General features: G+C 64.5%; 52 protein-coding genes and 3 pseudogenes (1 of these 55 only partly in view). 28 read left to right on the top strand and 27 right to left on the bottom strand.

Going from position 1 to position 55626, the window contains the following annotated elements; genetic code table 11:
- The 4 genes in view from dapF to ACFZCE_RS08475 are tightly spaced (at most 13 nt apart) and all read left to right on the top strand, a layout consistent with a single transcriptional unit that may run on beyond the window.
- On the top strand, window positions 1–727 hold the 3' portion of the coding sequence (gene dapF / locus ACFZCE_RS08490; protein WP_390937938.1) for a diaminopimelate epimerase. It extends 104 nt beyond the left edge of the window; 727 of the gene's 831 nt are visible here — the last part of the coding sequence; its start codon lies off the left edge, out of view; its stop codon occupies window positions 725–727.
- Window positions 728–740: 13 nt separating this feature from the next.
- Window positions 741–1469: a DUF484 family protein gene (locus ACFZCE_RS08485; protein WP_390937936.1), complete on the top strand. Its 729-nt coding sequence runs from the start codon at window positions 741–743 to the stop codon at window positions 1467–1469.
- A 2-nt stretch (window positions 1470–1471) separates the two neighbouring features.
- Window positions 1472–2371: a tyrosine recombinase XerC gene (gene xerC / locus ACFZCE_RS08480; RefSeq protein ID WP_390937934.1), complete on the top strand. Its 900-nt coding sequence runs from the start codon at window positions 1472–1474 to the stop codon at window positions 2369–2371.
- The gene (locus ACFZCE_RS08475) at window positions 2368–3069 is read left to right on the top strand and encodes an HAD-IA family hydrolase (RefSeq protein WP_390937932.1); all 702 of its coding nucleotides are present in this window, start codon (window positions 2368–2370) and stop codon (window positions 3067–3069) included. Before xerC ends, ACFZCE_RS08475 begins: the two co-directional genes overlap by 4 nt.
- A gap of 51 nt (window positions 3070–3120) precedes the next feature.
- Here ACFZCE_RS08475 and sutA read toward each other — a convergent pair whose 3' ends face one another.
- The 4 genes from sutA to glnK form a co-directional block, all read right to left on the bottom strand.
- Window positions 3121–3450 (bottom strand): transcriptional regulator SutA, encoded by a 330-nt coding sequence (gene sutA / locus ACFZCE_RS08470; RefSeq protein WP_390937930.1) that lies wholly within the window; start codon window positions 3448–3450, stop codon window positions 3121–3123.
- Window positions 3451–3548: 98 nt separating this feature from the next.
- Window positions 3549–3974: a secondary thiamine-phosphate synthase enzyme YjbQ gene (locus tag ACFZCE_RS08465; RefSeq protein WP_390937928.1), complete on the bottom strand. Its 426-nt coding sequence runs from the start codon at window positions 3972–3974 to the stop codon at window positions 3549–3551.
- A 207-nt stretch (window positions 3975–4181) separates the two neighbouring features.
- Entirely contained in the window at window positions 4182–5516 is a 1335-nt protein-coding gene (locus tag ACFZCE_RS08460) for an ammonium transporter (protein ID WP_390937926.1), read from the bottom strand.
- A 46-nt stretch (window positions 5517–5562) separates the two neighbouring features.
- Window positions 5563–5901: a P-II family nitrogen regulator gene (gene glnK, locus ACFZCE_RS08455; RefSeq protein ID WP_190421752.1), complete on the bottom strand. Its 339-nt coding sequence runs from the start codon at window positions 5899–5901 to the stop codon at window positions 5563–5565.
- A 414-nt stretch (window positions 5902–6315) separates the two neighbouring features.
- Here glnK and ACFZCE_RS08450 point away from each other — a divergent pair, with 414 nt between their 5' ends.
- Window positions 6316–6576 carry an accessory factor UbiK family protein gene (locus ACFZCE_RS08450; RefSeq protein WP_390937923.1) on the top strand — a complete coding sequence of 87 codons (261 nt, stop codon included), beginning with the start codon at window positions 6316–6318 and terminating at the stop codon, window positions 6574–6576.
- A gap of 58 nt (window positions 6577–6634) precedes the next feature.
- Window positions 6635–7558 carry a LysR substrate-binding domain-containing protein gene (locus tag ACFZCE_RS08445; protein ID WP_390937921.1) on the top strand — a complete coding sequence of 308 codons (924 nt, stop codon included), beginning with the start codon at window positions 6635–6637 and terminating at the stop codon, window positions 7556–7558.
- Here the strand turns inward: ACFZCE_RS08445 and ACFZCE_RS08440 are convergent, their stop codons facing one another.
- Together ACFZCE_RS08440 and ACFZCE_RS08435 are read right to left on the bottom strand one after the other, a co-directional pair.
- Window positions 7559–8560 (bottom strand): substrate-binding domain-containing protein, encoded by a 1002-nt coding sequence (locus ACFZCE_RS08440; protein ID WP_390937919.1) that lies wholly within the window; start codon window positions 8558–8560, stop codon window positions 7559–7561.
- A 66-nt stretch (window positions 8561–8626) separates the two neighbouring features.
- Window positions 8627–9421, bottom strand: coding sequence for a MetQ/NlpA family ABC transporter substrate-binding protein (locus ACFZCE_RS08435; protein WP_390937917.1), 795 nt, complete (start codon window positions 9419–9421; stop codon window positions 8627–8629).
- 156 nt (window positions 9422–9577) lie between these two features.
- Here ACFZCE_RS08435 and ACFZCE_RS08430 point away from each other — a divergent pair, with 156 nt between their 5' ends.
- Window positions 9578–10243 (top strand): GntR family transcriptional regulator, encoded by a 666-nt coding sequence (locus ACFZCE_RS08430; RefSeq protein WP_390937915.1) that lies wholly within the window; start codon window positions 9578–9580, stop codon window positions 10241–10243.
- A 15-nt stretch (window positions 10244–10258) separates the two neighbouring features.
- Window positions 10259–11110 (top strand): DUF1989 domain-containing protein, encoded by an 852-nt coding sequence (locus ACFZCE_RS08425; protein ID WP_390937913.1) that lies wholly within the window; start codon window positions 10259–10261, stop codon window positions 11108–11110.
- 44 nt (window positions 11111–11154) lie between these two features.
- Here the strand turns inward: ACFZCE_RS08425 and ACFZCE_RS08420 are convergent, their stop codons facing one another.
- Complete coding sequence (locus tag ACFZCE_RS08420) at window positions 11155–12075, bottom strand: Abi family protein (RefSeq protein ID WP_390937911.1); 921 nt, start codon at window positions 12073–12075, stop codon at window positions 11155–11157.
- Window positions 12076–12375: 300 nt separating this feature from the next.
- Between ACFZCE_RS08420 and ACFZCE_RS08415 the strand changes: the two are divergent.
- Both ACFZCE_RS08415 and ACFZCE_RS08410 read left to right on the top strand, forming a co-directional pair.
- Window positions 12376–13344, top strand: a pseudogene (locus ACFZCE_RS08415) (YifB family Mg chelatase-like AAA ATPase); the annotation flags it as partial.
- 508 nt (window positions 13345–13852) lie between these two features.
- Window positions 13853–14488, top strand: coding sequence for a hypothetical protein (locus tag ACFZCE_RS08410; RefSeq protein WP_390937909.1), 636 nt, complete (start codon window positions 13853–13855; stop codon window positions 14486–14488).
- Between the two features lie 205 nt (window positions 14489–14693).
- Here the strand turns inward: ACFZCE_RS08410 and ACFZCE_RS08405 are convergent, their stop codons facing one another.
- Window positions 14694–15110, bottom strand: coding sequence for a hypothetical protein (locus ACFZCE_RS08405; RefSeq protein ID WP_390937906.1), 417 nt, complete (start codon window positions 15108–15110; stop codon window positions 14694–14696).
- A 102-nt stretch (window positions 15111–15212) separates the two neighbouring features.
- Here ACFZCE_RS08405 and ACFZCE_RS08400 point away from each other — a divergent pair, with 102 nt between their 5' ends.
- Window positions 15213–15560, top strand: a complete 348-nt coding sequence (locus ACFZCE_RS08400) for a helix-turn-helix domain-containing protein (RefSeq protein WP_390937904.1) — start codon at window positions 15213–15215, stop codon at window positions 15558–15560.
- Between the two features lie 565 nt (window positions 15561–16125).
- Complete coding sequence (locus ACFZCE_RS08395) at window positions 16126–16704, top strand: recombinase family protein (RefSeq protein ID WP_390937902.1); 579 nt, start codon at window positions 16126–16128, stop codon at window positions 16702–16704.
- Between the two features lie 64 nt (window positions 16705–16768).
- Here ACFZCE_RS08395 and ACFZCE_RS08390 read toward each other — a convergent pair whose 3' ends face one another.
- Window positions 16769–18544: a recombinase family protein gene (locus ACFZCE_RS08390; protein ID WP_390937900.1), complete on the bottom strand. Its 1776-nt coding sequence runs from the start codon at window positions 18542–18544 to the stop codon at window positions 16769–16771.
- A 41-nt stretch (window positions 18545–18585) separates the two neighbouring features.
- On the opposite strand from ACFZCE_RS08390, the pseudogene ACFZCE_RS08385 reads away from it, so the two are divergent.
- Window positions 18586–19131 (top strand): annotated as a pseudogene (locus ACFZCE_RS08385) (ATP-binding protein); the annotation flags it as partial.
- Window positions 19132–19145: 14 nt separating this feature from the next.
- Here ACFZCE_RS08385 and ACFZCE_RS08380 read toward each other — a convergent pair.
- The 5 genes from ACFZCE_RS08380 to hflK all read right to left on the bottom strand — a co-directional run bounded on the left by ACFZCE_RS08380 (window position 19146) and on the right by hflK (window position 26507).
- Window positions 19146–20516 carry a gluconate:H+ symporter gene (locus ACFZCE_RS08380; protein WP_390937898.1) on the bottom strand — a complete coding sequence of 457 codons (1371 nt, stop codon included), beginning with the start codon at window positions 20514–20516 and terminating at the stop codon, window positions 19146–19148.
- 125 nt (window positions 20517–20641) lie between these two features.
- Window positions 20642–22537: a heavy metal translocating P-type ATPase gene (locus tag ACFZCE_RS08375; protein ID WP_390937895.1), complete on the bottom strand. Its 1896-nt coding sequence runs from the start codon at window positions 22535–22537 to the stop codon at window positions 20642–20644.
- Window positions 22534–23565 (bottom strand): SPFH domain-containing protein, encoded by a 1032-nt coding sequence (locus ACFZCE_RS08370; RefSeq protein WP_390937893.1) that lies wholly within the window; start codon window positions 23563–23565, stop codon window positions 22534–22536. Before ACFZCE_RS08370 ends, ACFZCE_RS08375 begins: the two co-directional genes overlap by 4 nt.
- The gene (gene hflC, locus ACFZCE_RS08365; RefSeq protein WP_390937891.1) at window positions 23562–24587 is read right to left on the bottom strand and encodes an SPFH domain-containing protein; all 1026 of its coding nucleotides are present in this window, start codon (window positions 24585–24587) and stop codon (window positions 23562–23564) included. Before hflC ends, ACFZCE_RS08370 begins: the two co-directional genes overlap by 4 nt.
- A 3-nt stretch (window positions 24588–24590) precedes the next feature.
- Complete coding sequence (gene hflK, locus ACFZCE_RS08360) at window positions 24591–26507, bottom strand: SPFH domain-containing protein (RefSeq protein ID WP_390937889.1); 1917 nt, start codon at window positions 26505–26507, stop codon at window positions 24591–24593.
- Between the two features lie 249 nt (window positions 26508–26756).
- Here hflK and ACFZCE_RS08355 point away from each other — a divergent pair, with 249 nt between their 5' ends.
- The 7 genes and pseudogenes from ACFZCE_RS08355 to ACFZCE_RS08325 all read left to right on the top strand — a co-directional run.
- Window positions 26757–28601, top strand: coding sequence for a PAAR domain-containing protein (locus ACFZCE_RS08355; RefSeq protein ID WP_390937887.1), 1845 nt, complete (start codon window positions 26757–26759; stop codon window positions 28599–28601).
- Window positions 28594–29250 (top strand): DUF2931 family protein, encoded by a 657-nt coding sequence (locus ACFZCE_RS08350; RefSeq protein ID WP_390937885.1) that lies wholly within the window; start codon window positions 28594–28596, stop codon window positions 29248–29250. Before ACFZCE_RS08355 ends, ACFZCE_RS08350 begins: the two co-directional genes overlap by 8 nt.
- Entirely contained in the window at window positions 29237–29908 is a 672-nt protein-coding gene (locus ACFZCE_RS08345) for a DUF2931 family protein (protein ID WP_390937883.1), read from the top strand. Before ACFZCE_RS08350 ends, ACFZCE_RS08345 begins: the two co-directional genes overlap by 14 nt.
- On the top strand, window positions 29895–30566 hold the full coding sequence (locus ACFZCE_RS08340; protein WP_390937882.1) for a DUF2931 family protein: 672 nt from the start codon (window positions 29895–29897) through the stop codon (window positions 30564–30566). Before ACFZCE_RS08345 ends, ACFZCE_RS08340 begins: the two co-directional genes overlap by 14 nt.
- A complete protein-coding gene (locus tag ACFZCE_RS08335; RefSeq protein ID WP_390937880.1) occupies window positions 30553–31218 on the top strand; it encodes a DUF2931 family protein in 666 nt (221 codons plus the stop codon). The genes ACFZCE_RS08340 and ACFZCE_RS08335 overlap by 14 nt, the downstream gene beginning before the upstream one ends.
- Before the next feature lie 70 nt (window positions 31219–31288).
- The gene (locus ACFZCE_RS08330; protein ID WP_390937878.1) at window positions 31289–31594 is read left to right on the top strand and encodes a hypothetical protein; all 306 of its coding nucleotides are present in this window, start codon (window positions 31289–31291) and stop codon (window positions 31592–31594) included.
- Window positions 31528–31970, top strand: a pseudogene (locus ACFZCE_RS08325) (phosphatidate cytidylyltransferase); the annotation flags it as partial. The gene ACFZCE_RS08330 and the pseudogene ACFZCE_RS08325, both read left to right, overlap by 67 nt.
- Before the next feature lie 332 nt (window positions 31971–32302).
- On the opposite strand, the gene ACFZCE_RS08320 reads toward ACFZCE_RS08325, so the two are convergent.
- Entirely contained in the window at window positions 32303–33592 is a 1290-nt protein-coding gene (locus ACFZCE_RS08320) for an FAD-dependent oxidoreductase (RefSeq protein WP_390937876.1), read from the bottom strand.
- An 84-nt stretch (window positions 33593–33676) separates the two neighbouring features.
- On the bottom strand, window positions 33677–35167 hold the full coding sequence (locus tag ACFZCE_RS08315) for an aldehyde dehydrogenase family protein (protein WP_390937874.1): 1491 nt from the start codon (window positions 35165–35167) through the stop codon (window positions 33677–33679).
- 242 nt (window positions 35168–35409) lie between these two features.
- Here ACFZCE_RS08315 and ACFZCE_RS08310 point away from each other — a divergent pair, with 242 nt between their 5' ends.
- Window positions 35410–36792 (top strand): 2-oxoadipate dioxygenase/decarboxylase family protein, encoded by a 1383-nt coding sequence (locus tag ACFZCE_RS08310; RefSeq protein ID WP_390937872.1) that lies wholly within the window; start codon window positions 35410–35412, stop codon window positions 36790–36792.
- Here ACFZCE_RS08310 and ACFZCE_RS08305 read toward each other — a convergent pair.
- A complete protein-coding gene (locus ACFZCE_RS08305; protein WP_390937870.1) occupies window positions 36776–37330 on the bottom strand; it encodes a putative glycolipid-binding domain-containing protein in 555 nt (184 codons plus the stop codon). The two genes, ACFZCE_RS08310 and ACFZCE_RS08305, sit on opposite strands and share 17 nt — an antisense overlap.
- A gap of 83 nt (window positions 37331–37413) precedes the next feature.
- Entirely contained in the window at window positions 37414–37689 is a 276-nt protein-coding gene (locus ACFZCE_RS08300; RefSeq protein WP_390937868.1) for an HU family DNA-binding protein, read from the bottom strand.
- 375 nt (window positions 37690–38064) lie between these two features.
- Here ACFZCE_RS08300 and ACFZCE_RS08295 point away from each other — a divergent pair, with 375 nt between their 5' ends.
- From ACFZCE_RS08295 to ACFZCE_RS08275, 5 genes are all read left to right on the top strand, one after another.
- Entirely contained in the window at window positions 38065–38613 is a 549-nt protein-coding gene (locus ACFZCE_RS08295) for a chorismate lyase (RefSeq protein ID WP_390938630.1), read from the top strand.
- The gene (gene ubiA / locus ACFZCE_RS08290; protein ID WP_390937866.1) at window positions 38604–39494 is read left to right on the top strand and encodes a 4-hydroxybenzoate octaprenyltransferase; all 891 of its coding nucleotides are present in this window, start codon (window positions 38604–38606) and stop codon (window positions 39492–39494) included. Before ACFZCE_RS08295 ends, ubiA begins: the two co-directional genes overlap by 10 nt.
- A 95-nt stretch (window positions 39495–39589) precedes the next feature.
- Window positions 39590–40279 (top strand): phosphate regulon transcriptional regulator PhoB, encoded by a 690-nt coding sequence (phoB, locus tag ACFZCE_RS08285; protein ID WP_390937865.1) that lies wholly within the window; start codon window positions 39590–39592, stop codon window positions 40277–40279.
- Window positions 40280–40318: 39 nt separating this feature from the next.
- Entirely contained in the window at window positions 40319–41632 is a 1314-nt protein-coding gene (gene phoR / locus ACFZCE_RS08280) for a phosphate regulon sensor histidine kinase PhoR (RefSeq protein WP_390937863.1), read from the top strand.
- Window positions 41633–41754: 122 nt separating this feature from the next.
- Window positions 41755–43095, top strand: a complete 1341-nt coding sequence (locus ACFZCE_RS08275; RefSeq protein ID WP_390937861.1) for a CNNM domain-containing protein — start codon at window positions 41755–41757, stop codon at window positions 43093–43095.
- Here the strand turns inward: ACFZCE_RS08275 and ACFZCE_RS08270 are convergent, their stop codons facing one another.
- The 8 genes from ACFZCE_RS08270 to ACFZCE_RS08235 all read right to left on the bottom strand — a co-directional run bounded on the left by ACFZCE_RS08270 (window position 43096) and on the right by ACFZCE_RS08235 (window position 53277).
- Window positions 43096–43989, bottom strand: coding sequence for a peptidoglycan DD-metalloendopeptidase family protein (locus ACFZCE_RS08270; protein WP_390937859.1), 894 nt, complete (start codon window positions 43987–43989; stop codon window positions 43096–43098).
- Between the two features lie 109 nt (window positions 43990–44098).
- Complete coding sequence (locus ACFZCE_RS08265) at window positions 44099–45004, bottom strand: response regulator (protein ID WP_390937857.1); 906 nt, start codon at window positions 45002–45004, stop codon at window positions 44099–44101.
- Between the two features lie 156 nt (window positions 45005–45160).
- Window positions 45161–45919, bottom strand: a complete 759-nt coding sequence (gene phoU / locus ACFZCE_RS08260; protein WP_390937855.1) for a phosphate signaling complex protein PhoU — start codon at window positions 45917–45919, stop codon at window positions 45161–45163.
- Between the two features lie 65 nt (window positions 45920–45984).
- Window positions 45985–46719: a phosphate ABC transporter ATP-binding protein PstB gene (pstB, locus tag ACFZCE_RS08255; protein WP_390938629.1), complete on the bottom strand. Its 735-nt coding sequence runs from the start codon at window positions 46717–46719 to the stop codon at window positions 45985–45987.
- A 116-nt stretch (window positions 46720–46835) separates the two neighbouring features.
- Window positions 46836–48509, bottom strand: coding sequence for a phosphate ABC transporter permease PstA (gene pstA / locus ACFZCE_RS08250; protein WP_390937853.1), 1674 nt, complete (start codon window positions 48507–48509; stop codon window positions 46836–46838).
- Window positions 48510–48520: 11 nt separating this feature from the next.
- Window positions 48521–50806 carry an ABC transporter permease subunit gene (locus tag ACFZCE_RS08245; protein WP_390937851.1) on the bottom strand — a complete coding sequence of 762 codons (2286 nt, stop codon included), beginning with the start codon at window positions 50804–50806 and terminating at the stop codon, window positions 48521–48523.
- An 87-nt stretch (window positions 50807–50893) separates the two neighbouring features.
- Window positions 50894–51886 carry a phosphate ABC transporter substrate-binding protein PstS family protein gene (locus ACFZCE_RS08240; RefSeq protein WP_390937849.1) on the bottom strand — a complete coding sequence of 331 codons (993 nt, stop codon included), beginning with the start codon at window positions 51884–51886 and terminating at the stop codon, window positions 50894–50896.
- Window positions 51887–51987: 101 nt separating this feature from the next.
- Window positions 51988–53277, bottom strand: coding sequence for an MFS transporter (locus ACFZCE_RS08235; RefSeq protein ID WP_390937848.1), 1290 nt, complete (start codon window positions 53275–53277; stop codon window positions 51988–51990).
- A 176-nt stretch (window positions 53278–53453) separates the two neighbouring features.
- Between ACFZCE_RS08235 and ACFZCE_RS08230 the strand changes: the two genes are divergently transcribed.
- On the top strand, window positions 53454–53855 hold the full coding sequence (locus ACFZCE_RS08230; RefSeq protein ID WP_390937846.1) for a hotdog domain-containing protein: 402 nt from the start codon (window positions 53454–53456) through the stop codon (window positions 53853–53855).
- 82 nt (window positions 53856–53937) lie between these two features.
- Window positions 53938–54840 carry a D-hexose-6-phosphate mutarotase gene (locus ACFZCE_RS08225; protein ID WP_390937844.1) on the top strand — a complete coding sequence of 301 codons (903 nt, stop codon included), beginning with the start codon at window positions 53938–53940 and terminating at the stop codon, window positions 54838–54840.
- Here the strand turns inward: ACFZCE_RS08225 and ACFZCE_RS08220 are convergent.
- On the bottom strand, window positions 54837–55373 hold the full coding sequence (locus ACFZCE_RS08220) for a DUF3299 domain-containing protein (RefSeq protein ID WP_390937842.1): 537 nt from the start codon (window positions 55371–55373) through the stop codon (window positions 54837–54839). The two genes, ACFZCE_RS08225 and ACFZCE_RS08220, sit on opposite strands and share 4 nt — an antisense overlap.
- Between the last annotated feature and the right edge of the window lie 253 nt (window positions 55374–55626).

Below are 55626 nucleotides of genomic sequence, written 5' to 3'. Positions count from 1 at the left end.
GGGCGACCGCAACACCGGTGTGGGCTTTGACCAGTTGCTGCTGGTCGAGGCGCCGACCAACCCGGAAGTCGACTTCCGCTACCGCATCTTCAACTCCGACGGTTCGGAAGTTGAACAATGCGGCAACGGCGCGCGCTGCTTCGCCCGTTTCGTGCTCGACAAACGCCTGACCGCGAAAAAACAGATCCGCGTCGAAACCAAAGGCGGGATCATCGAACTGCACATTCGCAACGACGGCCAGGTGCGGGTGAACATGGGCCCGCCACGCTTCGTGCCGGAACAGATCCCGTTCCAGGCGCCGGAGCAGGCGCTGGTGTACACGCTGGACGTCAACGGCCAAGCCGTCGAGATCGCCGCGCTGTCGATGGGCAACCCCCACGCCGTGACCCGGGTCGATGACGTCGGCAGCGCGCCCGTGCGCGAGTTGGGCCCTCTCATCGAACACCACCCACGCTTCCCGCAGCGGGTGAACGCCGGCTTCCTGCAGGTGCTCGACCGCCAGCGCGGCAAGCTGCGGGTGTGGGAACGTGGCGCCGGCGAAACCCAGGCCTGCGGTACCGGCGCGTGCGCCGCGGCGGTCGCGGCCATCGCCCAGGGCTGGATGGATTCGCCGGTGGAGCTCGAGCTGCCCGGCGGCACCCTCACCCTGGAGTGGGCCGGCCCCGACCAGCCGGTGATGATGACAGGCCCCGCGACGCGGGTTTTCGAAGGCCAGGTACGTCTGTGAGCGAGAACACCCCATGACCAACAAGCCCCGAGTATCCGCACGCCAGAACACTGAAGATGGCCCGCCGCCGACACTGGGGGCCGAAGCGGTCGAGCAGTACCTCGCCGAACACCCGGAGTTCTTCGCCGGGCGCGAGGAGCTGCTGGGGCAGATGCGCATCCCGCACCAGCGTGGCGACACCGTCTCGCTGGTCGAACACCAGCTCAAGCTGCTGCGTGAGCGCAACGGCGACCTGCGCACCCGCCTCACCCACCTGATGGATGTGGCCCGCGACAACGACCGGTTGTTTGGCAAAACCCGCCGGCTGATCCTCGCCCTGCTCGACGCCACCAGCCTCGAGGAAGTGGTCATCGGCGTTGACGACAGCCTGCGCCAGGACTTCAAAGTCCCGTTCGTGAGCCTGATCCTGTTCAGCGACAGCCCCACCGCGGTCGGCCGCTCGATGCCGCTGGCCGAAGCGCAGCAATCGATCGGCAGCCTGCTGGGCGAAGGCAAGGCCGTGAGCGGCACCCTGCGGGATCACGAACTGGCATTCATCTTCGGCGAAGCCGCGCACAAAGAGGTGGCGTCCACCGCCCTGGTGCCGTTGATGCACCACGGCCTGCACGGCGTGCTGGCCATCGGCAGCCACGACCCACACCACTACAAAAGCGCGGTCGGCACGCTGTTTCTGAGCTACATCGGCGAAGTGCTCGGCCGGGTGATCCCCCGCTTCACGCCCAGCCTGCGCTCGGTTCGCTGAGCATGCAGGCCTGGCTCGACGGCTACTGCGCGCACCTGCGCAGCGAGCGCCAGGCCTCGGCCCACACCGAAGCCGCCTACCGCCGCGACCTGGCCAAGCTGATCGAGCACTGCGCCGCGGTGCAGGTCAGCCAATGGGAGCAGCTGACCACCGCCCACCTGCGGCGCATCGTTGCCCGCCTGCACCAACATGGGCAAGCGCCCCGCAGCCTGGCGCGGCTACTCTCCGCTGCCCGCGGGCTGTACCGCTGGGCCCACCGTGAAGGGCTGTGCACGCACAACCCGGCAGTGGGCCTGAGCGCGCCCAAGGGCGAGCGCAAGTTGCCGCGGGTGCTCGACACCGACCGTGCCCAGCAACTGCTCGACGGCGCCGTGGAGAACAGCTTCCACGCCCGCCGCAACCAGGCCATCCTCGAGTTGTTCTACTCCTGCGGCATGCGCCTGGCCGAGCTGTGCAGCCTTGACCTGGACCACCTCGACCTGCCCGCCGGGCTGGTGCAGGTCACCGGCAAGGGTAACAAGCAGCGCGTGCTGCCGGTGGGCCGCAAGGCCCGCGAGGCCCTGCAACAGTGGCTGCGCGAGCGCGGCGCCGGCAACCCCAAGGGCCGCGCGCTGTTCATCAGCCTGCGCGGCGAGCGGCTGGGCCCGCGGGCGGTGCAGGTGGTGATGGCCAAGGCCGGCGCCCAGGAGCTGGGCCAGCACCTGCACCCGCATATGCTCCGCCATTCGTTCGCCAGCCACCTGCTGGAGTCGTCACAAGACCTGCGCGCCGTGCAAGAACTGCTCGGCCACGCCGACATCTCCACCACGCAAATCTATACCCACCTGGATTTCCAGCACCTGGCCAACGTGTACGACCAGGCGCACCCCCGCGCACGCCGCAACAAGGAGCCGGAACAGTGAGCATTGAGCTGGTCACCTTCGACCTCGACGACACCCTGTGGGACACCGCCCCGGTGATCGCCAACGCCGAGATCGTGTTGCGCGAATGGCTGGCGGCCCATGCGCCGAAGATCGGCCCGTTCCCGCCCGAGGCGCTGTTCGCCATCCGCCAGCGCCTGGTGGAGGCGGAGCCCGCGCTCAAGCATCGCATCAGCGAGCTGCGCCGGCGGGTGCTGTTCCATGGCTTGCATGAGGCGGGGTACGCCGAAGCCGAGGCCCAGGACCTGGCCGAGCGCAGCTTTGAGGTCTTCCTGCACGCGCGGCACCAGGTGGACTTCTTTCCGGAAGTGCACCCTACGCTGGAGCTGCTGGCCCAGCGTTACCGGCTGGGCGCGGTCACCAACGGCAACGCCGACGTGCGCCGGCTGGGCGTGGCGGATTACTTCAGCTTTGCCCTGAGCGCCGAAGACGTGGGTATCGGCAAGCCAGACCCTCGCCCCTTCGAGGAGGCGCTACGGCGGGCCGGCACGGTCGCGGCCAAGGCCGTGCACGTGGGCGACCACCCCAACGACGACATCGCCGGCGCCCTGCGGGCCGGCCTGCGCGCGGTGTGGTACAACCCCCGGCACACCCCTTGGGAAGGCGGCGCGGCGCCCCACGCGCAAATCAGCAGCCTGGCGCAATTGCCCGCGCTGCTGCGGCAGTGGGAAGGCGCCTGACAAGAAAAAGCCCGCAGCGACGACGGGCTGTTTCCTGCGCCGGCCAGCCCTTCAGATAGGGCGGCTGCCGTACTTGTTGTCAGGCTTCTTGGGCGGGTCGGCCACCACGTTCGCCTCCACTTCCTGGATCTTGCCGCCACGCGAGAGGAACTCTTCCATGGCCCGGGCCAGGGCATCGCGTTCCTTCTGCTTGGCTTCCAGGCTGGGCATCTCGTCGACCGTGACCGCCGCCTTCTTGCCTTTGCCCGAGGACGCCGGAGCATCGCCGTCGTCGCTGCTGTCGTCAGCCGCTACGTCTTCGGCGCCTGCTTCCAGGCTTTCTTCGGTGTCTTCTTCATCGCCTACTTCGAGGTCGTCTTGTTCCAGATCATCGTCGCTCATTGTCTTACCTCATGACTCGCCAAAGCAGAGTATTTATAGACCAGGCACGCTTGAGATAAAGCCTGCCAGAAAAAATTCATCGCCCGCCATGCCAGCGGTCACCCAGCCTCGCCCCAGAGCGTGGCCACTACCCGGCGGGCGCCGCCGTGGTCGCGGTGCTCGCCCAGGTAAATGCCCTGCCAGGTGCCCAGGGCCAGCCGCCCGGCGTTCACCGGCACGGTGAGCTCACAGCCCAGCAGGCTGGCCTTGAAGTGCGCCGGGAGGTCGTCGTCGCCTTCGTCGTTGTGCTCGAAGCCCGCCTGCCCCTGTGGCACCAGGCGGTTGAAGAACCGCTCGAAGTCACGGCGCACGGCCGGGTCGGCGTTTTCATTGACCGACAGCGACGCCGAGGTGTGTTGCAGGCACAGGTGCAACAGGCCCACCCGGCAGCCACGCAACGGCGCCAAGGCCGCCAGGAGCTCGTCGGTCACCAGGTGAAACCCGCGCGGGCGGGGCTTCAAGGTAATCGTCGTTTGCTGCCACATGGCGTTCTCCCGTTCTTGGGGCGCATTCTAGCGCGCTCCAGAAAAAAGCAAAGTGGTTGATCTCACGGCGAAAAATCTTACGTTTTGCAGGGGTTTGATAATCCCGGCCCCGCTGGCACGGCACTTTGCGGCATGGCCGCTTCATGCACTGACAAAACGCGGATAAAAAAATGCCCGGCAAGCCGGGCATTTTTCGCGAGTGGACGATTACAGGTTGTAACCGCGCTCGTTGTGTTGTGCCAGGTCGAGGCCGACTGCTTCTTCTTCCTCGGTTACACGCAGGCCCATGACCATGTCGAGGACCTTGAGGATGATGAACGTCGCGACCGCGGTGTAGATCACGGTGAAGCCCACGCCTTTGGCCTGGACCCACAGTTGCGCGCCGATGTCGGTCACGGTGCCGAAGCCACCCAGCGAAGGCGCGGCGAACACGCCAGTCAGCAGGGCGCCGATGATGCCGCCGATGCCGTGCACGCCGAAGGCGTCGAGGGAGTCGTCGTAGCCCAGCTTGCGCTTGAGGCTGGTGGCGCAGAAGAAGCACACCACGCCAGCGGCGAGGCCGATGATCAGCGAGCCCATCGGGCCAACGGTACCGGCGGCCGGGGTGATGGCCACCAGGCCAGCGACCACGCCCGAGGCGATGCCCAGCGCGCTTGGCTTACCGTGAGTGATCCACTCAGCGAACATCCAGCCCAGGGCGGCGGCGGCGGTGGCGATCTGGGTGACCAGCATGGCCATGCCGGCGGTGCCGTTGGCGGCGGCCGCGGAGCCGGCGTTGAAGCCGAACCAGCCTACCCACAGCATGGCGGCGCCGACCAGGGTGTAACCCAGGTTGTGCGGGGCCATCGGGGTGGTGGGGTAGCCTTTGCGCTTGCCCAGTACCAGGCAGGCGATCAGGCCAGCGATACCGGCGTTGATGTGCACCACGGTGCCACCGGCGAAGTCGAGCACGCCCCAGTCCCACAGCAGGCCGCCGTTACCGCTCCAGACCATGTGGGCGATCGGTGCGTACACCAGGGTGAACCACACGCCCATGAACACCAGCATGGCGGAGAACTTCATGCGCTCGGCGAAAGCGCCGACGATCAGCGCCGGGGTGATGATGGCGAAGGTCATCTGGAAGGTGACGAACACCGCTTCCGGGAACAGCGCGGCCGGGCCGGTGATGCTCGCGGGGGTAACGCCCGCCAGGAAGGCCTTGGCCATGCCACCGACGAAGGAGTTGAAGTTGATCACCCCTTGTTCCATGCCGGTGGTGTCGAAGGCCATCGAGTAGCCGTACACGAACCACAGGATCGAGATCAGGCCGGTGATCGCAAAGCATTGCATCATCACCGACAGGATGTTCTTGGAGCGCACCATACCGCCGTAAAACAATGCGAGGCCCGGGATGGTCATGAACAGCACGAGGGCGGTGGAAGTCAACATCCAGGCGGTGTCGCCGGAGTTGAGGACCGGGGCCGCGGCCTCGTCGGCCATGGCCAGGCCTGGCATTACGAGGGACAACAGGGCTCCTAGCCCTGCGAATTGACGCAGAGTCATATTGTTTACTCCTGGGGCTTTTTAGTTGTGTGTCGGCTAGTTCGGCTTAGATCGCGTCGGTACCGATTTCACCGGTACGGATACGGATCGCCTGCTCCAGCGGCACCACGAAGATCTTGCCGTCACCGATCTTGCCGGTGTTGGCGGCCTTGCTGATGGCCTCGATCACCCGGTCGAGCTGATCGTCGCCAATGGCAACGTCGATCTTGACCTTGGGCAGGAAATCAACGACGTACTCAGCACCGCGGTACAGCTCGGTGTGGCCCTTCTGCCGACCGAAGCCCTTGACCTCGGTAACGGTAATGCCCTGCACGCCGATTTCGGACAGCGACTCGCGAACGTCATCCAGTTTGAATGGCTTGATGATGGCAGTGACTAGCTTCATGAAACTCTCTCCCGATTTGGTGGACTTGCCCCAGGAAAACAAACCCAGAACAAGTCTAAGCGCAGTGCCTGGCTTTGTAACGCGTCGCCGGTTTCTCTTCCTGAAACCGGCACCAGAGACCGCTCCTGACGAAACACTTCCCCGCTCCGCCTGCGCACTGCATTCGTCTCATGAGACTGCCTCAGTGCATGGGTCAATTGGCACTAAGCAGGTTTCTTGCCACATCGGTACATACCGCGATTTACATGCGCTTGCCGGCCCCTTTCGGCCCCCGTTTGAGCGCCGCGCCGCCGCGCTGCACAGCGCTGGTGCGCGGCGCCCCACAGCCATGCGCGAAAACGGTGCGCCGGCGGTCACCCGATGAATATAGCCCGCCCGTGATAAAGTGCAGGCTTTGCCCAGAGGAGCTTTGCCATGCTCGCCCCGAAAGATTTCATCGATGCCCTCGCCGGCCAGGCCGCGCGGTTGCTCGACGGTGCCGCCAGCGCCCCGCGCGGCGAAGCCGAAAGCCAGCTGCGCAGTGTGCTGCAGGCCGCCTTCGCCAAGCTGGAGTTGGTCAGCCGGGAAGAATTCGACAGCCAGATGGTGGTGCTGGCGCGCACCCGCGCCCGGGTCGAGGCACTGGAAACCCGCCTGGCCGAACTGGAAGCACGCCTCGACGGCGAACGCGGCTAGACGGCGCGTATCGGGCTTCATACACTCCCCCGGTAGCGAAGCGATCATGGGGTGATGGATGAACCGCAACGAATTGCGCAAGGCCGACATCAACCTGATGGTCGTGTTCGAAACCTTGATGCAGGAACGTAACGTCACCCGCGTGGCGGAGAAGCTGTTTCTCGGCCAGCCCACTGTCAGCGCCGCGCTCAACCGGCTGCGCACGCTGTTCAACGACCCATTGTTCGTGCGCGTGGGCCACCGCATGGAGCCCACCGCGCGGGCCGGCGAGATCATCAAGCACCTGTCGCCGGCGCTCGACGCAATGTCCATGGCGCTGAGCCTCTCGCAGGATTTCGACCCGCTGCAGAGCAGCATGACCTTCCGTATCGGTTTGTCGGACGACGTCGAATCCGGCCTGTTGCCACCGCTGCTGCGCGCGCTGCGCACCGAAGCGCCAAACGTGGTGGTGGTGGTGCAGCACGTGGATTACTGGCGCATCCCCGACCTGCTCGCCTCGGGCGAGATCACCGTGGGCATCAGCCAAACCCGCGGCCTGCCGGCCAATGCCAAGCGCAAGCTGCTGCGGCGCATGCACGCGCGGGTGCTGCGGGCAGACAAATCCGACACACCGCTGACCCTCGATGAATACTGCGCGCGGCCCCATGTGCTGGTGTCGCACACGGCCAACACCCGCGGCATCGCCGATGAATGGCTCGACGAGATCGGCCGCTCGCGCCATGTGGTGTTGTCGGTGCCGCAGTTCAGCTCGCTGCCGGCCATTCTCGCCGGCACCGACCTGCTCGCCGGCTGCCCAGACTACGCCGCCACGGCCATGCTCGGCTGGGGCAACCTGTATGCCGAAACGCTGCCGTTCGACACCCCGGCGCTGGAGTTGTCGATGGTCTGGCTGAGCATCACCGACAGCGACCCGGCCGAGCGCTGGTTGCGCGCGCGGCTCGAGCAGCACATGGGCGACCGCCAGCCGGTCAGCCCGCTCTGATCAACCGGCGCTGGCGCGCAGCAATACCTCTGGCGCCAACACCAGAGGGTTGGCGGCCTTGCCGTCGACCCGGCGCAACAACATTTGCAGGGCCAGGCGGCCCATGCGCTCGGCTGGCACACTGACGCTGGCCAGCGGCACCGGCAGCTCGGCGGCCCAGGGCAAATCGTTGTAGCCCACCAGCGCCAACTCACGCCCCAACAGCTGCCCCCGGGCCTGGGCCGCGCTGGCCACGCCGAGGGCGAGCAGGTCATCCAGGGCAAACACCGCGTCTACGCCCAAGCCCAGCAAACGCTCGCCCTGCTCGCGCCCGGCCTGGGCGCTGACCGCGCCGTGCACCACCTGCTCAGGCGCCAAGGGCACACCGGCCTGCTGGCACGCGGCGGCAAAGCCGCGCAGGGCATCCTGGCCCGGCGAGCTGTGCGCCGGCCCCGCCAGCACGCCCAGCCGCCGCCGGCCCTTGCGCAAAAAATGCTCCGCCACGGCGCGCCCGGCCGCTTCGTCGTCACAGCCGATGCCAGGCTGGCCAGGCTGCTGGCGGCCCACCAGCACGTAGGGCACGCGCTGCGCGGCCAACGTATCGAGCAGGCGGGTGTCACCGAGGTGGCAATCGCCCAGCACCAGCCCGGCCACTTGCCGCTGCAGGGCTTTTTCGGCGCGGTCGAGGCTGCGCCGCGGGTCGTCTTGGGTCGGGCAGGCGAACACGCTGTAGCCGGCGGCCTGGGCGGCATCCTCGATGCCCTCGAACAGCCGCGCGGCCAAAGGGTCTGCCAGGCGCGGCAGCAGCACGCCAACGTCGCGGCTGCGCTGGGTTTTCAGGCTCAGCGCCTGGGGGTTGGGCCGGTAGTTGAGCTCGCGGGCCAAGGCCCGCACCCTGCCGACCACCTCGGGCGAGGCCGCGCGGCCAGCCGCCTCGGGCGCGCCGTTGAGGATGCGCGACACCGTCGACACGTGCAGGCCGAGGGTCGCGGCCAGGGATTTCAGCGTTGGGCGTGGTTGCATGCCGGGGGCGTCCAAAAAAAACGCCGCATTTTCGCACGTTCGCCCCAGCCTGGCGCATACCTCGGATCAGAAAGCCGGCAAGATCGCCCCCTTGAAGGTGGTCTCGATGAACGCCTTCACCTCAGGGCTCTGATAGGCCTGCAACAATTGTTGCACCCAAGGCTGGCCCGCGTCGGCCCGGCGCACCGCGATGAGGCAGGCGTAGGGGCCATCGCCTTTTTCACTGAGGATGGCATCCCGGCTGGGGTTCAGGCCTGCCTTGAGGGCGTAGTCGGCATTCACCGCGCTCACCGCCAGGTCTGGCAGCGAGCGTGGCAACTGTGCGGCGTCCAGCTCAACGAATTCGAAGTGATGGGGGTTGGCGGTGATATCGATCGGCGTGGCATTCACACCCGCCTGCGGGTCGATGCCCTGGCGCAGAGTGAGCAGCCCGTTGGCCTGCAGCAGTAGCAACACCCGGCTTTCGTTGGCCGGGTCATTGGGGATGCCGACCTGGGCGCCATCAGGCACTTGGTCAAAGCGCTGGTAGCGTTGCGAGTAGAACGCGATCGGCCCGGTAAAGGTTTTGCCGATGCCCACCAGGTCATAGCCGCGGGCCTTGACCTGAGCATTGAAGAACGGCCGGTGCTGATAGCTGTTGGCGTCGAGGTCACCAGCGGCCAACGCGGCGTTGGGCTGGATGTAATCGGTGAATTCCACCACCTCCACGTCTAGCCCAAAACGGGCCTTGGCCACCTCGGCGACCTTTTCCATCACCTGAGCATGGGGCCCGCTGGTCACACCTACTTTCAGCGGCGCCGCGCCAGCCCAACCCGCCAGGCACACCAGCACTGCACAGATCCCGCCACGCCAGCCGTTCATCGCACTCAACCCGCTTCGCTGTAGAAAGCCGCCACCCTAGGGCGGCCCACGCGGCCTCGCAAATACGATCTCGGCATAGGGCTATAGCCGCCGGTGGCATGCATCTTGTTCCGTATCCACAGAAGATTGTTCAACAATCACGCCACGGAGCCACCCATGCCACCCGCCCCCCACAGCGGCCTCAGCCTGCCCGCCCAGGTCGCCAACGAACTGCGCGAGGCGATCATCGCCGGGCGCCTGCTGCCCGGCACCGCGCTGGCGGAAGTCGAACTCGCCGCGGCCTACAGCACCTCGCGCAACACCCTGCGCGAGGCCCTGCACCAGTTGAGCCGCGAAGGCCTGGCCAGCTATGTGCGCAATAAAGGCGTGGAAGTTCGGCGCTTGGGGGTGGCCGAGGTGCGCGACCTGTTCAAGGTGCGCCGCACCCTTGAGCTGCAAGCGCTGCGCAGTGGTGCGCCGCTGCGCGAAGAGCAAGCCGCGCGCATGGCCGATGCCATGGACGCCGCCGAGCTGGCCCAGGGCCGGGAAGACTGGCGCGCCTTCGGCACCCACAGCCTGCGCTTTCATCAGTGCATCGTCAGCTTGCTGGCCAGCCCGTTGTTCGACCAGTTTTTCGCCAACATCGCCGCCCAACTGCGCCTGGCTTTTGCCATGGCGCCGGATGAAGAACGCTTTCAGCGCCCCTGGGTGCAACGTGACCGCCACCTGCATGCCCTGCTCGGCGCCGAGCAACCCCATGAGGCCGCTTACGCGATGGCCAACTACCTTGATGATTCCGAACGCCTGCTGCTCGAGCTGCTCAGCACGCGCCCCTCACCCTGACCCCGGAGCCACACCATGTACAAGGACTACCCCGCCGCCTACCAGGCCAGCAAAGGCTCGGCGCTGCAGGTCGACACGGCCTTCTACGGCCGCATTCGCGACAACAAGGCCAGCCGTACGCTGGTTGAGCAATTCGAGGTGCCGATCCGCACCGGCCGTGCCTGGAAGGTCCCCGCCGGCCACGTGTTCCGCGTGACCACCCCGGTCGGCCCGCAGGTAGGCGACTTCAACATCTGGAACGCCAACGACCCGCGCGAGCGCCTGTGGGCCGCGCGCACCCGGCAACTGCAGGGCGCCCACGTGACGACCCACGACCGCCTGTGGTCGAACCTGCCGTTCCTGCGCCCCTTGGTGACCATCACCGACGACAGCCTCGCCGCCTACGGCATCGACGAACACGGCGGCCGCCTGCACGACCTGCTCGGCACCCGCTGCGACCCGTACGTGAACAAGATGCTCACCGGCGAAGACTTCCACCACCACTGCCACTCCAACCTCACCCGCGCGGTGCTGCCGTTCGGCCTGACCGAGTTCGACGTGCACGATGTGCTGAACATCTTCCAGTGCACCGGGCTGAACCACGACGACATGTACTTCATGAAGGCCTGCCCGGCCCGGCAGGGCGACTACCTGGAGTTCTTCGCCGAAATCGACGTGCTCTGCGCGCTGTCGACCTGCCCCGGGGGGGATTTGTCCTTGCCGATGTGGGGGCCCGAGGCGCAAGACCCACTCACCGTGTGCCGGCCGCTGGGGGTCGAGGTATACCGCCTGGATGAGGGCTTACTGCAGGGCTGGGAACAACCGAAGCGGGCCAGCTACGCGGGGCAGCATGGGCTGATGGTGGCGAAGGCGGCGTGGGAGGTGTAGGGGGCGCGATAGGCCCAGGCAGGTGACCTTAGCTCGGCACGGGTTCAGTTCCAAAAAGGGCGCTGTTCCCAATCGGCTATCAGGCCAAGTTCCGCGGTAGTTTTGCCTGCCTTGGCCAAGGCTTCATGGGGTGCTGTAGCCATGAGGCATTTGAACCGGTGTTTCCAATCCGATGCTGGGTCTATTTTTTCGAGTAACGCCTGCACTACCACCGCCCTGGCGAACATGCGCCCCCGGTCGACGTGGGAGGGGAACTCCACGGCAATAGCCTTGGCATATTTAGGCGCACTGGCCGTTATGGAGGCATTCCATAACCGCCCATGATGAGCACACACGTTGCGCAAGAGGGTGAGGCTCTTCAACCAACTGACCAATACGGTCTCGTCGTACGCGAACTTCACCGCAACTGCTTTGCGGTGGTCGAGGTGAAGATCGCAGAACAACCGCGACATCTGGCCAATCGTCATCGCTTCGAGCACTGCCCACACGGGAGGCAGCGCCGGGGTGTTGTAGTGCCGATAGTAATGATTGAGCGCAGCGTTGTCCTTTTCTCGCAGGTTGACTACCTGGCGCAACAGGTCACGGTGCTTCGAGCAATCTTCGAAGTGGATGGCGCTGAGATAAAAATGCGGCCCGCAGGCTTTGTCCACTGCAAGGGTATTGATGATCGCTGCGCGGAAGCCCACCTCGATCCTGTCGATGGCATCCAGAAAAACCAGGCGAAGACGACGGTCAAAATCATAAAGTTTGAGCACATCGTCAAAGCACGCGGCAGGCACGAACCGCTTTTGCGGATCCTGCAGAGGGCGCATGTAAATCAGCAACCGGTGATATCCGACGAATTCAAGAGCGCGTAACGCGGGTTCGGTTTGGCCCTTGGTGCCCAGGCCTTTGGCCCGCAGGTGACGCAGCAGCGCATGGGGAGTTTTGGCGGGTTTGACGTAGGCGGTGGGGAGTTGGGGCATGCCAAGGCGCCCTGTGATCAGCCAGAAAAAACTAACCCCCTGGTGCGCAGTACGGGATGAATCCCGCCCGAGGCGTGGAGGTTATTCTTGCCCGCAATGCTATGGCGCGAGGCTCGCTGGGTCAACCCGCGCCGCGCGACCGCGCTGTTCCCCCAGAAATCGCAAACACCCCGTAAACACTGCCTTGAGAGCGATTTCGAGGTACTGGGTGCCACATAATCTTACATGTCCGTGTGCCGGCCCTACGCTCGCCCAACTACCCTTCCCCCCTCTTCCCCCCCACCCCACAAGGAGGCAAGGATGCCCCTCGCCATTGCCCACAGCCGCGCCCAAGTCGGCGTTGGCGCGCCCGCCGTGCTCGTCGAGGCGCACCTGGCCAACGGTTTGCCGTCGCTCACCCTGGTTGGCCTGCCCGAAGCCTCGGTGAAAGAGAGCAAGGACCGCGTGCGCAGCGCCATCGTCAACTCCCGGCTGGCATTCCCGTCGCAGCGCATCACCCTTAACCTGGCCCCGGCCGACTTACCCAAGGATGGCGGGCGCTTCGACCTGCCGATCGCCCTGGGCATCCTCGCCAGCAGCGGGCAAGTGCCGATCGCCGCGCTCAGCGGCATCGAGTGCCTGGGCGAGCTGGCGTTGTCCGGGGCGATCCGCCCGGTGCAGGGAGTGTTGCCGGCGGCGCTGGCGGCGCGCGATGCCGGGCGCATGTTGGTGGTACCGCGGGAGAATGCCGAGGAAGCCTCGCTGGCCAGTGGCTTGAAGGTGCTGGCGGTGGAGCACCTGGTTGAGCTGGTGGCGCACTTCAATGGCCACTCACTGCTGCCGTTGTTTCGCGCCAACGGCCTGTTGCTGGTGCCCAAGCCCTACCCTGACTTGGCTGAGGTGCAAGGCCAGGTGGCGGCCAAACGGGCGTTGGTGGTGGCCGCGGCGGGGGCGCATAACCTGCTGTTCAGTGGCCCGCCCGGCACCGGCAAAACCTTGCTCGCCAGCCGCTTGCCCGGCCTGCTGCCGCCGCTGGCCGAGGCCGAGGCGCTGGAGGTGGCGGCCATCCAGTCGGTCACCAGCCATGTGCCGCTGAGCAGTTGGCCGCAGCGGCCGTTCCGCCACCCGCACCATTCGGCGTCGGGCGCGGCGCTGGTGGGCGGTGGAAGCCGGCCACAGCCGGGGGAAATCACCCTGGCCCACCATGGTGTGCTGTTTCTGGATGAGCTCCCGGAGTTCGACCGCAAGGTGCTCGAGGTGCTGCGCGAGCCGCTGGAGTACGGAAGGGTGAATTCTCACACATTAGATCGAAGTGTGCCTACTACATAACCTTCAGACCTCTTACCCCACCGTAACTCACATCGCCTACAACGCGTACTGAAGAAGAAAGCAACTATCTACATCCTACCCTATGGCAAAAGCCATAACGCAGTTGTATCAAATTTACAGCAGCCAATTTGGCTTTGTATTTTCAATGTTTAGAAACACACTAAAATATGGCACAATTGTTCAGCAGGTGGCCCATTTGCGCATTGAAAGCCTTTGCAAATCCATAAATTCGGCCGACTCCCCCTTACGACTTGCTAACTCTCGAAACACTATCGAACGCCCTATCCTTGCGGGTTGCACAGCATTCTGGATGGTGGACTGTTATGCCTCGTGCTGTAACTACCAGTGCCGCCAGTGTTGCATGCATCAACGCAAACGACACTAAGCAGATGATTTAACATATGGGAAATGGCGAACAGAGATTTTGAGTTTCTAAAACAAACCTAAGTTAGAACAACAGGACTATTGCGTGACAACTATATACAACCAAAACCGTTACATGGAAAAGACAATTAACTGCAACCATAAGCGTGAAAGCCTAGAACGAATTCTTGAACCGCTTTACGTAATGACCTATACAACATCAAAAGACTTTAATCGTCCCATTGGACTTCATCTTAGAGTGAGATTCACCGAAAAGATGAATCTAAGCAAATTTTCGGCCTGCATCAATCGCAGATATGATAAACACGGCTATACACCAGCGAGAGTTTCAGTAAAGGAAATTGACGACGACGAGGGTACACACTACCACATTGCAATGATCATTGACGGAAAATACAACACACCCTTGAACCTACAACAACTCTGTTCCAAAATGAAATCAAATGGATTTCTCGCCAATTACAAGGTGATAAATCATAAAGACCACCCGTATGGACTAGTGATTTCATCGGAAGCTACGCGAGACATTTTCTTTGACTGGGTTTCATATCTTGCAAAGAAAATATCAAAGACTGAAGGCAAACAGTGCTTTTCGAAATGCAAGGCAGTCCAGCGCGATACAAGTTCATGGATTTCAAATGGCAAACCAAATCTCAGCATGCCGAAAGACAAGCCAGCCGAAGTCACGCCCTCAAACACTCTATGGGCGTTTATTTCGTAGACCCGCAACCACACCATTTCCAAACACTGCATCGCTGCCTAAGACGCAGCACAGGCGGTTGCAGAGGCATTGGAAACTGGCCCGGCAGCTTAGGGAGTCCAAAGCTGATCCGGGCCTTCCTAAATCATAGTAATCGCATTATCAACTAGACTATTTCACGCAATGTCTCAACGGCACATTGCAATATGTCTAAAACATTCGTGTTTTAATCCTGAAACAAAGACCTGCCTTGGTCATATAATTGATATGTTGGCGTATAGCCAATATGTCCATTTGCGGAAACCTTAAACGTATATACCACCTGCGGCTCTTTACCGGGGACTGAAATCTTTGCCATTCGAAGATACATTGCCACTGCCGTCGAAAGTGGAATATTGAAACAATTACCACGCTTCGCCTCCGCCTCCAGTTCTTTATCGAACGCCGCAGAAGTTTTGTCATCGAGCTTATCATTCAAAGCCGCATCAAAAATCCTGAAAAACACATCAGGACTCTTACAAGCCCACCCGCGCATCCCCGTTTCCTTCGGCCCAATTCTCATGTCACCGGACACATCGATTATTTGAGCGTCTACTAGACTGGACATCAACAACACACTACAACCCAAAATCCGTTTAAACATCCTATCATTCCTACTAGGTTACGGTTTCGATGACCAGTTTTGGCTGGCATCCATGCTTTGCAATTATTCAACCGGCCACCTAAACACTCTGATGCATGAGCGATGGGACCCAAGAATACACAATACTCGTATTTCGAGTATTTTGCTAGATGGCAATACCTTGTTGGCAATCTGTCAGAGCGCCACAATTGTATGTCAAAATCCATTCACACCGACGATTACCAGGTCCTAGTGAGCCTGCTTCGGGATTACCGCTTACAAGCCGGATTAACCCAAAATGATTTAGCAATGCGGATAGGAAGGAAACAGGCGTATGTTAGCGCCGTCGAAGTGGAAGGTCGTCGATTGGATTTGTTACAGCTACGCGATTGGGTGAATGCATGTGGCGGGAATCTTGTGGAGATGATTGAAAAGTTCGAGTCACGTTGCGATTCTACTAACGCACCCTAATCCGTACCACGTCTACTTCCCCTGACAGATCGGTATTCTCGAACATTAATCTTTGATAGGTAATCCATGTAACGGATGCCAGTGTCGGTAACTGCCAGCCTAGGAAGGCCCGAAATTCCTACCGTCCCGGAATAATCTATCAACTTGGCGTAAATCATCGCCCTCAACATTCCCTCATCATCGGACTTTAACGCAGCCCAATCCTGATCGCGCACAGCAGTCAATATGAATAGGTGGTAGTTTTGGGTATCCAAGGTGCGACTCCTTCGCCCGGCATTAGATGACTTACATATAGCTGAAACGCATAACAATGTTCAGCAGTATGATCAAAGCTTGCCTAATCTAGAACTGCACCTATCCGATCAAGCCCGTTACTGGTCCATAGTACATCTTTACTAATCCCGCTAGGGAAATGCTCCCTACACTGTCAACCAAACAACCAAAAAACGACCGTTTTTCGATACCGGCGTTTCCATAGCTAAGCCGGTACCATAAAAATAGCCTTGCGCAATTTTTGATACCATCCTATAGTGATGCCACGTTTAACGATACGTGGAGATTCATCATGTCCCGCACATTTCTCTATTGCCGAGTGTCCACCGCAAGCCAATTTACAGCCAATCAGGTGCAGGAAGTGAAATCGGCCGGGTTCGACGTTCAACCTTCACGTGTAGTTGAAGAAATCGTCTCTGGTAGCGTTGCAGTTGCCGAACGACCCGGGTTTCAAAAACTACTAGACCGTATGGAACGGGGTGATGTGCTAATCGTTACCAAGCTGGACCGCCTTGGCCGCAACGCAATGGATGTTCGATTTACTGTGGAGAATCTGGCTAAAGATTGCATACGGGTTCACTGCCTTGCGTTAGGCGGCGTAGACCTAACAAGCCCCGCAGGCAAAATGACAATGCAGGTACTGAACGCCGTAGCAGAATTCGAACGTGATCTGCTGATTGAACGAACCCAGCAAGGCTTGATGCGTGCGAAAGCTGAAGGTAAAAAGCTCGGCAGGCCGCCAGCGGTAAACACTACAAAGAAGGTGCAAACCCTGAAAGCCCAAGGGTTGAGCCAAGCACAGGTTGCGGGAGAATTAGAAATCGGTATAGCTACAGTGAAACGCCATTGGGCTACCCCTACCAGCTTATAGGGGGTGCGGGCATGTCTTGGACCCCCCTAAATTCAGGCTAAAGTCCAAAGGGACCCAGAATGACCTATTCGCAATAAGCTGAAATACGGTCAATGCCAAAATCTGCCAAGGGTTTGTGAAGCGTGAAGGACCGTTCTGCTTGGAATACATCCTCGCTGCTCTTGTAAACATTCATGTTGAGTGCGCGAATCTTGGCATCATACTCAAATACAAACTCCAAGTCTTGCTTGATGAAGAAAGCGTTCAATTCGAGCCGACCTTCTTCAGTCTGGTACTTGCCTATCAAATCTTTGACGGAAACGATGGGCATCGTAACTAGCATATCAGCCTCTTGCAACTTCAAGCCTTCCACCTTCTTCACTTGCACGTCCATTTCAGAGTGCAATTCAGCAGCCCTAGCCACTAATACCGCTGGAACATATCCACTATGGGCTGCTGCCGATGCCAGCATTGTCTCGTCCAAGTTTGAACGCATGGACCTAATCCCCGCCAACTTTTCCTCTTCAATCTCAATTTCTGTACTGATTCTGACTTTCTGTGCCCCCCTTGCCGCAAGCATATCAAATAAGCTTTGGCCAAATTCCAACCTTCGGACCTTGTGCGCTTTCTGACTTTCACCATCAACCAACTTCCTGATTCCAAAACGCCCGCCTGACGGTCTATCTTTCCATAACGCGTCATGCTTCTTCTTCATCAGAACCATTACTTCATCTGAAACACTTTCTTTTGTTACGCTAGCCATGGGCAGGCTGTTTCGGTTAAACATTGCCACTGCACTAGCCAGCATTCCGAAGGCCAAGTCGAAACGGAAACGTTGGTCACAGTCCCCTTTGTATTCTTTTTTAGTTTTGCAATGAAAGTAATAGTACATTTCACCTTTTGGATTCTTCTGCTTCTCGAAAACCAAACTTTCACCACACTTCCCACACTTGACAACATGTCGAAATATGTTGGCATTACCAATCGTGAAGTTGCCATAGTTCTTTCGAGATTTCCGCTTCTGCATCGCAGCAACCGCTTCATCATATTCCGTATGCGTGATGATTGCCGGATAGTACCCCTCAACAAATTCAACGAACACCTTCTTTTGGTTTTCGTCTCGCCGCTGCGACATCAAAACACCAAGGGGTGATTTAGTTCGAAGTAACAGACTGACAGCTTTATTAGTCCATTTCCGCAAAGAATTTTTGTTGATCTCGGTTATCACCGCCGACACCCCCATATATTTCAGCAAATGGAATATTCTTCTTACTTCTGCGGCCTGCTCATGTTGAACTTCGAACTTCTGAGTTACCTCGTTATATGTTACCCCATATGGCGGGGTACGCTTATTGAAAATCTTACCACCAGACCCTGCTTCTTTTTTGGCAGTGTCCCACTTGTATTTTCTTCGATCAGACTTGTGTTGCGATTCGTCATGCGCGCGCTCGGCAATAACGGCGATTTCAAGGATTGTCGACAACCCGTTCCTCTTTATTTCATCCGAATACTCTTTCTTACCGATAGTGGTGTAAATCTTAACACCGGTTCTTAGAATATCCTGCAATAGTGAAACGCCATTGAATACCGGTTGCCGTGTAATCCTGTCGATTGATTCTACAACAAGGTAATCACCTCGGCGCAATTCACCCGACTTGATACTTTCTAGAATATCCTTCAACTTTCCAGTTCGCGCGTTCGCGCCCCGAAAAGATGAAACTGCTTCATCAATAAACAGCTTGGTGATTTGAATTCCTGTGTGCAGAGTAAAGTCTTCCAAGGGTGACGTTTGTCGTTCAACCGTATCGCCCATTCCCTGAGCGGTCGATGAATAACGTACATAAGCATAGGCTTTAGGCATCAATTCTCACCCTTAAAAATTTTGTGTGAGTATACCACCTGCCGTTCGAAAGCGGCGAGATCATCATCGCCCGCGCCCGCGACAAAACCCGCTTCCCGGCGCGCTTCCAGTTGGTGGCGGCGATGAACCCCTGCCCCTGCGGGTACCTCGGCGACCCTACCGGCCGCTGCCGCTGTGGCCCGGAGCAGATCGAGCGCTACCGCAACAAGCTCTCCGGGCCCCTGCTCGACCGCATCGACCTGCACCTGACGGTAGCGCGCGAAACCACCAGCCTCAACCCGCGCCTGGGCGACGGTGAAACCACTGCCGTTGCCGCCGCCCGAGTCGCCCAAGCGCGCGAGTTGCAGCAGGCCCGGCAAGGCTGCGCCAACGCCTTTCTGGGCCTGCCCGGGCTGCGTGAACACTGCCAGTTGCAGCCAGCGGATGAACACTGGCTGGAAGCCGCCTGCGAGCGGCTGACGCTATCCCTGCGCGCGGCGCACCGGTTGCTGAAGGTGGCGCGCACCCTGGCGGACCTCGAGGGCCAGGCGGCGATTGGCCGGGCCCATGTGGCCGAGGCGTTGCAGTATCGCCCGGCGAGTGGCTGAGCGGCGCAGGGCGCTCAGGCCAACCACACCCACAACAGCGAAGCCCCCACCAGCCCCACCACTGAAACGATGGTCTGCAACACCGACCACACCCAGATCGTTTGCTTGAGCTCCAACCCGAAGTACTCCCGCACCATCCAGAAGCCGGCATCGTTCACATGGCAGAAGAACACCGAACCGGCGCCGATGGTCAGTGCCACCAGCGACGCTTGCATGGGCTCAAGGCCCGCCATCATCGGCGCGAGAATGCCCGCGGTGGTGGTGGTGGCCACGGTGGCCGAGCCGGTGGCCTGGCGCAGGGCCACGGCGATCAGCCAGGCCAGCAGCAGGTACGGCAGGTGCACGCCTTCGGCCACTTTGCTGATGGTCTGGCTGACCCCAGCCTCGAGCAGGGTTTGCTTGAGGCCGCCACCGGCGCCGATAGTCAGCAGCAGCGCGGCGATCGGCGCCAGGCTTTTGCGCAGGGTCTGCCCCACCTTGTCGCGTGCCATGCCATTGGCCCAACCCAGCAGCACCACCGCCGCCAGCACCGCCAGGCCCAACGCGACCAGGGGTTCGCCGAGAAACTTCAGCCCCAGCGCCAGGCTGCTTTCAGCGGGCAACGCGACCTTGGCCAGGGTGCTGCCGAGCATCAGCACCACGGGCAGCAGGATGATCCCCAGAGAAACGCCAAAACCCGGCTGGCGCGCCGTGCCAGGCTTGGCGCTGAACAGTTCGCCCAGCTCCGCCGGGGCTTCGATGTGTAGCCGGCGCGACAGCCACAGGCCGTACAGCGGGCCGGCGAGGATCACCGCCGGCACTGCCAGGGTAAAGCCCAGCAGCATGGTCAGGCCAAGGTCGGCGTGCAGCGCGCTGACCGCGATCAGCGGGCCGGGGTGCGGTGGCATCAGGGCGTGCAGGGTGGTCATGCCGGCCAGCGCCGGAATGGCGATTTTCAACAGCGGCTGGTTCGACTGCCGGGCCATCACGAAGATGATCGGCACCATCATCACCAGGCCCACTTCGAAGAACAGCGGCAGCCCGATGATCATCGCCACCAACGCCATCACCCACGGCAGCGCGCGGCCCTTGCCCAGCCCCAGCAAGGTGCTGGCGATGCGGTCCGCCGCGCCGGATTCGGCCATCAGCGCGCCGAGCATGGCGCCCAGGGCGATGATGATCCCGGCTTCACCGAGGATGCCACCGGCGCCTTTGCTGAACGCCTTGGCGACTTCTTCCGGGGCCAGCCCGGCGCCCAGGCCGGCAATGAAGGTACCCACCAGGATGGACAGGAACGGCGGCAGCCGCGTAAGGCTGATCAGCACGATGATGCTGGCGATGGCCAGCACACAACAGAGGATCAAACGGCTGTCATGGGCCAGCCAGGCAACGTGGGACAACTCCACCGGTGGGTACTCCTTTATTCTTGGGATTCATACCGCAGCAACAATTTGTTGCAAAACCCACCGAGGGTACCGGATCTAACCTTTCAACAGTCTTTCACCCCTGCCCTGCTTGCATGAAAGCTTCTTCAGTGGGGATCCAACGGCTCTTCGAAACGCAGCAGCCGCCCGGCATTGCCCAGCACTAGCAGCGTGCTGAGGTTGTGCAGCACGGCGGCCAGCATCGCCCCGGCCGCGCCCAGCCAGCCGAAGGCGGCGAACACTACGATGGCCAAGGTCCAGCCGATGCCGACGATCACGTTCACGTGCAGGGTGCGCCGGCACTGCCGGCTCAGCCGCACACAGGTGCCGAGCCGGCGCAGGTCGCTGCCGATCAATACGATGTCGGCCGAGGCCAGGGCGATGTCGGCGCCGCCGCTGCCCATCGCCACACCCACCACGCCGGCCTTGAGGGCAAGCGAGTCGTTGATGCCGTCGCCCACCACCATCGGCCGGAAGCCCTGGTCGATTTCACTGAGCACGCGGTCGAGCTTGCCCTCGGGCAGCGCTTGGGCCTGCACCTGGTCGATGCCCACTTCGGCGGCCACTCGCTCGGCCACGCTGCGGCGGTCGCCGGTGAGCAGCACTTGCCGGCCCAGGCCGAGTTCGCGCAGTTCGGCCAGGGCCCCGGGGGCTTCCTGCTTGAGGGTGTCGGCGAGCAGCAGCCAGCCCAGCAGTTGCCCGCCTTCGGCGACGCCGGCGATCGGGCCGTCGTGCTCGGGCACCGCGCCCAGTTCGATGCCCAGCTCGGTGAACAGCTCCGGGCGGCCCAGCGCCACCTCGCCCTGGGGCCCGCGGGCGACCACGCCCAAGCCTTGGCGCTCCTGGATGTCGCTCAGGGCCAGGTACTGCGCCGCCGGGGTGCAGCCGGCCAGCGCGCGGCTGACCGGGTGGCTGCTGGCGTGGCCCAGGCTGGCCGCCAGCGGCAGGATGCGCGCCTGCGGGGCGTGCACCGCCACCACCTGCTGCACGCGCAAGGCGCCGTGGGTCAGCGTGCCGGTTTTGTCGAACACCACGCAGCTGAGGTCTGCCAATTCTTCGAGAAACGCCGAGCCGCGAATTAGGATGCCGTGGCGCGCCGCCACCGCCACCCCGGCAATCGCCGTGGCCGGCGCCGACAACACCAACGCGCACGGGCAGGCGGCGACCAGCACGGCGAGCATCGCCTGGGCATCCTGGGTGACGAACCAGGTCAGCGCCGCCACCAGCAATACCAGCACCTGATAGGCACCGGCATGGCGCTCGAGCAGGCGGGTGATCGGCGGCTTGGCGCGCTCGGCACTTTGCATCAACGCAATCACCTTACCCAGGGTGGACTGCGCGCCGATGCGGGTCACCTCCACCACCAACAGGCCATCGAGATTGATGCTGCCGCCGAGCACCGGGTCGCCCTCGCCGACCCGCTGTGGCACCGACTCACCGGTCAGGGTGGCGGTGTCGAGGCTGGCACGGCCGCTGCGCACCACGCCGTCGGCGGGTACCTGGTCGCCGGCGCGGATCTCCACCCGGTCGCCCGGCTGCAGGCCGGCGTTGTCCACCTCGCTCACCTGGCCCTCGGCGCCGAGCAGGCGGGCCTGGCTGCGGGTCAGCTTGCCGAGGGCTTCGATGGCCTGTTCCGAGCCGATCACACTGCGCTCTTCGAGCACATGGCCGAAGATCATGATCACCGGCAGCAGCGCAGCGGTGAGCAGGTCACCGCTGGCCCAGGCGCCGAGCATGGCCAGGGCGATCAACTGGTCGGTGATGCCGTGCAGGCTGGGGTAACGCAGGCTGAACCAGGCCGAACGCATCACCGGCACCGCCACCAGCAGCGAGGCCACGCCCAGCAGGCATTGGCCAACTTCGCTCTGGCCCGGCATCCAGGCGCGCCAGGCCAGGCCCAGCAGCAACAGCCCCAAGGCCAGCATGGCCAGGGTGAGCTGGCGCGCGGCGCGGCGTTGCTCGCTGGCGCTGAGCAGCGGGGCGGGGTGGGCATGGGCGGTCATTTGTCGGCTCCCGGCACAATCAGGTGGGCATCGTCTTTGGGGTTTACGGTGGTCACCGAGCCGGCGTTGCCGAGGATGCCCGGCAGCCGCTCGCGGTACAGCCGCAGCGCCAGGCCAGGGTCATTGCTGTGGGCCAGGCCGGCGATGCTGGCGGTGTCGGCCTGGGCCTTGGCAACCTGTTCGCTGGCCTGGGCGTGGGCGTCCTGCAGCAGCCGGTCGGCCTTTTGCGTGGCGGCCTGCAGGGTTTTTTGCGCATCGTTCTGGGCCGTGGCCACGGCCTTGTCGGCCTGCTGGGTGGCGGTCAGCACGGCATTGAAGGCGCTGACGGCATCGTTGGGCAGGCTCGACTGCACGTCGATGCGTTCTACCTCAACGCCCAAGCCCTGGCCGGCGCTGGCCAACGCGCGCAGGCGGCCGTTGGCGCTTTGCACCAGGTCGGCACGCAAACGTTCGCGGCGCTCGGCGGCCTCGCTGCCCTGGGCGAGCATTTCCGGGCGCGCCACCAGGATGGTGTCCAGGTCCCGCGCGGCCGCCAAGGCCACGGCGCCGCGGGTCACCAACCGGTCCAGCGCCGGCAGCACGTGTTCGCCCTGCAGCAGCCAGGCGCGGGCGTCGGTGACCCGGTAGAACACCTGCAGGTCGAGCTGCACGATGCCGGCGTCGCCGGTCAGCAAAAACCCCGAGCCGGCCAACGCGTCGGTGGCCGGGCTGAGGAAGGTTGCCTGGCGCTGCGCGGCGCCAGCCTCGGTGGTGCGTTGCAGGCCTTGCACATGCAATTGCAGCACCCGCTCCGGGCCCGGCACCACGGCCACCTGCTCGAACGGTTGCGGCCAGGCCAGCAGCAGCCCAGCGCCCGCCACCCGCTCAATGGCGCCAAAGCGCATCACCACGGCACGCTCTTGCGGGCCCACCTGGCGCACGTTGCCCAGCAGCCAGGCCAGCGCGGCCAGCAGCGCCACCGCGTAGAGGGCGATGAACGCCAGCCGGGTAGCCTGTTGCCAGGCACCGGTGTCAGCCCGCGGGGTCATGGCTGGCTACCCGGGGTGGCGTCCGGGCCCTCGACCAACGCCCGGAACGGCGCCGCGTCGGTACGCAGGATCAACCGGCTGCCGGGGGTGATCACCGTGCCGAGGGTGTCGAGCGAGCGCAGCAGGTTGTACAACTGCGGCGCGCTGGTATAGGCCTGGCCGTAGATCTGCGCGGCTTCCACCTTGGCCTGGGCCTGGATGTCCGCTGCCTTCACCGAGGCATCGGCGACCAGCACCCGCGCGTCACGCTCGGCCTGTGAGCGGATCTGCGCGGCCTGGCGCTTGCCTTCGGCAGTGCGCTCAGTGGCGATGGTTTCACGCTCGGCGCGCATGCGCTCCACCGTGGCATCGAGGGTCACGGCGGGCAGGGTCAAGCGCTCTACGCCCACTTGCAGCACCTTCACGCCGTAGGTGTCGTAGAGGGTTTTTTCGATCTGCTCGCGCAGGCGCAGTTCGAAGGCGTCGATCTGCACCTGGCTGGCGTCGGTGTTCACCAAATGCGCCAGGTCGAAGGCGCTGGCGGTGGTTTCCAGGGCCGAGCCAACGAAGGTGCGGATCTGCCGCGCGGCTTCATCGGGCTGGTTCTGCACCGCGCGCATGAAGCGCTGCACGGCGGCCGGGTCGGCCGGGACCTGCCAGGCCACGTAGGCCTGCACGATGATCCGCAGGCCATCGCGGGTGCCGACGTCTTGCAGGCCGCTGGAGGTGCTGCGGATGCGCAGGTCGACCGGCACCGCGGCCTCCAGCGGCACCGGCAGGCGCCAGGCCAGGCCGGGCTCGAGCAGCACCCGGCCGGGGTTGCCGAAGCGGGTGATCACCACCGCCTCGCCCGAGCGCACTTGCACCAGGCTGGCCGCCAGCGCGGCGAACAGCACCAGCACCGCGGCCACGGCGAAGCGCCCCCACGGCACGGGCCCGGCGGTTTCCGGCGCGCCATGGTGATGATGGTGATGGCCGTGGTGGTGGCCGTGATGGCCATGGTCGTGATGGTGGTCGTGGGTCGTATTGCTCAAGGCAGCCACTCCTTAACGAACGGCGCGCGGTGGCGTGGCGTCCACCGGGGCGAAAAAAGTACGCAAATCCAGGCTCGGCGCGCCGCCCAGGCGGTGATCGAGCACCAGCAACTGGGCATGCGCCAGGCCTTGGCTCAACTGCGCCAGGTAACGCTCGAACACGAACGCCCGGCCGGCGGCGGCATAGCCCTGGCGCTCGGCGGCAAAGGTGCGCGCGGCGGCCTGGGCGGCGGCTTGGGTTTCCCGCGCCGAGGCGTCGGCCTGGGCGGTTTGGTCGAACGCATCCAGGCGCGCCTGGCTGTTGCGCTCGGCGGCAGCGCCGCGCTCCTGGGCAATCAACGCCTGGGCGCTGATCTGCGCGGCTTGCACGGCGTGGTAGGCATTGGCCGCGCCCGCCGGTGGGTGGATCGCTTCGACCACGGTGGCCAACACCTCCACGCCGCTGTCGAGCCGCGCGAGGTCGGCCTGCACCGCCTGGCCCAGTTGCTGCGCGAGGTCGTGGCGGTCGGCGCCCAGCAGGCCGTCGAGGGTACGCGAGGCCAACGCATGCACCAGCACGCGGCTGGCGGTGTCGCGAATCAACTGCGGCACATCGGCGCTGTGGTAGGTGGCGGCAAGGGCGTCGGCGTCGCTCAGGCCGATGCGGTAAACGAAGCGCACATCCATGTTCACCACCTGGAAGTTCTGCTGGCTGGCGCTGCCGCTGGCGATCACCTGGGTGTTGTCGCGGGCGTGGGTGGCGTCCCACAGGCGGTCGGCGCTGGCCGGCGAGGGGCCGTCGGCGCTGGGCGGCGCGCCACTGGCGGCGCCGTCAAGGCCGGTGGCCAGTTCATGCACGGTGCCGTTTTCCACCGCCACCATTTGCCCGAACGGCCACGGCAGGCCCCAGTGCAGGCCCGGTGCCCACACCTGTTGCGGGCTGCCAAAGCGCTCGTAAACGCCGCGCCCTTCCAGCGGCACCTGGCGCACGCCGGTGAGCACCCAGCCCAGCGCCAGCACCACCGCCAGCACCGGCAGCGCCGCGCGGCGCATGTAGTTGAAGGCCCAGATTTGCCGCAGGTCGATGCCGAAGCGCCCCTGCAGCTCTTGCTGCAAGGCCTGCCACGGCCGCGGCGGCCAACGCAGCAGGCCAGCGACGAAGCTGTCGGCCAGCATCGGCGGCTCGAGGCTGGCGCGCTGTGGGCTGAACCAGGCCAGCACCGCGCGCAGGGCGAACTCCAGCGCCACCGCCGCCGGCAGCAAACCGCTGAGGATCGCCACGCGCACGGGCCAGAGGTTATCCGCGCGGTAGAACAGCAGGCACAGCGCCGCCACCAGCAGCATCGCCATCACCACCCGCAGCAGTGGCACCAGGGTGGCCGCTTCGGGCCATTGCGCGGCGGCGGCTTGGGCCAGGTGCCGCTCGATCACCAGCAGGGCGAAGGCCAACAGCAGCGCCAGGGTGATGGCCACATTGGCCGCCATGCCACCCTCCCCCGCGGGCAGGTCGAGGCTCCAGGGCAAGCGCACGCACAGCAGCGCCAGCAGGCTCCAGCCCAGCAGCCACAAGGCCGGCACGCCCAAGCGCTGCGCGCTGCGCAGCAAACCCTGGCTGGCACGCTCCAACTGCCGCTCGTACCAGCCACTGGGCGCTTCGGCCGGCGCCGCCGCTGCCGGCGGCTGCAACAAAGCAGCGCGCCAGCGCGCCGGCACCCGCGCCGCCTGCACGGCCGCGCCGAGCACGATCACCGCCGCCGCCAGGTTGCACAGCAACCCGGCCCACAGGGTATTGGCGGCGAACAACCAGGCAAACGTGGCCAGCACCAGCAGCACCCCGGCCAGCACCGCCAGCGCCAGGCCATAGCGCCCCAACCGCTGTGCCAGGCGCGGCGCGCCCAGCACTCTGGGCAGGCCGGCGTAGTCCGCCGCTGCCTGTAAATCGATCGCCATCACCACCCCGTAACATTCTGTAAAGCTGGCGTTACGATATAACGCTATTGGTCAAAATACTGTCCCGCCCTCGATGAAATTTCCGGGCGGTTCAGCCGCCGTTCATGGGGCCGCGGCCAGGGCCAGGTCAAGGCGCGGTGCAAAAACAGACTTTTCCCACGCACCTTTCAGAATCCGCTGGCAGAAACCCCCGTCACGTTTGCTCAGCATGGCCGCTTCGCGCACCTGCGCCCCAGTGGAAGCCCCGCCATGTTCCCCAGCCGCTACAACATCACCGTCGGTGCCAGCACCAGCGCCGGGGGCACCGTCATCGGCGGCGCTGAACACTTCCGCGTGCGCGGCGCCGCGATCGCCCGCGAAGGCGACCCGGTGCGCTGCCCCGCCTGCGACAGCATAGGCGTGATCGCCTGCAGCGTAGCGCGCAGCTCGTTTCTCGTCGGTGGCCGCGAGGTGGCCCTGCAGGGCGACCTCTGCCGCTGCCGCTGCGACCCGCCACCCACCCTCATCGCCAGCCAGCAGGCGATGCAATGCACGGCGGCCGCGGCACCCACCGCGCGCGCCCAGCCCGCCCCCAGCCCTTGGGCACGCCAGGCCCAGCCCAGCGCCAGCGCGCGGCCCTGGCCCGCGGCGTTGCCCGAAGAGGAAGACGAAGAAGAAGAACTGCCGGTGGCGATCACCCTGCGCATCGGGCTGTTCTTCGACGGCACCGGCAACAACCAGGCCAACGCCCAGGCCACCGCCGCCTGCCATGGGATGGCGTTCGGCCTCGATCACCAGATGGGCCGGGAGCTGCTCGCGTTTTGCGGGGCCCATGGGTTTACCACTGACGGAGGGGTGCCGGATAACAGCTATGGGAATGCCGAGAGCAATGTGGGGCGGTTGTTTGAGTTGTATCCGGATCAGGCAAACAGGCCACTGCAAGAGACGGCACGTGCGGCCTACGTGAAGGTTTATCTGGAAGGCATTGGCACGAGCAGCGGGGAGGAAGATTCGCTGTATGGGCAGGGGTTGGGGATTGGCGCCACAGGAGCAGCCGCACGCGTAGCGCAGGCGCCAGAGCTGATCAGGCAACAGATCAAAACCCTGCTTGGCAACAACCCCGGCTTCATTCTCGAAAAACTCGAATTCGACCTGTTCGGCTTCAGCCGCGGCGCGGCCGCCGCGCGGCATTGCGCCAATGAATGGCTGAAGGGCCCCGACAGCCCAATGGCCAAAGCCTTGCCCGCCGGCAGCGCGGAGTTCGTGCCCGGGTTCGCCTGGCGCCGCCGCCAGGACTTCGAAATCAACTTCATCGGCCTGTTCGACACGGTACCGGGTATCTCCAACCCCGCCAGGGGTGACTTTACCCCCCATGACCAGCGCAACCCCGGGCTCGACCTGCGCTTGCGCCCCGGCTGCGCCCGGCACATCGCCCAACTGGTGGCCGAGCATGAATTCCGCCATAACTTTTCAGTGGTCCTGAGCGAACACGACATCCGCGTACCCGGCGCCCACTCCGACCTGGGCGGCGGCTACCTGCCCCGCGCGCGGGAACGGGTACTGCTGAGCCGGCCGGAACACAGCGAAGTGCCGTACAGCCAACCCAACCGGCAAACCGCCGCGGTGCAACACACCCTGAAGTACTTGTATGAGGGCATCGAACCTTATGGGCATGCCTTCAGCCAACACCGGGGCATCGACGTGTGGGAAATGGCGCTGCCGCACAACCCCCGCCATGACCTGGGCCGCACCAAGCGGGTCTACGCGGCCGTGACCAGTGAGCGGATGGTGCGGGGTGAACTGTCGCTGGTGTATTTGCGGGTGATGCATGCGTTGGCGCTGAAGGCCGGGGTGGCGCTCGAACCGGTCCCACGCACCCATGCTTTTGAACTCCCCGACGAGCTACAAGAGATCAGTGACAAGCTTCTGCGCTACGCACTGAAAGAGGCGCCACTTTCACTCAGTGACGCCGAGATGGACTTACTGCGCCGCCACTACATTCACCTCTCCGCGAACTGGAACGCCGCCCGAGGCAAAAACAACAGTGACTGGGACGTGATCTTCATCAACCGCCCCGCCAAGGGCGGCAAGCGCGCGGAGTACCCCAATGCCTAAGCGCTGGCGTGTTCCTTTGCTGATGGCCTTGGCAGTGTTGGGCGGTTGCGCCAAGGGCCCGGGCGGCTTGCCATACGAAGCCTGGTACCTGGGATTTTCCGCCCCGGACTATATGGACGTCTGGATCGAGACCGTCGCCGTTGTGGATATTCGCGGCCGAGCATTCCGCCATGTGATGAGTGGCGTGGCCTCGAACATTTCAGAAGAGAGTACGCACGGAAACCCTCGAGGCTGGCCCACCCAACCGGGATGGGGCGCGGGCAAGCAGGTACGGGGGGCCGCCCTGCCCATTGCCATCTATGTGCGCTGGCAATCGCTGGCCGAACCCCAAACCTACGAAGTGCTCATCCCCATCCCCGAAGCTACACGCCAGCAGATGCTGGCCCGTGAGACCAACGCCTGTACTGCCCGCAGTCAGTGGCTAACCGGCTATCGCGAGGGCATCACCGTTGGGTTGGCCCCGGGTGGCATCGCCAAGGCATGGATTGCCGGCCCGTGTGTTACCGCCATCGAAATATCCCGCGTACAGGCCCAGGTCGTAGCGCTCGGGCCCGACCAAGGCCGCAGTGGCGGGCAGTACGCCTTGCCATTGATGCCGAACAGCAAAGCCTACATCGAAAAAAACGGAATCCCGTATGGCTCTTGGTAAAGCGCTACGGGCATTTGTGGCGTTGCTCGGCTGCCTGCTGCTCAGCAGTTGCGCCAAAGGCCCGGGTGGCTTGCCCTATGACGCTTGGCGGCTAGGCATGTTCGTTCCGGACTACATGGACGTGTGGGTCGAGACCGTCGGCGTCATAGACATCCAAGGCCGTGGCTTTCCCCACGTCCTCAGCGGCGTACCTTCGAGCATTCACCCCGACAGCACCGAGGGGGACCCGAGGGGCTGGCCCAGCCGGGTGGGGTGGGCCAAGGGCAAGCATGTGCGCGGTGCCGCCCTGCCCGCCGCCATCATCGTGCGCTGGCAATCCCTGGCCGAGCCCCAAACCTACGAGGCGCTGATTCCCATCCCGGAAACCGCCCGCCAGCAAATGAAGGTCCGAGAGCGCAACGCCTGTACCAGCACCGGCACCGGTAAGCCGATCGATGGGTATCGCAAAGCGATCACCATCGGTTTGGCACCCGGCGGCATCGCCAAGGCCTGGATCGTTGGGGTGTGCGTTCCTGCCCTCGAATTCGCCCGCGTACAGGGCCAGGTAGTAACGCTCGGGCCCGACCAAGGCCGCAGCGGCGGGCAGTACGCCTTGCCATTGATGCCAAACAGCAAAGCCTACATCGAAAAAAACGGAATCCCTTATGGCTCTTGGTAAAGCGCTACGGGCATTTGTGGCGTTGCTCGGCTGCCTGCTGCTCAGCAGTTGCGCCAAAGGCCCGGGCGGCTTGCCCTATGACGCTTGGCGGCTAGGCATGTTCGTTCCGGACTACATGGACGCGTGGGTCGAGACCGTCGGCGTCATAGACATCCAAGGCCGTGGCTTTCCCCACGTCCTCAGCGGCGTACCCTCAAGCATTCACCCCGACAGCACCGAGGGAGACGCCACGGGGTGGCCCGGCCGGCCAGGCTGGGGAGCGGGCAAATATATACCCGGGGCCGCCCTGCCCCTGATGATCATCGTGCGCTGGCAATCCCTGGCCGAGCCCCAAACCTACGAGGCGCTGATTCCCATCCCGGAAACCACCCGCCAGCAAATGAAGGTTCGAGAACGTAATACCTGCACCACTACGGGTATCGGCAAACCGGTCGATGGTTACCGCAGGGCTATCACCATCGGTTTGGCCCCGGGCGGCATCGTCAAGGCCTGGGTCACCGGGGTGTGCGTTACGCCAATCGAAATCACCCGCGTGCAAGCCCACATCAAGGCACTAGGCCCAGACCAAGGCCGCAGTGGCGGGCAGTACGCCTTGCCCCTGATGCCGAACAGCAAAGCCTACATCGAAAAAAACGGAATCCCTTATGGCTCTTGGTAAAGCGCTACGGGCATCCGTAGGGCTGCTCGGCTGCCTGCTGCTCAGCGGTTGCGCCACAGGCCCAGGCGGTTTGCCCTATGACGCCTGGCGGCTGGGCCTTCTCGCCCCAAACTACATGCAGGCATGGATCGAGACCGTAGACGTGGTCGACATTCAGGGCCGGGTATTTCGCAGCGCCATGTGGGGCACTCCATCCATCAATGCCCCTGAAGCCCTGACGGGTAACCCGCGTGGCTGGCCGGCATCGCCCGGCTGGGGCAAGGGCAGATACGTTCGCGGCGCCGCCCTGCCCATGGTGATTTACGTACGCTGGCAATCGTTGATCGAACCTCAAACCTATGAGGCCCTTATCCCCATCCCCGAGGCCACGCGCCAGCAAATGGTCGCTGGCGAAAAGGTCCCCTGTGCCTTCAGCAAGCAGCCTGCCGTGGAGTATCGCTTGGGCCTGAACATTGGCCTCGCTCCCGGAGGCATCGCCAAGGCCTGGATTTCTGGCCCCTGCCTCAAGGCCATCGAAGTGAACCGCATACAAGCCCAAATCGTTGCCCTAGGCCCAGATCAAGGGCGAAGTAACGGCCAATACGCGTTGCCGTTGTACCCCCAGACCAAAACCTACATCGAAAAAAACGGAATCCCCTATGGCTCCTGGTAACCCCACCCCCTCAACACCCACTATCCCCAGCGACCCCATCGCCGCTTCGGCACCGAGGAAGGAACCTCCCATGGACGACAACCGCCGCCCCATCCGCGCGCGCTCTACCCGCTGGGCGAACGCCATCACCCAATGGCTGATTCGCACGGGCATTTCCCCGAATCACATCTCGCTGATCAGCATCCTGTTCGCCGCCCTGGGCGCCGGGGCGCTGGTGCTGGCGCCGGGCATCACTGGCTCGGTGCTGTGCCTGCTGGGCATCCAGGGCCGCTTGCTGTGCAACCTGTTCGACGGCATGGTCGCCACGCGCCGGCCCTGTTGCTGCTCGACCTCGCTGGTTACCAGGGGCAGAACGCGCTGCTGCTGTTCTACCTGATGTTCGTGGTGCAGATCAGCGATGTGCTGCAGTACGTGTTCGGCAAGCTGTGGGGCAAGCACAAGGTGGCGCCGTCGGTGAGCCCGTCGAAAACCGTGGAGGGCCTGGTGGGTGGCGGGCTGGCGGCGACGCTGGTGGGCGGCTGCCTGTTCTGGATGACCCCGTTCAGCTTCTGGCAGTCCCTGCTGATGGCCTTCATCGTGGTGCTGATGGGGTTCCTGGGGGGCTGGTGATGTCGGCGATGAAACGCAGCATCAGCGCCAAGGACTGGGGCACGATGATCAAGGGCCATGGCGGCATGCTCGACCGGATGGATTCGATCTGCTTTGCCGCGCCGGTGTTCTTCCACGTGACCCGGTATTTCTTTTCGGTGTGATGGCGGGCAGCTAGCCCGGCACCGCCGTAATGCTGTTCACTTAAGCCATTTCACGGCTTTATGGAAGGGATCAATCTGTGAGCTCTGCTGATTTTGTGCATGAGCTTCAGGGCCCATCGCCCGGCACAGCCGGCCTCCCACTAGACTTGTGTAAGCCATTGATTTACGGAGCAATACACACCCGTGGGAGGCCGGCTGTGCCGGGCGATGGGCCATTCAGGTCATGCGCTCAGTAAAACCACCTGAAGTCATTAGGGCTTTTCACCCCCGATTTGGCGCTCTGATTGCTTAAGTGAACAGCATTACGGCACCGCCGGGCGAGAGGCCCCCTACTACAACACCACCCGCAAACACTGCCCGGCGTGGTACAGCGAGAACCCGGTTTCATAGAACGCCGTACGCAGCGCCGGCACGCTGACCGGTTTGTTCGCCGAGAACGGCACGGGCAGGTCTTCGGCGCGGTTGGTCAGGAGGAAGTCCGCCAGCGCGCGGCCGAGCACGGTACCGGTGGTGTTGCCACGGCCGTTGTAGCCGGTCACCGCGACCAGGCCGGCGGCCGGCTCGTACAGGCGCATGAGGTGGTCGGGAGTGAAGTCGATCACGCCGGTCCAGTGCATGGCCCATTCGACCTTGCCCAGCGCCGGGAAGTAGTGCCGCTGGATGCGGTCGGCCCAGCCCTTGATGAACCACCCCGGCTTGTTGTCTACCCGGCCCAGGCTGCCCAGCAGCAGGCGGCCCTGGTCGTCCCGGCGGATGCTGCTCAGCACCGTGCGGGTGTCCCACGAGCCCTGGCCATGGGGCAATACCCGTTCGGCCGCGGCGCCTTCCAGTGGCTGCGAAGCCACCTGGTAGTAGTAGCCGCGGAAGTAATTGCCGCGCACCGCGTTCCACTCGCCTTCGGTGTAGGCGCCAGTGGAGATCACCACTTGGTCGGCGACCACGCTGCCCGCGGCGGTGCTGGCGCGCCAGCCGAAGCCTTCGCGCTGCAGCGCGGTCACCGCCGACTGCTGGAACAACCGCCCGCCCAGGCGCTCGACCACTTCGGCCAGGCCACGGGCGTAGGCCATCGGGTTGATCGTCCCGGCGCGGCGGTCGAGCAACGCAGCCTCGACCTTGTTGGTGCCGCAGTATTCTTCACAGCGGGCACCGGTGAGCATTTCGACATCGGCGCCACGGCGGCTCCACTGTTCATGGCGGCTGCGCAGGTCGGCCAGCCCAGTGGCGTTGTGGGCCATGTGCAAGGTGCCGTGGTGGCGCGCCTGGCAGTCGATGCCGTAGCGTTCGATCATCGCGAACACCGCCGCCGGGGCTTCGCCGAGCACCTTGTTCAGGCGCGCGCCCTGGGTGCTGCCCAGGGTGGCTTCAACATCGTCGGGCTTGATCCAGGTGCCGGCGTTGACCAGCCCCACGTTGCGCCCAGAGCCGCCATGGCCGACCCGGTTGGCATCGAGCAGCACCACCTTGCGGCCCTGCTCGAGCAGGTGGATGGCCGCACACAGGCCGGTGATGCCGGCGCCGATCACACACACATCGGCCGAGGTTTCCCCGGCCAGCGCCGTGGCCGGCGCGGGTTGCGGCAGCACATGCTCCCACAGGCATTGTTGATGCAGTTGGCTGGCCATTGAGCGTGTCGCCCTCATGAATGCACGAAAACCGAATGTGAACGTGCCCGCCAAAGGGCGGGCACGGGCTAGCGCCGGGGCGCCTCAGTCAAACACGATCCCTTGCGCCAGCGGCAGCTCGCGCGAGTAGTTGATGGTGTTGGTCTGCCGGCGCATGTAGCCCTTCCAGGCATCGGAGCCGGACTCACGGCCGCCGCCGGTTTCTTTCTCGCCGCCGAAGGCGCCGCCGATTTCCGCGCCGCTGGTACCGATGTTGACGTTGGCGATGCCACAGTCACTGCCGGCCGCGCTCTGGAAGCGCTCGGCTTCACGCAGGTCGGTGGTGAAGATGCACGAAGACAACCCCTGCGGCACTTCGTTGTTCAGCTTCAGCGCTTCTTCGAAGCTGTCGTAGCCCAGCACGTAGAGGATCGGCGCGAAGGTTTCATGGCGTACCACCGCGCTCTGCCCGGGCATTTCGGCGATGGCCGGGGCCACGTAGTAGGCGTTCGGGTACTGGCTGGCCAGTTGGCGCTCGCCGCCGAACACCTGGCCGCCTTCGTCGCGGGCCTGGCTCAGGGCGCCCTGCATGGCGTCGAACGAGGCTTTGTCGATCAGCGGGCCGACCAGGTTGTTCTCGCGCGGGTCACCAATGCGCACCTTGCCGTAGGCAGCCTTCACGCGGTTGATCAGCTCGTTTTTGATCGAGTGGTGGGCGATCACCCGGCGCAGGGTGGTGCAGCGCTGGCCAGCAGTGCCCACGGCGGAGAACAGAATGCCGCGCACGGCCAGGTCGAGGTCGGCGCTCGGGGCGACGATCATGGCGTTGTTGCCGCCCAGCTCGAGGATGCTGCGGCCAAACCGGGCGGCCACGCGCGGGCCAACCTGCTGGCCCATGCGGGTGCTGCCGGTGGCGCTGACCAGCGGCACGCGCGGGTCGTCGACCAGGGCTTCACCGGCCTCGCGGGCACCGATCACCAACTGCGCCAGGCCTTCAGGGGCGCTGCCGAAACGGGCCACGGCTTTGTCGAACAGCGCCTGGCAGGCCAGCGCGGTCAGCGGGGTTTTTTCCGACGGCTTCCACACCACGGCGTTGCCGCACACCAGTGCCAGCGCGGTGTTCCACGACCAGACCGCGACCGGGAAGTTGAACGCGCTGATCACCCCAACCACACCCAGCGGGTGCCAGGTTTCACGCATGTGGTGGCCCGGGCGCTCGGAGGCGATGGTCAGGCCGTACAGCTGGCGCGACAGGCCCACGGCGAAGTCGCAGATGTCGATCATTTCCTGCACTTCGCCCAGGCCTTCCTGGGTGATCTTCCCGGCCTCGATGCTGACCAGCTCACCGAGCTGGGCCTTGTGTTCGCGCAGCACTTCGCCGAACAGGCGCACCAGCTCACCGCGGCGCGGCGCCGGCACCTGGCGCCAGGTGTCGAAGGCGGCATGGGCACGGCCTATGGCCTGCTCGGTCTCGGCCTTGCCCTGCAGGGTCACCGAGGCGATCTGGCTGCCATCGATGGGGGTGTACACCGGGTGGTTACCGTTCTGGTAGGCCAAAGCGGCAACGCCCAGGCTCTGAAGCAGGCTGTCGATCATGGGGGTGCTCCTGTGCAAGCGAATGAAGAGGATGGACCGAGTATTGACCCGCCCCGGCCTTCGGACAAGCGAGGAATCGGCAGCACATCATTCCCTGCCGGAATGCTCAGCGCCTTAATTAAATGGCCGCAACGGGCTGAGGTTCAGCACTTTGCGGAATGACCCCCGGACTTTTTTTCGCTTGCGCCGGTACCCCCTTCACCGTTTTCATGGCGTGGTCCCCCTTGCTGGAGCCCCGTGCCATGCCCGCCACCGCGTTTATCCGCCCTGATGCCATCCGCGCGCAGTTTTCCCGCGCCATGTCTGAGATGTACAAGCAGGAAGTGCCCCTCTACGGCGCCCTGCTGGCGCTGGTGGCGAACACCAACGAGGCGGTGCTGGCCGAGCAGCCTGCACTGCGCCAGGCCCTGGAGCGCGGCGCCGAGCTGGAGCGCCTGGGCGCCGAGCGCCATGGCGCGATCCGCGTGGGCACCGCGCAGGAACTGGCCACCCTCGCCCGCCTGTTCGCGGTGATGGGCATGGCCCCGGTGGGGTATTACGACCTCACCCCGGCCGGCGTACCGGTGCACTCCACCGCCTTCCGCGCGGTGCACGAGGCCTCGCTGGCGGTAAGCCCGTTCCGGGTGTTTACCTCGCTGCTGCGCCTGGAGCTGATCGGCAATGCCGAGCTGCGCGAGACCGCGGCGGGCATCCTGGCGGCGCGGCAGATCTTCACCGAGCCGGCACTGGCGTTGATCGCCCAGCACGAACAGGCCGGTGGCCTGAACGAAAGCGAAGCCGAGGCGTTCGTGCGCGAGGCGCTGGAAACCTTCCGCTGGCACCCCCGCGCCACGGTCAGCGCGGCGCAGTACCAGGCGCTGCACGACCAACACCGGCTGATCGCCGACGTGGTCGCGTTCAAGGGCCCGCACATCAACCACCTCACCCCGCGCACCCTCGACATCGACCGCATCCAGCAGGGCATGCCCGCCGCTGGCATCACCCCGAAGGCGGTGATCGAAGGCCCGCCACCGCGGCGCCAGCCGATCCTGCTGCGCCAGACCAGCTTCAAGGCCTTGCAGGAGAAGGTCGCCTTCAGCGACCAAACGGGCGCCGAAGGCAGCCATACCGCGCGCTTCGGTGAAATCGAACAGCGCGGCGCGGCGCTCACCCCCGCCGGCCGCGCGCTCTACGACCGCCTGCTCGACACCTCGCGTGAAGCCCTGGCCGGCGTGCCCAGCGAAGGCAACGCCGCCGAGTACATGCGCCTGCTGGGCGAGCACTTCAGTGAGTTTCCCGATGACCTGGCGCAGTTGCGCCAGCAGAACCTGGCGTGGTTCCGTTATTTCCTCACCGAACAAGGCGAGGCCGCCGGCCCGCGGGCCGGCACGCTCGACGAGCTGATCGGCGCCGGGTTGGTGGGTTACGCGCCGATTGTGTACGAAGACTTCCTGCCGGTCAGCGCGGCGGGGATATTCCAGTCCAACCTGGGCGAAGGCGCCCAGAGCGACTACGGCCAGAACGCCAACCAGGCGCAGTTCGAGGCCGCCCTGGGGCGCCCGGTCATCGATGAAATGGGCTTGTACGAAGCCACCCAGCAGCGTTCGATCGAGCACTGCCTGGCGCGCTTCAAGGCACCCGCGTGAACAACCCGGGGTAGTCGATCACCAGGCCGTCGTTGTCCAGCTCCAACTGGGCCTGGAACACCCCGTCGAGGTTCTCGTAGAGGAACCACTTGAACGGCTCCAGGCAGGTGTAGCGCTGGGTCATCGCCGAGGGGGTGAGGTCTGGCACGCTGATGTAGGCCATGCGCAGCGTGCGGCTTTGCCCGGCCTGCCAGGGCAGGCGGCGGATCGGCAGGGTGTTGGTGAACGGCGTGGCGGCGATGTCGACGTCGATGCAGCCATCGAGCGCCGGGACATCGCGGTCGGCTTCGACATCGCGCCAGCGCCCGTGGCCATCGGCCCACAAGCGCAGCGACGGGCTGCCGGAAGGGCTGGCGATGTCGACCAGGCGCGTGCGCCATTCGGCATCGACGCTCACCGTGTACACCAGCCCGTAGGGCGTGCCACCGCGCTCACCGATGACCACGCTGTTTGCCATCACCAGGCTTTCGCGAAACGCCAGGCTCAGATGCTCCAGGCCCCGGCCATGTTCGGCGATCCATCGAACAATCTTTCCCATCGTTCCGCTCCCTGTGAAAACACAACGGCCATGCCCTGCGAAGGACATGGCCGTTGCGCCATAGGTTCCGTGTTCGAGGGGGCTCAGGAGGCCAGGATTTCCTTGAAGGACTTACCGGGCTTGAACGCCACGGTGTTGCTGGCGCGGATTTTCACCGGCTCCCCGGTTTGCGGGTTCTTGCCCTGGCGGGCGCCGCGGTGGCGTTTTTCGAAGGTGCCAAAGCCCACAAGGGTGACGTTCTCGCCCTTGCTCACGCTCAGGCTGATCTGATCGAGCAAGGCGTTGAGGACTTGGTTGGCTTGGTCTTTGGTGAGGTCGGCCTTTTCTGCGATGACACTGGCCAGTTCGGGTTTGCGCATGGTGAAACCTCTAGTCGGTTATTGTTTTTATGACGCACTGTTATAGCTACAGCGACGTAACGGCCGGCAGGCTCTACTCTGCGGCTGATGGGCATGAGGATGGCATGGCCAAAGGCGCCGCGCCAGTGCTGCCGCAGGCATTCGGGGCACAAGAACAAAGTGTTTCCGACGGACTGTACGGCATTCCCGCCATGGCAGCCTTCGCCCCCCGCGCCGGCCCTGTGCTTCATCGTAGCTGGCGCCAGCGATTGCGCACGGGTAAGTGCGGCGCGCCGCGCGCGGTTCGGGATCCGCTTACGCTAACCGCCGATACAAACATGCTAAGCTGCCAGCCCTCAATTTCGCCAATGTTCGCCCATCGTGCCCACTCATCCTTTGCAGGCCTTTCGGCCCGGCTGGGCCGCCGATGCCCTCGGCGCACCCGAACCCATTCAAGGGTGGCTGTTCGACAGCGGCTCACTGACCCGCCGGCTGACGCTCGCCTCCGCGCACCGCTTCAACGTGACCCCCTTGCACGAGGGTTGGCAAACCCTGCGCGACGACGAATGCCAGGCCCTGGGCCTGGCCACGGGCAGCGAGGGCTGGGTGCGCGAGGTGTTCCTGCGTGGCCGCGGCGAGGCCTGGGTGTTCGCCCGCAGCGTGGCCGGGCGCGAAGCGCTGCAGGCGGATAACTTCGCCCTGGCGGCGCTGGGCAATCGCTCGTTGGGCGAGTTGCTGTTCAACGACACGGCCTTCGTGCGCCGCCCCATCGAGGTGTGCCACTATCCACGCCCCTGGCTGCCGCGCGCGGTTGCCCGCGAAGGCCTGTGGGCCCGGCGGTCACGCTTCGACCGCGGGGCATTTTCGGTCCTGGTGATGGAAGTGTTCCTGCCGGCGCTGTGGCAAGCCCTGGCGGCCCCTGAAGAGAACCCCGGATGTACCTGAACCTGCTGCGCTCGCTCAACCGCCTGCACCCCCGCTGCTGGGACTTCATCCAGCTCGCCCGCTTTGATAAACCGATCGGCATCTACCTGCTGCTGTGGCCCACCCTGTGGGCGCTGTGGGTCGCCGGCGAGGGCTCGCCCACGCTGGCCAACGTGGTCATCTTCAGCCTGGGCGTACTGCTGATGCGCGCCGCCGGCTGCGTGATCAACGACTTCGCCGACCGCAAGGTCGATGGCCACGTGAAGCGCACCGAGCAGCGCCCGCTGGTCAGCGGCAAGGTCCGCAGCCGCGAGGCGCTGGTGTTCTTCGCGGTACTGGTGCTGGCCAGCTTCGCGCTGGTGCTGTGCACCAACGCCACCACCATCTGGCTATCGTTTGGCGGCTTGCTGATCGCCTTCTGCTACCCCTTCATGAAGCGCTACACCCATTACCCGCAAGTGGTGCTGGGCGCGGCGTTCTCCTGGGGCATGCCGATGGCCTTCACCGCCGAAACCGGCCACGTACCGGCCGCCGCCTGGTTGCTGTATGCCGCCAACCTGCTGTGGACGGTGGCCTACGACACCTACTACGCCATGACCGACCGCGACGACGACCTGCGCATCGGGGTGAAGTCCACGGCCATCCTGTTCGGTAACTCAGACCGGCTGATCATCGCCATCCTGCAGGGCCTGGCGGTGGCCTGCCTGCTGCTGGCCGGGGCGCGCTTCGGCCTCGGCGGGTGGTTCTACCTGGGCGTGGCCGGGGCGGTCGGTTGCTTTGCCTGGCAGGCCTGGAAAACCCGCCGGCGCGAGCGCCTGGCGTGCTTCGAGGCGTTCTTGCATAACCATTGGGCAGGGCTGCTGATTTTTGCCGGAATCGTGCTGGATTACGCGCTACGCTGAATTCGGCCATTGCCTGCTGTCGCCAGTGTCACATCGCTGCAATAATTCCGTTATCTAATGCTGCGCAAGACACAGGATTGACTCGAGGCTCTAGCATGGTTGGCAGAAGTATTCTCATCGTTGACGACGAAGCGCCCATCCGCGAAATGATCGCCGTCGCGTTGGAAATGGCCGGCTATGAATGCCTGGAGGCGGAGAACGCGCAAAACGCCCACGCGATCATCGTCGACCGCAAACCCGACCTGATCCTGCTCGACTGGATGCTGCCAGGCACCTCCGGCATCGAACTGGCCCGCCGCCTCAAGCGCGACGAGCTCACCGCCGGCACGCCGATCATCATGCTCACCGCCAAGGGTGAGGAAGACAACAAGATCCAGGGCCTGGAAGTCGGCGCCGACGACTACATCACCAAACCGTTCTCGCCCCGCGAGCTGGTCGCCCGGCTCAAGGCCGTGCTGCGCCGCGCCGGTGCCAGCGATGGCGAAACCCCGATCGAAGTGGGCGGCCTGCTGCTCGACCCGGTCAGCCACCGGGTGACCATCGACGGCCGCCCGGCCGAGATGGGCCCCACCGAATACCGCCTGCTGCAGTTCTTCATGACCCACCAGGAGCGCGCCTATACTCGTGGCCAATTGCTCGATCAGGTCTGGGGTGGCAACGTGTATGTTGAGGAGCGCACCGTCGACGTGCACATCCGGCGCCTGCGCAAGGCCCTGGGCGATGCCTACGAGAACCTGGTGCAGACCGTTCGCGGCACCGGCTACCGGTTCTCCACCAAAAGCTGAGCCCGCGGCCACTCGACCATTGCAAGGGATGTGCGGTAATTGAATCAGAACTGGCTAGGTATCCTGATACGCCACCTGGCGCTTCTGGTCACTGCCTGCCTGCTGGTCGGGCTCGCCACCGGCCATACCGGTTTTTGCCTGGCCATCGGCCTGGGCCTGTACCTGGCCTGGACCCTCAAGCAGCTGCTGCGCCTGCACCACTGGCTCAAGCACCACCAGCCCGACGAACCGCCGCCCGAAGGCACTGGCCTGTGGGGCGATGTGTTCGACAGCATTTACCTGATCCAGCGCCGCGACCAACGCGCCCGTGACCGCCTGCAGGCGGTGATCGACCGGGTGCAGGAGTCCACCGCCGCCCTGCGCGACGGGGTGATCATGCTCGACACCGACGGCAACCTGGAATGGTGGAACAACGCCGCCGAAACCATGCTCGGGCTGAAAACCCCGCAAGACGCCGGCCAGCCAATCACCAACCTGGTGCGCAACCCACGGTTCTTCGAGTACTACCACGCCGAGAACTACGCCGACCCGCTGGAGATGCCCTCGCCCATTCAAGACCGCGTGCGCATCCAGGTGATGATCACCCGCTTCGGCAACAACGAACACCTGCTGGTGGTGCGCGACGTGACCCGCATCCACCAACTGGAGCAGATGCGCAAGGATTTCGTTGCCAACGTGTCGCACGAGCTGCGCACGCCGCTGACGGTGATCACCGGTTACCTCGAAACCCTGCTCGACAACAGCGAGGGCATCAACCCACGCTGGCTGCGCGCCCTGCAGCAGATGCAAAGCCAGGGCAGCCGCATGCAAACCCTGCTCAACGACCTGCTGCTGCTGGCCAAGCTCGAGGCCACCGACTACCCCTCGGACAACCACCCGGTGGCCATCGAGCCGCTGCTCAAGACCATCCGCAGCGACGCCCTGGCGTTGTCTGGCGAGCGCAACCACAGCATCACCCTCGAAAGCGAAGGGGCGCTGTACCTCAAGGGCAGCGAGCCGGAGCTGCGCAGCGCGTTTTCCAACCTGGTGTTCAACGCTGTTAAATACACGCCCGACAACGGCCGCATCCTGATCCGCTGCTGGCAGGACGGCCAGGGCGCGCACATGAGCGTGAAAGACTCCGGCATCGGCATCGAGACCCAGCACATTCCGCGGTTGACCGAGCGTTTTTACCGGGTCGACTCCAGCCGCAACTCCAACACCGGCGGTACCGGGCTGGGCCTGGCGATCGTCAAGCATGTGCTGCTGCGCCACCGTGCGCGCATGGAAATTTCCAGCGTTCCGGGCCACGGCAGCACCTTCACCTGCCATTTCGCGCCCGCCCAGGTCGCGCGCAAGGTGCGGGAGCGATAACCCACCGCCCGGCATTTTCCCTTTGCAAGCGCCGGCCCAGTCGCTAAATTGCCAAGTTCACGCGGGAAACTTCCCGCTTGTGGTTCCTTTTTTCACTTTCATGGACTCCCCAAAGCCCCATCATGGACCCTTCCCCCGGTTTATCCCTTGCCTCGATCTTCGCCGACTTCGGCATGATCATCTTTGCTTTCGTGCTGGTGCTGCTCAACGGCTTCTTCGTCGCCGCCGAGTTCGCCATGGTCAAGCTGCGCGCCACCAAGGTCGAATCCATCGCCGAGAAACACGGCTGGAGCGGGCGCATCCTGCGCACCGTGCACAACCAGCTCGACGCCTACCTCTCAGCCTGCCAGTTGGGTATCACCCTGGCCTCGCTGGGCCTGGGCTGGGTCGGCGAGCCGGCCTTCGCCCACCTGCTCGAGCCACTGCTCGAAGCCGCCGGCGTGCAAACCCCCGAAGTGATCAAGGGCGCCTCGTTCTTTACCGCGTTCTTCGTGATTTCCTACCTGCACATCGTGGTCGGCGAGCTGGCGCCGAAGTCCTGGGCGATCCGCAAGCCCGAGGTGCTGTCGCTGTGGACGGCCGTGCCGCTGTACCTGTTCTACTGGGCGATGTACCCCGCCATCTGGCTGCTCAACGCCAGCGCCAACGGTATTCTGCGCATCGCTGGCCAAGGCGAGCCCGGCCCGCACCATGAGCACCACTACAGCCGCGAAGAGCTCAAGCTGATCCTGCACTCCAGCCGCGGCCAAGACCCAAGTGACCAGGGCATGCGCGTGCTGGCCTCGGCGGTGGAAATGGGCGAGCTGGAAGTGGTGGACTGCGCCAACTCCCGCGAAGACCTGGTGATCCTCGACTACGCCGCGCCGCTGCCGCAGATTCTTGAAAAACTGCGCCGGCACAAATACAGCCGTTACCCGGTGTACGACCACGAAAAAAACGAGTTCGTCGGCCTGCTGCACATCAAGGACCTGCTGCTGGAGCTCACCGCCAGCCATTACATTCCCGATGCCTTCGACCTCGATGACTTGATCCGCCCGCTGGAGCGGGTGTCCAAGCACATGCCGCTGTCGCGCCTGCTCGAGCAGTTCCGCCAGGGTGCGGCGCACTTCGCGCTGGTCGAGGAAGCCGACGGCAAGGTGATCGGCTACCTGACCATGGAAGACGTGCTCGAAGTGCTGGTGGGCGACATCCAGGACGAACACCGCAAGGCCGAGCGCGGGGTGCTGGCGTACCAGCCCGGCAAGCTGCTGGTGCGGGGCGACACGCCGCTGTTCAAGGTCGAGCGCCTGCTCGGCGTAGACCTCGACCACATCGAGGCGGAAACCCTTGCCGGGCTGGTGTACGACACCCTCAAGCGGGTGCCGGAAGAAGAAGAAGTGCTGGAGGTCGAAGGCCTGCGGATCATCGTCAAGAAGATGAAAGGGCCGAAGATCCTGCTGGCCAAGGTGCTCAAGCTGGAGTGATCAGCGCCCGCCCATGGCGAAGTTCGGCAGGCTGCTGACCGGCCGGTCGAACTGGTACGGGATCGACTCCAGCGCCAGCCCGGTGTTGCGCTGCACCACGAAGTGCAGGTGCGGCCCGGTGCTGTTGCCGGTATTGCCCGAGCGCGCCAGCGCCGCGCCTTGTTCCACCTGTTCGCCCTCATGCACCACCACCGAGCCGCGCATCAAGTGCAGGTACACCCCCATGGTGCCGTCGCCATGCAGAATGCGCACGAAGTTGCCGCCCGGCTCGGCGCCCCGCCCACCCTGGTTGTTCTCCACCTTGACCACCACGCCGGCGCGCGCGGCGACGATCGGCGTGCCCTCGGGCATGGCGATGTCCAGCGCATAGCGGCTTTTGGGCCCGGTGTGGCTGTATTGCCCATTCGCGCCCTGGCTGATGTAGAACGGCCCGCCCACCCAGGGCAGCGCGTAACGGTAGCCGCCGGTGGGCGAGGCTGGGTCGCCCAGGAAGTAATCGAAGCGCGGCTTGAAGCCCATCGGCTTGGCCGCGTCCGTGGCGGCCAGCACCGCCAGGGTGACCGTGCTGCGCGCCGGCACCACGCGGCTGAGGCTGTTCGGCGCGCCGGCGACGTTGCGCAGGCCACTGAAGCGCAACTCGACCTGCACCGGCGCGTAGAGGTCGTTGCGCGCGCTGAAGGTGACCTTGCCGCGGGCCTTGTTTTGTTCCAGGTGCACCTGCTGCTCGAGGTGCTCGACCATGCGGTCGTTGAACACGAACACCTGCGCGCCTTTGGTGGGCTTGTCGGTGTAGGTGGTCACGCCGTTGGCGTCGACGAACTTGTACACCGTGGGCTGGGCCAGGGCGCAGGGGGTGGCCAGGGCGAGGGCCGCGATGAGCAGGTGGTGGTGCATGGGCCGAGGGGCCTGTTCAAGGGTGTGGGGCCTACGGGCCCTTCGGCCGGCTGCGCCAGGCGAAGGGCCCCGCAGCCGGGAAGCATAGCCCAGCCGCTAGCGCGAGGCCTCAGGCCCCCGGCACAAAATGCTTCTGCGCGGTGCCGCGGGCGATCAGCCGCGACAGGTAGTCGAGCTTCTGCGCATCCTGGTCGACGAAGCGGAAGGTCAACTGCAACCATTCGCTGTCGGGCTTGGGCTCGAACGCGGTAATGCTGTGCAGGTAGCCGTTCAGCCGCGCCACTTCGTCGTTGTCGCCCTGCTCCAGGTCGACCACGGCGTGCTCGAGGATCTGCGGCAACTGCTCGCCGCGCTTGACCACCAGCAGCGCCTCCTTGAGGCTCAGCGCCTTGATCACCGCCTGTTGCGTGCTACCACTGGCCAACCGCAGTTGGGCCTGGCCACGGCCACCGGGCGGCCCGCTCGGGGCAGCGGCGGCGGGTTCCGCCGGGCGCGCGGCGGGGGCTGGCGCGGCGGCGGCCGGGCGGGTGGCCGCGGCAGCTTCCGGGCGGCCACCGGTCAACGCGGCGAGCGAGTCGTTGGCAAGGCCCGTGGAGGTTGGCCGCGGGCCGCTGGCCATCAGGTCGTCGAGCTTGCCCACCTTATGCAGGGCCTTCTTCACCTTGGTGAGCAACTGCTCGTTGGTGAAGGGCTTGCCGATGTAGTCCGACACCCCGGCCTGGATCGCCTGCACCACGTTTTCCTTGTCGCCACGGCTGGTCACCATGATGAACGGCACGTGCTTGCCGGCGTCTTGCTGGCGGAACCAGGTGAGCAGCTCGAGCCCGGACATCTCCGGCATTTCCCAGTCGCACAGCACCAGGTCGTAAGGCTCGCGGGCCAGGATGGCCTGGGCCTTGCGGCCGTTCACGGCGTCTTCGATCTGCACGCCCGGGAAGGCGTTGCGCAAGCACTTTTTTACCAGGTCGCGGATGAACGGCGCATCATCCACCACCAGAACACTGACCTTAGCCATCGACCACTCCTGAAATAAACCCGCCCAGCATAGCGCTGCATGATGGCTAATTGCCAAGGAAAACGGGCAGCCATCCGCTGATGGCCCACACTCAATCTAATCGCTGCCTCAATGAAAACGCCCGGCCAAGGCCGGGCGTGGGGCATGCGGGCAAACTTAGTTATCGTCTGCGGCGGGCGAAACATTAGCCCGGTCGGCGCCGCGCTCTACCTCGAGGCGCATACGCTCAAGCCCCAGGTGGCGCACGTCGGTGCCCTGTACCAGGTAAATCACCAGCTCGGCGATGTTGCGCGCGTGGTCACCGATGCGCTCCAGCGAACGCAGCACCCAGATCACGTTGAGCACGCGGGAGATCGACCGGGGGTCTTCCATCATGTAGGTGACCAGCTCGCGCAGCGCGGTTTTGTACTCGCGGTCGATGGTCTTGTCGTACTGGGCCACCGACAGCGCCAGGTCGGCGTCGAAGCGGGCGAAGGCGTCGAGGGCGTCACGCACCATCGCGCGCACCTGGCCGCTGATGTGGCGCACTTCAACGTAGCCGCGTGGCGACTCGCCTTCTTCGCACAGCTGGATGGCGCGGCGGGCGATCTTGGTCGACTCGTCACCGATGCGCTCCAGGTCGATCACCGACTTGGAAATGCTGATGATCAAGCGCAGGTCGGAGGCGGCAGGCTGGCGGCGGGCCAGAATGCGCAGGCACTCCTCGTCGATGGTGCGCTCCATCTGGTTGATTTCGTCGTCGATATCGCGCACTTGCTGGGCCAGGCCCGAATCGGCGTCGATCAGCGCGGTGACGGCATCGTTGACTTGTTTTTCAACCAGGCCGCCCATGGCCAGAAGGTGGCTGCGAACCTCTTCCAGCTCGGCGTTGTACTGCTGGGAGATGTGGTGGGTAAGGCTGTGCTTGTCAATCATGATCAAAACCCTATGGAGCGCTCGGTGGAAGGGAAACGACAGCGTTGCACGTGCAATCAGGCCAATCAGCCATAGCGGCCAGTGATGTAATCTTCGGTCTGTTTTTTTGCCGGATTGGTGAACAACGTGTCGGTATCACCGAATTCGACCAGCTTACCCATGTGCATGAAGGCGGTGTAGTCAGAGACCCGCGCAGCCTGCTGCATGTTATGGGTGACGATTACAATCGTGTATTTCGATTTCAATTCGTAGATCAGCTCTTCCACCTTCAGGGTGGAAATCGGGTCGAGCGCCGAGCACGGCTCATCGAGCAGCAGCACTTCAGGCTCGACCGCAATCGTGCGGGCGATCACCAGGCGCTGCTGCTGGCCGCCAGAAAGGCCCAGGGCAGACTCATGCAGGCGGTCCTTGACCTCGTCCCACAGGGCAGCGCCGCGCAGGGCCCACTCGACGGCGTCATCGAGCATGCGCTTTTTGTTCACGCCCTGGATGCGCAGGCCGTACACCACGTTTTCATAGATGGTCTTGGGGAACGGGTTGGGCTTCTGGAACACCATGCCCACCCGCCGGCGCAGCTCGGCCACGTCGCGGCCCTTGGCGAAGATGTTCTGCCCTTCGAGGTTGACCTGCCCCTCCACCCGGCAATCGTCGATCAGGTCGTTCATGCGGTTGAAGGTGCGCAGCAGGGTCGACTTGCCACAGCCCGACGGGCCGATGAACGCCGTGACGCGCTGGCGCAGGATGTTCAGGTCGACCTCGTGCAGGGCGCGGGCCGCCCCGTAATAAAGGCTCAGGCCCATCACCTGCAGGGCGATGTTCGACGGCTCCAGCGCGTTGCGCTGTTGGGCCAGATCGTGCCGGCCGCGTTGATGGTGCATGAATCGCTGCATGTTCAGCCTCGTTCGCTCGCCAGGGGTCAGGTGTCGAGCGCTTTGTATTTTTCCCGCAGGTGGTTGCGCAGGGCCACCGCAGACAGGTTCAGCAACGCGATGACCAGCACCAGCAGCAACGCGGTGGCGTAGACCAAAGGCCGCGCCGCCTCAACGTTCGGGCTCTGGAAGCCGACATCGTAGATATGAAAGCCCAGGTGCATGATCTTCTGGTCCAGGTGCACATAGGGGAACTGGCCATCGACCGGCAAGGCTGGGGCCATCTTCACCACGCCCACCAGCATCAGCGGCGCCACCTCGCCGGCGGCGCGGGCGATGGCCAGGATCATCCCGGTCATCATCGCCGGGCTGGCCATCGGCAATACCACCTTGAACAGGGTTTCGGCGCGGGTGGCGCCCAGCGCCAGCGAACCCTCGCGCAGGCTGCGGGGGATGCGCGACAAGCCCTCTTCGGTGGCGACGATCACCACCGGCACCGCCAGCAGCGCCAGGGTCAACGAGGCCCAGAGCAACCCCGGGGTGCCGAGGGTGGGCGCGGGCAGCGCCTGGGAAAAGAACACCCGGTCGATCGAGCCGCCCAGCAAGTACACGAAGAAGCCCAGGCCGAACACGCCGTAGACGATCGCCGGCACCCCGGCAAGGTTGTTCACGGCGATGCGGATCAGCCGCGTGACCCAGCCTTGGCGGGCGTATTCGCGCAGGTACACCGCGGCCAGCACGCCGAATGGGGTGACGATAATGGCCATGATCAGGGTCATCATCACCGTGCCGAAAATCGCCGGGAACACCCCGCCCTCGGTGTTGGCCTCGCGCGGGCCGGTGCTGAGGAATTCCCACAGCTTGCTGAAATAGAAGCCGAACTTGGCCGCCGTGCCCATGGCGTTGGGGCGGTAGGCATGCACCACCTGGCCCAGGTCGATCTGCACCGCCTTGCCGCCGGCTTCCACGGCGGTCAGGCTGTCACGCTGCAGTTGCTCGCGCAGCGCGTCGAGGCGCGCCTCGATCTCGCTGTAGCGGGCCTGCAGGGCGCTCTGCTCGCTGGCGAGGTCGGCCTGGGCCTCGGCATTCAGCTGGCCGTTCAGCTCCAGCTTGCGCCCTTGCAGGCGCGCGGCTTCGAGGGCGCGGTTCACCTGTACCAGGTCGTGGCTCTGCAGCCGCTCCAGCTGCCGTTGCAGGCCCGCCACCCGCGCCAGCCGGGTATTCAGCTCGGCCCAGGCGTCGGCGCCCTGGGCCACCACCTGGCCGTGCTCGCGCACGTCCATCAGGCGCCCGTAGAAGTTGCCCCACTCGCGGCGCTCGAGGGTGACCAGGTCGGCGGGCTGGCTGACCCGTGGCAGCCAGTCGGCCACCACCCAAACGAAATCACTGCCGTACAGGTCGCGGTTACCCACCTTCAGCAGCTCGCGGGTCATGGTTTGCGGGCCATCGGCCGGTACCGCATTGCTCACCGCGCGCAGGCGCTCACGCGGCACCTGCTCGCGCTCGACCACCTCGCCCACCAGCGTGTGCGCGGGCAGGCCGGGTACCTGGTAGCTCACTTCCACCAGCGCCGACGGCCAGAAGTGCCCCAGGCCGCGCACGGCGATCACCAGCAGCAGGCCAACGGTCATGATCACCGCCATGGCCACCGCGCCCGCGCTGAGCCACACCCCGGGGGCGCCGCTTTTGAACCAGTCTTTGATGTGTGCGTTCTTCACCATGGCCCCGGGCGTCACAACGACGAGTATTGCTTGCGAAGCCGCTGGCGAATCACTTCGGCCACGGTGTTCATGACGAAGGTAAACAGCAGCAGCACCAGCGCGGTGAGGAACAGCACGCGGTAATGGCTACTGCCCACGGCCGACTCGGGCATCTCTACCGCCACGTTGGCGGCCAGGGTGCGCATGCCTTCGAACAGGTTCATGTCCATGATCGGCGTGTTGCCGGTGGCCATCAGCACGATCATGGTTTCACCCACCGCGCGGCCCAGGCCGATCATCAGCGCGGAGAAAATCCCCGGGCTGGCGGTCAGCAGCACCACCCGGGTCAGGGTTTGCCACGGCGTGGCGCCCAGCGCCAGCGAGCCGTGGGTAAGGCTGCGCGGCACGCTGAAGATGGCGTCTTCGGCGATCGAGTAGATGTTCGGGATCACCGCGAAGCCCATCGCCATGCCCACCACCAACGCGTTGCGCTGGTCGAAGCCCAGGCCAAGATGCTGGGTGATCCACTGGCGCATGTCGCCGCCGAACCAGGCGGTTTCGATGGCCGGGCTGAGGTACAACGACAGCCCGCACACCAGCAGGATCACCGGGATCAGCAAGGCCGCCTCCCAGCCGCTGGGCAACGCCGCGCGCCAGCGCACTGGCAGGTGGCTGAAGCCGAACGCCGCCAACAGGATGCCTAGAGGGGTCAGCAGGAACAGGCCGATGATGCCCGGCAGGTGGCCCTCCACATAGGGCGCCAGGAACAGCCCGGCAAAAAACCCGAGGATCACCGTGGGCATGGCTTCCATCAGTTCGATCACCGGCTTGACCTTGCGGCGCATCGGCGGCGCCATGAAGTACCCGGTGTAGATCGCCGCGGCGATCGCCAGCGGCGCGGCCAGCAGCATGGCGTAGAAGGCCGCCTTGAGGGTGCCGTAGGTCAAGGGCGCCAGGCTCAGCTTGGGCTCGAAGTCGCTGTTGGTGGCGGTGGACTGCCAGACGAACTCTGGCTTGTCGTAGTTCTCGTACCACACCCGCTCCCACAGCGCGCTCCACGACACCTCCGGGTGCGGGTTGCTCAGCGCGAACGGCAGCCACTGGTGGTCTTGCTCGACCATCAGCCGGTCGGCCCGCGGTGACATCCCCAGGGCATCGCCGTGGGTGGCCACTTGCTCGATCAGCAAGGTGCGGTGCGCGGTGCTGTGGAACACCCCCAGCTTGCCGCTGGCGTCGAGGGCGATAAAGCCCTTGCGGCGTTCTTCGGGGCGGATGAAGGCGATCGGCTGGTCGCCCAGTTGGAAGTCGCGAATGTGGCTGAGCCGCGGCTCGCCGTCGACATCGCGAGCCATGAACCACTGGCTGATGGTGCCCTTGGAGGTGCCGACCATCAACGATACGCCGCCGGCCAGCTGCTGGCTGGCGGTCACCTGCACGTTGGCGTCTTCGACCAGTTTGTAGCGGCCATTGAGGGTGCGCTGGCGCAGGTCGTACACGTCGGCCTGGGCACGCCCGTTGAGCACGTACAACCACTGCTGGCGCGGGTCGAGGTAGATCGCCTTGGCCGGCTCGGCCATTTGCGGTAAATCGATGTGCGCCTGCTCCAGGCGCGGCTGGCCGGCGAGCAGGTCGTCTTCGCGGGTGACCGCCAGCACGCTGAGCTGCGCGCCGCTGGAGCCAGCGAGCATCAGCGCGGTGTCGGTCACGGTCAGGCTTACCCGTTCCAGCGCCCGGCCTTTGGGGTCCAGGGTGAAGGGGGCTTGGCCGTAAGGGAACTCCAGGGTAGGCGTGACCGCCTTGGTGTCGCCGGTATAAGTGAGCTGGTAACTGCTGCGCATCACCAGCGCTTGGCCGTTGGCCAGCCCCGCCACCAGCCACGGCGTGCCCGGCTGGCTTTTGGCGATGGAGACCACATGGGTGCCGGCTGGCACCGGCAGCGGTATCGTTTGCAACGCCGCGCCGCTCTGGGCATCGAAAAACACCGCCTGCCCTTGGTCGGAAACCCGCAGGCCGACCATGTTTTGCTCTTCGAGGGTGAGCAGCAATGGCTTGCCGGCCTCCTTCAGCCAGGCCGGGGCCAGCGCTGGCCGTGACTGCAAATGCGCGCCCTTGAACAGCGGCGCCACCACATAGGCCAGGTAGAAGAAAATCATCGTAATGGCTGCCAACACCGCCAACCCGCCCACCAGCACATAGCCGTGCGTCAAGCGGTCGACCCACGCACGCAGGCGACGTTTGCGCTGGAATGCCGGCGCATTGAAGTCGATGCGTGGCGCAGGCGAACCGTGGGCCATTTTAGGATTAGTCAGCTCATTCATCCGCACACCCTAGCGGGGGTATATGACAGAAACGTTACACCCCACGGGCGCAGCGAAACCCACCCGGGGGGCGGTGCGGCGAAGCGGTCAGGGGGTAGCGGTGGCGCCCGGTGCCGCCAGGCCCAATTCTTTGAGCGAGCGCAGGATCACCTTGGCCGGGAGCGGAATATACCCGTCCTTGGCAACCATTTGTTGGCCGGTTTGCGAAAGGATCAGCCTGATGAACTCAGCGTCGAGCGGCGCCAGTGGCCGGTTCGGCGCCTTGTTCACGTACACGTACATGAAGCGCGCCAGCGGGTAGGTGCCATTCAGCGCGTTGGTTTCGTTGTCTTCTATATAAGGCCCGCCGGGCTGGCGCGCCAACGGCACGCTGCGCACGCTGGCGGTGCGGTAGCCAATACCCGAATAGCCAATGCCGTTGAGCGAGTTGCTGATGGCCTGCACCACCGAGGCCGAGCCAGGCTGCTCGTTGACGTTGGCTTTGAAATCCCCTTTGCACAGCGCCTGTTCCTTGAAGAAACCATAGGTGCCCGACACCGAGTTGCGCGAGAACAACTGCAACGGCTTGCCCGCCAGGTCGCCCTTCACGCCCACGTCGCCCCAGGTGCGCACCTCGGCCGGCGCGCCGCACAGGCGGGTCGAGGAGAAAATCGCATCGACCTGGGCCAGGCTCAGGCCTTCGATGGGGTTGTCTTTGTGCACGAACAGCGCCAGGGCATCGACCGCCACCGGCACAGCAGTGGGCTTGTAGCCAAAGCGCTCTTCAAAGGCCTGCACCTCGGAGTCGCGCATCTTGCGGCTCATCGGCCCCAGGTTGGCGGTGCCAGCGGTGAGTGCCGGCGGCGCGGTAGACGAACCCGCCGCTTGCACCTGCACGTTCACGCTGGGGTATTCGCGCTTGAACGCCTCGGCCCACAGGCTGACCAGGTTGGCCAGGGTGTCGGAGCCCACGCTGTTGAGGTTGCCGGCCACCCCGCTGACCTTCTGGTAGGCCGGCACCAACGGGTCGACATCGGCGCGCGCCACGCCCAACCCGGCCAGCGACAGCAGCAAAACGGCGAGGTACGGCTTCAGCGGCATCGATGGGCTCCTGGCGAGGGTGAACTACAGGGGTTGCCGGAGCATGCGCACACAGCGGGTGCCAATTTATGACACCGCCGTGACAAACAGGTTACAGCCGATCAGCGCTTTTTCGCCAACAGGTACAGGCCGACCACGAAGCCCATCGCACACACCGCGGCCACGTAGACGGCCGGGCCCATGGGGTTGGTCTTCATCATCAGGCTGACCACCATCGGCGTGAGGCCGCCGAAGATTGCATAGGCCAGGTTGTACGAGAACGACAACCCGCTGAAGCGCACCACCGGCGGGAAGGCCTTGACCATCACGTAGGGCACCGCGCCGATGGTGCCGACGAACAGGCCGGTCAGCGAGTACAGCGGGAACAGCCACTGCGGGTGCTCGCCCAGGCCGTGGTACAGCACCCAGGTGCACACGCCCAGGCCCAGGCTGCCGAGGGCGAACACCCGGCCCGCGCCAAAGCGGTCGGCCAGGCGGCCCGCGCCAATGCAGCCCAGGCTGAGGAACACGATGGCCAGGCTGTTGGCCTGCAGCGCCTCTTTGGGGCTGAAGCCGAACAATTTCTGCAGCAGGGTTGGGGTCATCAGGATGACCACCACGATCGCCGCCGACAGCAACCAGGTAAGCAGCATCGACACCACCACCGCCGGCAGGTGATCACGCAATACCGCGCGCAACGGCAGCTCGGCGGCCAGCGCCTTGCGTTGCTGCAGTTCGGCGAACACCGGGGTTTCGTGCAGCCAGCGGCGCAGGTACACCGAGAACAGGCCGAACACCCCGCCCAGCAGGAACGGAATGCGCCAGGCGAACGCGGCCAGTTGCTCGGCGTTGTAAATGCTGTTGATGGCCGTGGCCACCAGCGAGCCGAGCAGGATGCCGGTGGTCAGGCCGCAGGTCAGGGTGCCGCAGGCAAAACCGACGCTGCGCCCGGGTACGTGCTCAGACACGAACACCCAGGCACCGGGCACCTCGCCACCAATCGCCGCGCCCTGGATCACCCGCAGCACCAGCAGCAGGATCGGCGCGGCCATGCCGATCTGCTCGTAGGTGGGCAGCAGGCCCATCAGCAGGGTGGGCAGGGCCATCATGAAGATGCTCAGGGTGAACATCTTCTTGCGCCCAAGCAGGTCGCCGAAGTGCGCCATGACGATGCCGCCCAGCGGGCGGGCCAGGTAACCGGCGGCAAAGATGCCGAAGGTTTGCACCTGGCGCAGCCAGTCGGGCATGTCGGCCGGGAAGAACAGGTTGCCCACCACCGCCGCGAAAAACACGAAGATGATGAAGTCGTAGAACTCCAGGGCACCGCCCAGGGCGGCCAGGGACAGAGTTTTGTAGTCGTTACGGGTCAGCGGGCGCGAGGGCTGCGCAACGCTGGAAGGCGCGGTACTCATGTTGGCATCTCTTATAGTTGCGCCTCGTTGGAGGGCGCACACGTCTCGGCAGGAGGCGAAAGATACCAAATTGCTTGAAAAAGCACATATATATGTGCTTGAACGGTTATGCGGCCCGGCTGTGCTCTATATACTGGGTCGCCACCTATCAAGAGTCAGGGTCAGAGGCACCCCGCATGATTGAGCTCGAACAAGAAGATCCGATCCCTCAGGGCGACCTGGCCCTGCAGATCACCGCGCTGCCCCGGGAAACCAACGGCTTCGGCGACATCTTCGGCGGCTGGCTGGTCGCCCAGATGGACCTCGCCGGCACCGCCATGGCCAGCAAGCAGGCCGGCGGGCGCGTAGCCACGGTGTCGATCGACCGCATGGCGTTCCTGGTGCCGGTGGCGGTGGGCGCGCAGCTGAGCTTCTACACCCAAACGCTGGAGGTCGGGCGCAGTTCGATCCGGCTGATGGTCGAGGTGTGGAGCGACGACCCCCTCTCCAGCGAATGGCGCAAGGTCACCGAAGCCACCTTCGTGTTCGTTGCCATCGACGGCAGCGGCCGCACCCGCGCGGTGCCACGGCGCAGCTAAACTTGCGCCGCCGGCCGTGGTCAATGCGCATGCACTTCGTGCGGTTGCGAAGCACCCCTGCCCCCTGAACGAGGAAGTTTGCATGGCCCACCCCAACGTTGAGTCGATCACCATCGGCAACCTGCCATGCTGGCGCATCCGTACCGCCGAGGCCGAACTGCTGGTGGCCCAGCAAGGGGCCCAGGTGCTGAGCTACCAACGCACCGGCGAGCAACCCCTGATCTGGCTGAACGACCAGGCCACCTTCGAGCCCGGCACCCCCGTGCGCGCCGGCGTGCCGGTGTGCTGGCCGTGGTTCGGCAACCTGGCGAAAAACCCCGAGGCGGTGCAGGCCATGCGCCAGGCCAGCGAGGCCGCGCCGTCCCACGGGCTGGTACGGGCGCTGCCGTGGGAGCTCGACGGCATCGAGCACAGCGAGCCCAGCGTGACCCTGCACCTGAGCGTGCCCCAGGCCGCCGCCGGCACCCTGCCCGGCTGGCCGCACAAGGCCGAATTGCGCCTGAGCATCACCGTGGGCGACGACCTCGCCCTGCGCCTGACCACGCGCAACCTCGGCAGCGCGCCACTGGCGATCAGCCAGGCGCTGCACACCTACTTCGCCGTGAGCGACGTGCGCCAGGTGAACGTGCCCGAGGTGGCGGGCCTGGAGTACGTCGAAACCCTCGAGAACTGGGAAACCCGCAGCCAGCAAGGCGCCCTGGAAGTGACCGGCGAAACCGACCGCATCTACCTAGGCACCCCGCAGCGCCTGAGCATCGCCGACAGCGGCTGGAACCGCCGCGTGCTGATCGACACCGAAGGCGCCGAGGCGGCGGTGATCTGGAACCCCTGGATCGAACGCGCCCAGGCCTTTGCCGACATGGCCGACGACGGCTGGCAACGGATGTTCTGCATCGAAACCGCCAACGTGCTCGGTAGCGCGCTCAACCTGGAGCCCGGCGCCAGCCACACCCTGGGCTACCGCCTGAGCAGCGAAGCGCTTTAAAGGTCCTCTTCCTTGACCACCCGGACCGCCGAGGCGTCCATCGCATAGGCGGCGTCGGCCAGGTCATTGCTCACCTTCTCCACCTTCAACGTGCCGCTGGCCCACAGCGGCGTGTAGATGTCTGCCAGCTTCAGGCCCTTGGGGTAGCGGATCAAAATCAGCTGGTTCGGCGGCGGCGGCGGCACGTGAATGCACGCGCCCGGGTAGGGCACCAGGAAAAACAGCGTGCTACGGCCCTTGGCGTCGGTTTCCAGCGGTACCGGGTAGCCGCCAATGCGGATGGCCTTGCCGTCCATCGCGGCCACGGTCTTGGTCGAGTACATCACCGCCGGCAAGCCCTTGGGGTTCTTCAGGCCGCCTTTGTGGGTGAAGCTGCCGGCCGACTCCGGGGTGTTGTGGTCGATTTCTGGCATGGCCTCGAGGGCTTTCTGGTCTGACTTGGGCATCAGCGCCAGCCAGTCGGTTTCGGGCAGCTCGGCCGCGTGGGCAGTGCCCAGGCAAAGCACCAGGCAGGTGAGTAGACGCAAGATCATTGAGTGGGCAGCCAACGGCGGTGAAAACGCGATTCTAACGCGAGGTGAGGTGGGGTTGTAGGGCCCATCGCCCGGCACAGCCGGCCTCCCACGGGGTCTGTGTTGAGCCTAAAATCAATGGCTTACACAATCTGGTGGGAGGCCGGCTGTGCCGGGCGAAGGGCCAGTCAGGTCATGCGCTCAGTAAAGCCATTTTAAGAAATCAGGGCTTTTTAACCCCGATTTAGCGCTCTGATTGCTTAAGTGAACAGCA

The sequence above is a fragment of the Pseudomonas sp. NPDC007930 genome (assembly GCF_042958985.1).
Classification (GTDB): Bacteria; Pseudomonadota; Gammaproteobacteria; order Pseudomonadales; family Pseudomonadaceae; genus Aquipseudomonas.
This window is presented reverse-complemented; position numbering and strand designations above follow the sequence as displayed.

Coding starts and splice junctions, on each gene's coding strand:
- ACFZCE_RS08485 (WP_390937936.1), top strand. CDS start 741: ATGACCAACAAGCCCCGAGTATCCGCACGCCAGAACACTGAAGATGGC.
- xerC (WP_390937934.1), top strand. CDS start 1,472: ATGCAGGCCTGGCTCGACGGCTACTGCGCGCACCTGCGCAGCGAGCGC.
- sutA (WP_390937930.1), bottom strand. CDS start 3,450: ATGAGCGACGATGATCTGGAACAAGACGACCTCGAAGTAGGCGATGAA.
- ACFZCE_RS08465 (WP_390937928.1), bottom strand. CDS start 3,974: ATGTGGCAGCAAACGACGATTACCTTGAAGCCCCGCCCGCGCGGGTTT.
- ACFZCE_RS08460 (WP_390937926.1), bottom strand. CDS start 5,516: ATGACTCTGCGTCAATTCGCAGGGCTAGGAGCCCTGTTGTCCCTCGTA.
- glnK (WP_190421752.1), bottom strand. CDS start 5,901: ATGAAGCTAGTCACTGCCATCATCAAGCCATTCAAACTGGATGACGTT.
- ACFZCE_RS08450 (WP_390937923.1), top strand. CDS start 6,316: ATGCTCGCCCCGAAAGATTTCATCGATGCCCTCGCCGGCCAGGCCGCG.
- ACFZCE_RS08445 (WP_390937921.1), top strand. CDS start 6,635: ATGAACCGCAACGAATTGCGCAAGGCCGACATCAACCTGATGGTCGTG.
- ACFZCE_RS08440 (WP_390937919.1), bottom strand. CDS start 8,560: ATGCAACCACGCCCAACGCTGAAATCCCTGGCCGCGACCCTCGGCCTG.
- ACFZCE_RS08435 (WP_390937917.1), bottom strand. CDS start 9,421: ATGAACGGCTGGCGTGGCGGGATCTGTGCAGTGCTGGTGTGCCTGGCG.
- ACFZCE_RS08430 (WP_390937915.1), top strand. CDS start 9,578: ATGCCACCCGCCCCCCACAGCGGCCTCAGCCTGCCCGCCCAGGTCGCC.
- ACFZCE_RS08425 (WP_390937913.1), top strand. CDS start 10,259: ATGTACAAGGACTACCCCGCCGCCTACCAGGCCAGCAAAGGCTCGGCG.
- ACFZCE_RS08420 (WP_390937911.1), bottom strand. CDS start 12,075: ATGCCCCAACTCCCCACCGCCTACGTCAAACCCGCCAAAACTCCCCAT.
- ACFZCE_RS08405 (WP_390937906.1), bottom strand. CDS start 15,110: ATGTTTAAACGGATTTTGGGTTGTAGTGTGTTGTTGATGTCCAGTCTA.
- ACFZCE_RS08400 (WP_390937904.1), top strand. CDS start 15,213: ATGGGACCCAAGAATACACAATACTCGTATTTCGAGTATTTTGCTAGA.
- ACFZCE_RS08395 (WP_390937902.1), top strand. CDS start 16,126: ATGTCCCGCACATTTCTCTATTGCCGAGTGTCCACCGCAAGCCAATTT.
- ACFZCE_RS08390 (WP_390937900.1), bottom strand. CDS start 18,544: ATGCCTAAAGCCTATGCTTATGTACGTTATTCATCGACCGCTCAGGGA.
- ACFZCE_RS08375 (WP_390937895.1), bottom strand. CDS start 22,537: ATGACCGCCCATGCCCACCCCGCCCCGCTGCTCAGCGCCAGCGAGCAA.
- ACFZCE_RS08370 (WP_390937893.1), bottom strand. CDS start 23,565: ATGACCCCGCGGGCTGACACCGGTGCCTGGCAACAGGCTACCCGGCTG.
- hflK (WP_390937889.1), bottom strand. CDS start 26,507: ATGGCGATCGATTTACAGGCAGCGGCGGACTACGCCGGCCTGCCCAGA.
- ACFZCE_RS08355 (WP_390937887.1), top strand. CDS start 26,757: ATGTTCCCCAGCCGCTACAACATCACCGTCGGTGCCAGCACCAGCGCC.
- ACFZCE_RS08350 (WP_390937885.1), top strand. CDS start 28,594: ATGCCTAAGCGCTGGCGTGTTCCTTTGCTGATGGCCTTGGCAGTGTTG.
- ACFZCE_RS08345 (WP_390937883.1), top strand. CDS start 29,237: ATGGCTCTTGGTAAAGCGCTACGGGCATTTGTGGCGTTGCTCGGCTGC.
- ACFZCE_RS08340 (WP_390937882.1), top strand. CDS start 29,895: ATGGCTCTTGGTAAAGCGCTACGGGCATTTGTGGCGTTGCTCGGCTGC.
- ACFZCE_RS08335 (WP_390937880.1), top strand. CDS start 30,553: ATGGCTCTTGGTAAAGCGCTACGGGCATCCGTAGGGCTGCTCGGCTGC.
- ACFZCE_RS08330 (WP_390937878.1), top strand. CDS start 31,289: ATGGACGACAACCGCCGCCCCATCCGCGCGCGCTCTACCCGCTGGGCG.
- ACFZCE_RS08320 (WP_390937876.1), bottom strand. CDS start 33,592: ATGGCCAGCCAACTGCATCAACAATGCCTGTGGGAGCATGTGCTGCCG.
- ACFZCE_RS08315 (WP_390937874.1), bottom strand. CDS start 35,167: ATGATCGACAGCCTGCTTCAGAGCCTGGGCGTTGCCGCTTTGGCCTAC.
- ACFZCE_RS08310 (WP_390937872.1), top strand. CDS start 35,410: ATGCCCGCCACCGCGTTTATCCGCCCTGATGCCATCCGCGCGCAGTTT.
- ACFZCE_RS08305 (WP_390937870.1), bottom strand. CDS start 37,330: ATGGGAAAGATTGTTCGATGGATCGCCGAACATGGCCGGGGCCTGGAG.
- ACFZCE_RS08300 (WP_390937868.1), bottom strand. CDS start 37,689: ATGCGCAAACCCGAACTGGCCAGTGTCATCGCAGAAAAGGCCGACCTC.
- ubiA (WP_390937866.1), top strand. CDS start 38,604: ATGTACCTGAACCTGCTGCGCTCGCTCAACCGCCTGCACCCCCGCTGC.
- phoB (WP_390937865.1), top strand. CDS start 39,590: ATGGTTGGCAGAAGTATTCTCATCGTTGACGACGAAGCGCCCATCCGC.
- ACFZCE_RS08275 (WP_390937861.1), top strand. CDS start 41,755: ATGGACCCTTCCCCCGGTTTATCCCTTGCCTCGATCTTCGCCGACTTC.
- ACFZCE_RS08270 (WP_390937859.1), bottom strand. CDS start 43,989: ATGCACCACCACCTGCTCATCGCGGCCCTCGCCCTGGCCACCCCCTGC.
- ACFZCE_RS08265 (WP_390937857.1), bottom strand. CDS start 45,004: ATGGCTAAGGTCAGTGTTCTGGTGGTGGATGATGCGCCGTTCATCCGC.
- phoU (WP_390937855.1), bottom strand. CDS start 45,919: ATGATTGACAAGCACAGCCTTACCCACCACATCTCCCAGCAGTACAAC.
- pstB (WP_390938629.1), bottom strand. CDS start 46,719: ATGGGCCTGAGCCTTTATTACGGGGCGGCCCGCGCCCTGCACGAGGTC.
- pstA (WP_390937853.1), bottom strand. CDS start 48,509: ATGGTGAAGAACGCACACATCAAAGACTGGTTCAAAAGCGGCGCCCCC.
- ACFZCE_RS08245 (WP_390937851.1), bottom strand. CDS start 50,806: ATGAATGAGCTGACTAATCCTAAAATGGCCCACGGTTCGCCTGCGCCA.
- ACFZCE_RS08240 (WP_390937849.1), bottom strand. CDS start 51,886: ATGCCGCTGAAGCCGTACCTCGCCGTTTTGCTGCTGTCGCTGGCCGGG.
- ACFZCE_RS08235 (WP_390937848.1), bottom strand. CDS start 53,277: ATGAGTACCGCGCCTTCCAGCGTTGCGCAGCCCTCGCGCCCGCTGACC.
- ACFZCE_RS08230 (WP_390937846.1), top strand. CDS start 53,454: ATGATTGAGCTCGAACAAGAAGATCCGATCCCTCAGGGCGACCTGGCC.
- ACFZCE_RS08225 (WP_390937844.1), top strand. CDS start 53,938: ATGGCCCACCCCAACGTTGAGTCGATCACCATCGGCAACCTGCCATGC.
- ACFZCE_RS08220 (WP_390937842.1), bottom strand. CDS start 55,373: ATGATCTTGCGTCTACTCACCTGCCTGGTGCTTTGCCTGGGCACTGCC.